This window comes from Pedobacter zeaxanthinifaciens, from assembly GCF_003313335.1.
Lineage (GTDB): Bacteria > Bacteroidota > Bacteroidia > Sphingobacteriales > Sphingobacteriaceae > Pedobacter > Pedobacter zeaxanthinifaciens.
This window is the reverse complement of the sequence record NZ_QMHP01000004.1, coordinates 271,804-322,052: the sequence shown is the minus strand read 5'-3', so window position 1 is coordinate 322,052 and position 50,249 is coordinate 271,804. Positions and strand designations below refer to the sequence as shown.

Sequence of the window (50,249 nt, the reverse complement as noted above, 5' to 3'; positions counted from 1 at the left end):
GATCCAGTTCAAGAAATAAACGCCCAGAAAGACTTTGCCGAACTTTGCGAAAAACTCCAAAACTTTGCGGTGAAACTTAAACGCAAATAAAAAGAGAAACGTAAAGATTTTATTGGAAAATTTTTAGAGCCTATTCACAACTCTCTTTAAACCATCTTTCAACAAAATCGAATTAAAGTTCATCAAAAGTCCCAGTTTAAACTTCCCAAGCCTAAGATAAGTGAGCGTTTGAGCCAAATGCAGATCCGTTAACCTTTCAACGCATTTAAGCTCTAAAACTAACTTATTCTCAACTAGGAGATCTATTCTATAACCACAATCCAACTTTTTTCCTTCAAATTCTAAAGGCATTGGTTTTTCTTTCTCAACGTAAAAACCCTCGTTTCGAATTTTATAAAATAGACACTCTTTGTATGCATTTTCTAATAGCCCCGGACCTAAAGCAGAATGGACATCAATAGCCATTCCAATCACTACACTCGACAACTCGTTTTCTCCCATATTATTTCATAGTTAGATAAGTAAACTTAAACATTTAACCAACCCTGTCAAATATTTAGTGAGATCATCTCTAAGAAAAGTAAAGATTTGCAAGTGCAAACGGAGGTCCGGTCGTTTAAAAAATCCAAATAACCACTGAGATTTTTAAAGTCACCGATATGAGCAACTAAACTCCAAAGATCTTCCTTGAATTTTCCGTAGTCACATCCGCTACTTCTTCGATATCCAATACATAAATGTCAGCTACCTTTTGAGCAACATGCACCAAATAACTACTTTCGTTTGGCTTGCCTCTAAACGGTACGGGAGCTAAGTAAGGAGAATCCGTTTCTAAAACAAGGTGCTCCAACGGAATTTCGGCTAATACCGCATCCAAGCCTGCCTTTTTATAGGTCACTACACCGCCAATGCCCAAATAAAAACCCAAATCAATTGCTCTTTTAGCCTGCTCTACATTTCCAGTAAAGCAATGGAAAATTCCTCTCATGCGCTCATGATGAGTTTCTTCCAACACCTCAAACACCTCATCAAAAGCTTCGCGGCAGTGTATTACAAAAGGTAAATCTAAATTTTTAGCCCACGCGATTTGTTGCTTAAATGCATCTTGCTGGATGCCCAAAGTAGTTTTATCCCAATATAAATCAATACCGATTTCACCTATTGCATAAATCTTTCTATTGGAAATGCTAGCATAAATTTGTTGGAGTGACTCATGGTAATCTTCTTTAACATCACAAGGATGTAGACCAGCCATGGCAAAGCAATTTTCCGGATACGCACTTACCATCTCGTCTATCATGGCAATTGAAGCCACATCAACATTAGGCAAGAAAAGGCGCTCAACACCCGCATCAAAACAACGCTGCATTTGTTCTGCTCTTTTTTGTAAATCTTTCTCGTAATATTGGTGAGTATGGGTATCGGTAAGTAACATGTTGCAAAGGTAAGCGTTCAAAAGTTTAATTGACTATCACAACAACTTTTGAGCAAAAAAAAGCCATCCGCTTAGCGAATGGCTTTAATAATTTTTAACTATGGATTAATGATTGTGACCATCATTTGCTGAGTGTCCTGCAGTTGGAGCAACTGGAGTTGCTGGAGCTACAGCACCTGCTTTTGGTTTAATCACATCTAAAACCTCAATTTCAAATACTAACGGGCTATATGGTGCAATTGGGCCACCACCTTGCTCACCGTAACCTAATTTAGAAGGAATAATTGCAGTGATTTTGCCACCTTTACCTACTAACTTAAGTGCCTCTGTAAAGCCTGGTACTGTGCTTCCAACAGGCATCTTCACTGGAGTGTAAGGACGGCCTGGCTGGTTCATTTTAGCCTCTTTAGCAGCAGATTCAACGTTAGTATCGAAAATTTTATATTTTTTATCTTCTCCTTTTTTAGTGAATCTACCGATATAATTTACAGATACTGTGTCGCCATCAACTGGTTTAGCGCCACTACCGGGAGCTGTAATGATATACTGTAAACCACTTGGCGAAGTTTGTACTTTCAAGTTGTTATCTTCAATGTAAGCTTTGATTTTCGCAGGCTCAGCAGTTTTTTTCTTGTCCATATCAGCTTTGTAATCTGCTTGGAAGAAATCTGAAGCACGCTTTTGGAAAGTAGAATCAGCCTCTTTAGGACCTTTTTTGAATACTTTTTCTACTTTAACAATTAGAGAAACAAATTTGTCGTTTTTGAACAAATCCGGTTTAGGCTGCTTTGAATAAAACGCCATCGAATCAAGGTTGATTTTGAAAGTTACGCTATCACCTTCACCAACCAATGTAAGCGCATCCATCAAATCGCCAGGAAACTGCTTTTTACCTACAGGCATTACTTGAGCCTGTTCAAAATCATAAGTACTACCCAATAAAGAGTCTTTCTCGGTTTTTTGAGTGATGTTTAATTTCACAACGTCACCTTCTTTAATTTTGTCTTTACCGCCTGATTTATGAACTTTGTATAATAAACCACCTGGACCTTTTTTCTCTGTATTACAAGCAGCTAAACCTAAGGCAGCCGCAAACAGAATTACTAAACTTTTTTTCATCTATTTGTTAATTGTCTTTTTAATTTTTAATGAAGGCTTATGCGCTTCATGATGTAATGCAATTTTAAAATTATGCTTTTAAAGCCCGCTAAGTTAATGAGCTTTCTGTTTATTTTATTATTTTGTTAATTAAAATTTTAACTATTGCAATAACTGTGTCTTATATTCGGGCAGTATGGCCTTAAAATCGGCTAAAGTTTCCACTAAACTTTTATCGGATGCGCCGCCAGCTGCGTTTCTGTGCCCGCCGCCCTGGAAATATTTTTTGCAGATTTCATTAGCCGGAAAATCGCCGGTAGAGCGCAAAGATAACTTCACCCTATCTGTACGTTCGATGATAAAGGCAGCAAGCTTGATGCCGTTGATAGATAATGCGTAATTCACAATCCCTTCAGTATCGCCGGTTATAATTTGATAGCGCTCTAATTCCTCTTTGGTGGCACTGATAATCGCCGTGTTATACTCACGAAGTATTTCCAACTTATTAGATAAGCAGTACCCCAAAAATTTCAACCTATTTTCAGATACATTATCGTAAACCAGTTGGTGAATGCGCCAATGTTCAGCACCTAAGTCAATCAAATCAGCCCCGATACGATAAACTGCAGAAGTAGCTGACGGGAAACGGAATGATCCCGAATCGGTCATAATACCAGTGTATAAACAAGTAGCTACATCTTTATTGACCTTTTCTGGTTCTTCCATTACATTTACAATAAAATCGTAAACCAACTGGGCCGCAGCACAGGCATTGATGTCCCAATGGCGATAATCATCAAAATCCTCAGGCTCCAAGTGATGGTCAATCATCAATTTAATAGCCGATGTTTTTCTGATGTGCTCGCCCAACTCATTGATACGACTTAGCGTATTGAAATCTAAACAAAAAATTAATGCCGCTTCGTTTACTAAGTTAACCGATCTTTCTTCCTGTTCGGTGTATACAATTACATCGGAGTTATTAGGCAACCAATGTAAAAACTCTGGATAATCGGTTGGTGTAATTAAACTAACGTGATGACCTTTTTGAATAAGATAAGCATATAAACCTAATGACGAGCCCATTGCATCACCATCTGGCTTATGGTGCGTAGTGATTACAATTTGCTGAGGCGTAGAAAGTAACTTTTTTAATTCTGGTACAGATATCATAATATTATTAAGTGGCGAAGTTAACGATTTATTGTTTAACTGTTGATTGGCTTAATTGTTTAAGGGATTAGGGATTAGGGATTAGGGATTAGGGATTAGGGATTAGGGATTAGGGAGGAACTGCTTTCCAACTTTATTGTTTTAGCAAATCTCAAAATTTTACTAACTTGATTGTCCAATTTCGTCCCGACTTCCCGACTTCCCGACTTCCCGACTTCCCGACTTCCCGACTTCCGACTTTCAAATTAAAACCGTACTTTTGCAAAAATTTTATAAGAATGAGCACAAATAGAACTTTTACTATGATCAAGCCTGATGCCGTTGCTAACGGACATATTGGTTCAATCATAAACGATATCACTAACGCTGGTTTCAAAATCATTGCATTAAAATACACTAAACTTAGCGCTGAAAAAGCTGGCGAGTTTTATGCAGTACACAAAGAACGTCCTTTTTACAACGATTTAGTGAGCTTCATGTCTTCTGGACCAATTGTAGCTGCTATCTTAGAAAAAGATAACGCTATCGAAGAATTCAGAAAATTAATTGGCGCTACTAACCCAGCAGAAGCTGCTGAAGGCACTATCCGCCAAAAATATGCAAAATCAATTGATGCTAATGCCATCCACGGTTCTGACTCTGACGAAAACGCACAAATTGAAGGCGATTTCTTCTTTACAGCCGAAGAACGTTTTTAATAGCAATTGAATAAAAAGATTTAAAAATTTTGGATAAGCACTCGTTTCGGGTGCTTATTTTTTTGTTGTATATTTCCCCTTTAATACAAATAATGAAAAAAATATTTTTTATCGCATTAGCCTCTTCGGTGGCTTTTGCAGCAAATGCACAAACTAAAGCTAAAACTACCGCGGCAGGCAAAAAAGCAGTTCCTGCAAAAAAAACAACTACTTCGGCAAAACCTTTGGCATTTAAAACCAAACTTGATTCTGCAAGCTATGCTTTTGGTTTGGTGATGGCTAACAACCTTAAGTCAGGCGGTTTACAAAACCTAAATTACGAGTTGTTAAACAAAGGAATGAAAGATGCTTTCGCTACAGGTTCAACACCGTTAATGACGGAACAAGCATCACAACAGGCCATCAACAGTCTATTTGAAAGTTTAGCTGGTGTACGCGAAGCCAACGACAAGAAAAAATTTGGACCTGCAATTGCAGAAGGTGAAGCTTTTTTAGCAAATAATAAAACTAAGGCTGGAATTAAAACCACGGCAAGCGGCCTGCAATACGAGGTGCTTAATGAAGGTACAGGTGCACAACCTAAAGCTACCGATCAAGTGACTGTACATTACAAAGGGATGTTGCTTAACGGCAAAGAGTTTGACAGCTCGTACCAACGTGGAGAGCCAGCCTCCTTTGGATTAAACCAAGTAATTCCAGGTTGGACTGAAGGAGTTGCATTAATGAAAGAAGGTGCTAAGTATAGATTTTACATCCCTTACCAACTAGCTTATGGTGCTAGGGGCGCTGGACAGGACATTCCTCCGTACAGCACTTTGATTTTTGAAGTAGAACTGATTAAAGTTGGTGAAAAGCCACAATAACAGTTGCTACTACCGCAACAGCTAATTGAATAAAGACTTGCCAGGCTAAAACTTGGCAGGTCTTTTTCTTTTACAGGCCTTTTCGTTTAATCAATTTCACTTGGGAAAAATAAAATATCGAGATTTAATTCCCCTCAACTATTTCTTTTTCCAAACTTTTTTTAGTTCTCGGCTGTTAGGTCATCAAAAATCACAAACACATGAAAAAATTGATGCCCCTAGCACTAGTTACATTACTAGTTACAACATTAAGCAGTTGCGAATTAATTGGTGGAATTTTTAAAGCTGGCATGTGGACCGGCGTTATTTTGGTTGTTGTTGTAGTTGCGCTAATTATTTGGATTGCGGCAAAACTTTTCGGCGGCAACAGAAATTAACTACAAAAACACAATATCAGTAATTACTTGCGACCCTGTTTTTTCGTTAAGCTTGTCTACAATTGCACTTTTAACAATCAGCAGTTCGTTTTTAACTACAGAAGATTCTATCCTTACAAATAGCTTCTTTTGGTGTACATAAATTTGCTTGGTGCGGTTGGCAACAGCCGTACCCATAATTTCGGGCCACATTGCTACTATGCCAGTTTCATCAAACTTGCCACGCAATTTATAATGGTTTAACAGCTTTTCAATGGCCTGTTTTAAAGTAATATCATTTGGTTTACGCATTGGCTACACTCCCTTCGGCTACATCAAACAAATCTACACCAACATTTATTTCATCAAAAACCGCCTTCACCCTTTTTTTATCTGTATCAGTGATAAATATTTGCCCAAAATCGTGATGAGAAACCATTTCCATTAGCTTGTGTATACGGTGCTGATCCAATTTATCAAAAATATCATCAAGCAATAATAGCGGCTTAAACTTCTTGAATTTTTGCAGATAGCTGTATTGCGCTAGTTTTAATGCAATTAAAAACGACTTCTGTTGCCCCTGTGATCCAAATTTTTTCAAAGGCATTTGAGCAATTTCAAACTGCAGCTCGTCTTTGTGTATCCCGGTAGTTGTGCGCTCAAGTATCCGGTCCTTGTCAATCGACTGGGCTAAAAGCGTTTCAAAGGGCTGCTCGTTAAGTTGCGATTGGTAAGTAAGTGAAACTTGCTCGGCCTCGTTGGTTAAAAATCTGTAATGCTGATCAAACAACGGGATAAAATCCAACAAGAACTCTTTTCTTTTTTGAAAGATGATATTTCCAGAGTTAACCAATTGCTCATCTAAAATTTGCAACAAGGCTACATCCAACGTTCTAGTTGCCGCAACTTGTTTTAACAATGCATTCCGGTTAAGCAAATGCTTATTATACACAATTAACTCGTCTAAATACCTGCTATCCGTTTGCGATATAACATTATCGATAAACCTCCGCCGCTCTTCACTGCCGTCCATAATTATGTTAATATCATAGGGAGATATCATCACCACCGGAAACAGGCCAACGTGATCAGCAAGTTTATCGTATTCCTTTTTATTCCTCTTAAAAGATTTTTTCTGGTTACGTTTTAGGCCGCAGGAAATCTTCTCATTTTTTTCATCTTTATCAAAATCGCCCTGCACTAAAAAAAGATCCTCACCTGTTTTTATCTGTTGACTATCTATTGGGTTAAAGTAGCTTTTACAAAGGCACAAATAATGTATAGCATCCAGCAAATTGGTTTTACCTGCCCCATTATTTCCAACAAAAGCATTCACCGTACTTGAAAACTTCAAATCGGCAGCATTATAGTTTTTAAAATTTAAAAGGGTTAGATTTTTAAGCCACATAACAGATGTACCAAAGTTACCCATTTTCTGCTAGCTCGCATAGCTAAGTTTCACAAACTATTTAGCAGCCGCTTAAACAAATGATTTAAAAAGAGTTGATACTTTAATTGAAAAATGTATTTTTGCAATCCTTTAATTTTAAAATAAAAATGTCTTCAACAGAAAAAGAAACTGCACAAGCAGTTAAAAAAGGTTCATTTATACAAGAAAACACAAAAAGCCTGGCTTTTATTGCTGCTGCAATCATTGTTTTAGCAGGTATTTTTATTTGGTACCAAGGTGTTTATTTGAAAAATAGAGCAGAAGATGCATCTAAAGAAATGTTCAAAGCAGAGCAATTTGTTGGTATAGATTCTTTAGCTGATAAAGCAATCAAAGGTGAGGGCGGCTATGCAGGTTTGGAAAAAATTGCTGAAGAATACGAAAATACTAAATCTGCTAATTTGGCTAACCTTTATTTAGGTGGTCTTTATCTTCGTAAAGGAGAATACAAAAAAGCAGTTGATGCGTTAAGTAAATATAGCACAACAGGCAGCGCTGTTATTGATCCATTAGCTTTAGGCCTATTGGGTGATGCTTACAGTGAGCTAAAAGACTACAAACAAGCGGCTACGTATTACAAAAAAGCGGTAGACAAATCTACAAACAACTTTACTTCTCCTTTATTCCTTAAAAAATTGGGCTTGGTAAACGAGAATTTGAGAGATTTTAAAGCTGCTGAAGAAGCATATAGCAAAATCAAAGCTGAGTTCCCTAACAGTCAGGAAGCACAAATGATTGATGCTTACATTGCAAGAGCGGCTGCTCAAGCAAAATAACATAACTCTTTTTTAGAGATACTGAAGCCTCGACAATTAGTCGGGGCTTTTTTTTGGCTTACCTCCAAAGCAATTGTTTCGCCGCCAACAAGTAAAACCTTATATTTGTGCCATGGCAACACACCTTAAAAACCTATCAGATTTTTCACATACCACTATTCCATCGGGCAAAGGCTTTAAAATTGCTATTGTTGTAGCCGAGTGGAACGCAAAAATAACCGGAGCACTTTATCAAGGAGCATTCGACACGCTAATTAAACATGAAGTTAGTGAAGAGGACATTCTTTCTTTAACTGTACCAGGCACATTTGAATTGGCGGGCGCAGCCGATATTTTACTAAACAAGAGAAAAGATGTTGATGCCGTAATTTGCATTGGCTGCGTGATACAGGGCGATACGAAGCATTTTGATTTCATTTGCGAAGCAGCATCTCAAGGGATTACCAACGTAGGAATTAAATATAGCAAACCAGTGATTTTTGGCGTGCTTACTACTAATGATGAGCAGCAAGCCATTGACCGTGCAGGCGGAAAGCATGGTAATAAAGGTGATGAAGCAGCAATTACCGCGTTAAAGATGGTGGAATACGCATTAAATTTGTAAGCAAACCAATTGCTTTATACGGATTTTTCAAATTTTACGTTTAACTTGTAACTTTTTCCTACTTTAGTAGTTCAAAATCAACAAAATGAAGAAAATAGCTATTCTATTGTTATTCGCATTCTGTGCAATTGCAATACTAGAATCTTGCTCAAACCGTCTATGCCCTGCCTATAGCTCTTACCCTGAAGCTAAAGGAAGAAGGAGATAAGATGCATAATTGGACAGATTTAAATCAAACTTCACAAATTGACAGCATTAAAAATGCTGAAGGCTATAGCGTTATATTTAAACACAGCACACGCTGTTCAATCAGTTTAATGGCTAAACGCAGCTTTGAGAGAGACTGGGATGTAATTCCTGGTCAAGTAAGTTTCTATTTCTTAGATCTTATCAATCATAGAGATGTTTCTGCCTACATTGCGGAAACTTTCAAGGTATATCACGAATCACCACAGCTGTTATTAATTAAAGATGGCGAGTGTATTTTAGATGCCTCTCATAGTGATATCTCTGCAGATGAAGTAGCTGAACTCGTATAACAAATATATCGGCATCAAAAAAAACGGCTTGTCCCAAATGGAATAAGCCGATTTTTTTTATCGCTATTTCAACGTTAGCGTACTAGCACAAAGCACCTTCGTTAAGTTTTAACGCCGCAGATGTGCGTTGACGAATTTCTTGACAAAGCTCATCATCTTCAGCTAATTTTTGACCGAAGCTAGGAATCATCTCCCTTATTTTACTTTGCCAATCCGCAGTTTGCATTTGCTTTTTAAAACATCTATTCAACAAATCAAGCATAATTGAAACCGCTGTTGAAGCACCTGGCGAAGCCCCTAATAAAGCTGCGATAGAACCATCTCCTGCACTTACCACTTCTGTTCCAAACTCTAAAATACCACCACCGCTAGGTTTTTTCTTAATTACCTGTACTCGCTGCCCCGCTATTTCCAACTCCCAATCCTTAAATTCAGCATTAGGCATGTATTCTTTTAAGGCTTCAAACCTGTCTTCAGGCGACTGACGCACTTGCTCAATCAAATACTTCGTTAAATCAATACTTTTTAGTCCGGCAGAGATCATTGGTCTAATGTTGCTGAACTTGATAGAAGCCGCTAAATCGAAGTAAGATCCGTTTTTCAAAAATTTGGTAGAAAATCCGGCGTATGGACCAAAAAGTAGCGCTTGCTTTCCGTTAATGATACGAGTATCCAAATGTGGCACCGACATTGGAGGAGCGCCAACTGCTGCCTTTCCATACACCTTTGCATGATGGCGGGCAATTACCTCTTCGTTAGTACATTTTAACCACTGGCCACTTACAGGGAATCCACCAAACCCTTTGCCTTCTTTAATATTGGCTTTCTCCAACAATAACAAGGAACCACCTCCAGCGCCAATAAATACAAATTTAGCAAGGCGCTTTTTCCTTTTTCCACTGTCTAAGTTTTTCACTTTTACTTCCCAAGTGCCGTCATCTTGTTGGTCTAAATCACGTATCTCGTGGTGGAAATGCAAAGTTACCCTATCCTGTTTAGCTAGGTAATTGAACATCTCCCTAGTTAAAGAGCCGAAATTCACATCCGTACCCAAGTCAACTTTGGTAGCTGCAATAGGTTCATTATCGTCCCTACCTTCCATCACTAGCGGAATCCATTCTTTTATCTCCGCTGGATTTTCGCTGTATTGCATCTCTGAAAAAAGATTGCATGATTTCAGGTTGGTGTAACGAGTTTTCAGATATTCTACATTCTTTTTACCCCAAACAAAACTCAAATGAGGAATATTTCTGATGAAAGAACAAGGATCGTTTACAATGCCTTTGTCCAACAAATAAGTCCAAAATTGTTTCGATACCTCAAAAGATTCTGCAATAGAAACCGCCTTTTTAACATCAACGCTGCCGTTAGCCTTTTGAGGCGTGTAGTTAAGCTCACAAAAAGCCGAGTGACCCGTACCTGCATTATTCCATGCATCAGAACTTTCGGCTGCCGCTACATCTAAACGTTCATAAATCTCTATACTTAATTCAGGATTCAGTTCCTTGAGCAGTACGCCAAGCGTAGCACTCATGATACCGGCACCTATTAAAATAACATCTGCGTCGGTTTCCACAACCGTCTTTTTTTTCTTGCTCATTTTAAACCAAATATAAACTCCCTCAACTTTTGTTTTGGGCTATAAAAATCAATATAGGAACGTTAACTCCTGTTTTATGTCGGGGTGCAAACTATATGAAACCGGGCATGTCTTAGCTGAACGCTCAATGATTGCCTTTTGTTTTTCCGAATATGCGTTAGCTGGAAACTGTAGGGTTACATGAATCTCGCTAACACGCCTAGGATCTTGCGCCATCACTTTGGTTACTTCGGCAGTAGCGCCATCAATGCTAAAATCATAGTTTTTTGCTGCAATGCCTATAATGGTAAGCATACAATTTCCTAAAGAAGTTGCCAACAAGTCGGTAGGCGAAAAAGCCTCTCCCTTTCCCTGGTTATCGATGGGTGCGTCAGTAATAATTTCATTCCCTGATGAGAGATGAACCGAAACAGTTCTTAAACTACCTTGGTAAGTTATTTTTGACGTTGCCATACCTTAAATTTTCGCAAATTTACTGCTTAAAATCAAAATATTACGTAACAAACCTCAAGTTTTATCGGCGTTTTTACAATACGTAAATAAATCAATTCAAAATTTCAAAAACATTTAAAATCCGACAGCATTATTTTGGAAAACGAAGCTCTTATGGAACATTATTTTCGACTTAAAATGGTGGGTTAATAGCAATAGTACTATTAGACCGGTAAACAGACGGCGAAACTCCTGTATATTTTTTAAAAAACTTCCCAAAAAAAGATTGATCACTGAATTGGAGTTCATCAGCAACTTGCGATACATTCATCACATGAGAAGACAACAAAACCTTGGCTTCGTTGATTAACATCTCGTCAATAATTTCTCCAGCAGTTTTGCCTGTAACCTGCTTCACCACCTGCGACAAGTGCCTAGAGGTTACATAAAGTTCCTTAGCGTAATGTTGTACCCTTTTCTCTTTCTTAAAATGCTCACTTAGTAAATTCAAAAAATTGGTAGTAAGCTCTTCCTGGCGGTTAAGCTTTACAGATACAAACACCCGATGCTTGCTGTACACGAGCAAAATCTCGTAAAGTACAGAAATAAAACTGTGCCGTATAATATCCCTAAAATGAGGTGTAGCTTCAGGAAGGTTAATCTTTTTCTTCAGCGAAAGCAGCGCAAACTCAAGTTCTTTAAATTCTTCCTCGCTTAAAGAAAATTTATGTGCCAAATCCGAAGAAAATAAATGCACTATTTCCGCCCCATTTAAAAATACACCCTGCTCCTTCAAATAATCCCGCTTAAATCCCAGTGTTATAAATTCAACATCGGCCGACATGTGCAGCAACTCACAGATACTTCCAGGCGTTACCAAATAAACATCCTGAGCCTTTAAAGTATTTTTAGCGAAGTTACTTTGGAAAATTAAAGTGCCGCTTTTTACTAGCATTATGGCAAATGAATTCGAACGAAATGGTTCATTAAAGCGCATCATTGGCTTAATTTCAGCACTGGTAAACACATTCATTTTACCACCGTTAACCAAATCTTTTTCGGCGCACTGCCCATTCACCAGGTTATTCATTCGAATAAATTTAAAAAATAATGCAAAGATGATTAAAGGTCAGGTAAATACATAAAAACATGGATTTTATTTTTATGGAAATCTCTGCACCATAAAAACAAGCCGTCAATTTTAGATGAGTTGTTATTTAGCGCCAGCACCAATAAATTTTCTTCACTTCAGTAGCACATTAAAAAAATATTTATACAACATTTAGCGCTGTAAAAAACAATTACAAAATAACCAATTAAACAAATGATTAAAAAAGCGTATTTTTGCAGAGAAAACACGGTTTAAAAAAGCTAAACCTAATTTAACGCGGTAAGTTGTTAGGTTTTGTTTGCTTAATGTCAGAATAATACAAATAATACTTTTTGACCAATAACCCGTACTTTTAAACCATCGTTAAATTTATAAAGTTGTGTTAAATTTGCGAGATTTATTAATTCACATTTATTAAATCGTTAAATTTATATTATGTTATGAAGTAACATATATAGCGATGTACGAGTCTAACTTCAATTTGAAGTTATTCTTTTAACCAAAAAAGAATTATTAATCAACTACAAATGAACTAATTGCGTAAAAAAATATGCGTAAAAAATTACAAGATAGAGTAGCTTCATTTCAAGATGCCAAGAGGATTAAGGAACAAGGCCTTTACCCTTATTTCCGTTCTATCTCTTCTGCACAAGACACGGAAGTGATTATAGACGGCAAAGAAGTTTTAATGTTTGGTTCAAACTCATATTTGGGTTTAACCAATCATCCAAAAATAAAAGAAGCTGCAAAAAAAGCGGTAGAAAAATATGGAACTGGCTGTGCTGGTTCCCGTTTTTTAAATGGAACGCTTGATATTCACCTTGAGCTAGAAAACCGTTTGGCTTCCTACGTTGGAAAAGAAGCGGCTGTGCTATTCAGCACTGGTTTTCAAGTAAACTTGGGTGTAATTTCATGCTTGCTAGACAGGAATGATTATTTAGTTTTAGATGAATATGACCATGCTTCCATTATTGATGGCAGTAGGTTGTCGTTTTCACGTTCAATTAAATATGCCCATAACGACATGAACGATTTACGTGCTAAATTGAGTCGTTTACCGGAAGATGCTGCCAAATTGATTGTTTCGGATGGTATTTTCAGCATGGAAGGCGACTTGGTAAATTTGCCAGAAATGGTAAAAATTGCCGATGAGTTTGGTGCAAATATCATGATGGACGATGCGCACAGTTTAGGTGTAATTGGTTTCAATGGAGCTGGAACGGCTTCTCATTTCAACTTAACTAATGAGGTTGATTTGATCATGAGTACTTTTAGCAAATCACTGGCTTCTTTAGGTGGCTTTATCGCTGCAGATGAAGATACCATTGAATTTATTAAGCACCGTGCCCGTTCGTTAATGTTTAGCGCAAGTATGACGCCTGCATCTGTTGCTAGCGTTCTTGCCGCTTTGGATATCATTGAATCTGAGCCAGAACGTATTGATAAATTGTGGGCTAATACCAATTATGCGAAGAAATTGTTGTTAGACGCTGGCTTTGATATCGGACATCCAGAAAGTCCAATTTTGCCAATTTACATTAGAGATAATGCAAAAACTTTCATTATCACCAATATCTTGCAGCAAAACGGCATTTTCGTAAATCCAGTGGTTTCTCCAGCGGTCCCTTCTGATTCATCATTGATCAGGTTCTCGTTAATGGCTACACACACTTTCGAACAAATTGAAATAGCGGTAGATAAATTAAAATCGGCTTTTAAACAAGCAAGTGTAGATTTAGTTAGCGCTTCAGCATAAGATGGCACAAATTGTACCTGTAACAGGCAAAAAATTATTGGCAAAGTTCATCGATTTTCCGCATGAGCTTTATAAAAACGATCCATTTTATGTACCTGAGCTGCACATTGCTCAGCGTGATATGCTTACGCCAGGAAAGCATCCTTTTTACGAGCATGCTAAACTTCAGGCATTTTTAGCTTATGAAGGAGATAAGATAGTTGGTAGAGTGGCAGCCATCATTAACGGTAACCACAACACTACCAAAAATGTAAAAGAAGGCTTCTTCGGTTTTTTTGATTGTGTTAACGATAAAAATGTAAGTAGGCAGTTGCTTGAAACAGCACAAAATTGGTTGAAAGAAAACGGACAAACCAAAATTATGGGTCCCGTTAATTTTTCCACTAATGATATTTGTGGCTTGCTAATCAAAGGTTTTGATGGACCTCCGGTTGCCATGATGCCTTACAATGCACCTTATTATTTAGATTTACTGGAAGATTTCGGCTTTGCCAAAAAAGTTGACTTAAGAGCCTACAAATACACTGCGGGCAATTACAACGACAGATCTGTGAGCCTGTTAGAAGGATTAGAAAATAGGTTACAGCGCAGCAATATTGTTATCAGGAAAATTAACCTTAAGAAATTTAAGGAAGAAGCTGCGGCACTAAGGGAAGTTTATAACAAAGCTTGGGATAAAAATTTGGGTTTTGTACCTATGACCGACAAAGAGTTTGACTATACTGCTAATGATTTAAAATTAGTACTAGATACTGACTTTTGTTACATCGCTGAGCAGGAAGGTAAAATTGTCGGGTTCGCCTTGGCAATTCCAGATATCAACCAAATTCTAATCAAGATTAAAAGAGGCAGACTTTTCCCTACTGGCCTGTTAAAATTATTGTTAGGAAAAAAGAAAATCAACGGTATCCGAATTTTGTTGTTAGGAGTAATTGATGGTTACAGGAAATTGGGCATTGAAGCCTGCTTATACGGAAGAATCATTAAAGCTTTCAAAGCAAGAAATTTCCAATATGCTGAAGCTAGCTGGACTTTAGAAGACAATGAGATGGTTAACCGCCCAATTGAAAATATTGGTGGTCAGCTTTATCGAGAATACAGAATTTTAGAAAAAGACATATAAAGTTGGGGCGTAGTGATTACCCACGACTAGTAGATTAAAATTAATTAAACAGGTGCTTTCCTTACTTTCTTTTCGGGGGAATTGGTAAGCCGAATAAAAATGAGCAAAAAAGTATTGATTACTGGCGCTAGCGGATTTGTAGGCTACCACTTAATTGTTACAGCAATTGAAAATGGCCTAGAAGTATACGCAGCGGTTCGTCCAAATAGCAATACTTCGCACCTTAAAAACCTTCCGGTTAATTACGTTAATTTAAACTTTAGCGCTGTAGATGAACTCAAAGCTGAGTTAGAGGCCAAACAATATGCCTACATTATACATGCTGCAGGCACTACAAAGGCCAAAACACTACAAGAGTACAATAGGGTAAATGCCGAGTATAGCAGAAACTTAGCGTTGGCGGCATCCTTGGTAAATTATAAGCTGGAAAAGTTTGTTTTTGTAAGTAGCCTGGCGGCCATTGGGCCAATAACAGATTTTAACGATACCATTAGTGACAATACCCCTGCCCAACCCGTAACTTTTTACGGTATGAGCAAAAAATTGGCAGAAGAGTACCTCAACCATATTGAAAATCTTCCGCTAATTATAGTAAGACCAACTGCGGTTTATGGCCCTAGGGAGAAAGATATTTTTATCCTCTTCAAAACCATTAACAAAGGATTAGAGCCTTACATTGGAAGGTTCAGTCAACAGCTGAGCTTCATTTACGTGAAAGATTTGGCCGAGATCATCATCCGTTTTTTAAAATCGGATATTGAGCATAAAACTTATAACATTTCCGACGGACTAAGCTACAACAGATATGCTTTAGCTGAAGAAATAAAAAGAGCTTTAAATAAAAAAACGCTTAAAATGCATATCCCCATGGGTATAATTAAAGGTTTAGCCAGCTTTATGGATACCATTTATGCAAACAGCGCCAAAACGCCTACACTTAATAAAGAGAAAATTAAAGAGTTAACAGCACCTAATTGGGCTTGCAACATAGAAAATTTAAAGAAGGATTTACAGTTTGAACCTCATTACAATTTAGAAAAGGGATTAGACGAAACTGTAAGGTGGTACAAAGAGAATAACTGGCTAAAATAGGTTTTTAAGTAATAGCTGTAACGTTTTAAGTTGGCAAATCGCTTAATCAACCTAAAATTTATTACGCAGAACGTAAAACTTATAACATAGAATTTAAATAGGATTAACACATAATAATAAACAATAATTAACAGATGAAAAAACAAGTAGAAGGAGCCAATGGAAAACTAGGTATTATGATGCCGGGCCTAGGCGCTGTAGCTACTACCATGATTGCTGGTGTGGTTGCTGCTAGAAGAGGTCTATCTAAACCTATTGGTTCTTTAACACAAATGGGTACTATCCGTGTAGGAAAAAGAACAGAAAATAACGAGCCTTTAATTAAGGATTTTGTTCCATTAGCAAAACTGGAAGACTTGGCATTTGGTGGTTGGGATGTGTACGAAGACAACGTTTACGATGCCGCAATGAAAGCTAAGGTAATTGATGGCCATCTTTTATATGATATCAAAGATGAGTTAGAAGCAATTAAACCTTACAAAGCTGCTTTCGATAAAAACTACGTTAAAAACCTTGATGGCACTTACGTTAAAGAAGCTGCTACAAAGTGGGATTTAGCGCAACAAGTTATTGAGGACATCAAAGACTTTAAAGCTAAAAACAATTGCGAGCGTATCGTATTGGTATGGTGCGGTTCAACTGAAATTTATTTAGAGCCTAGCGCAGTTCACCAAACATTAGCTGCGTTTGAACAAGGCTTAAAAGATAACGATCCGAACATTGCTCCAAGTATGATTTATGCTTATGCAGCTTTGAAATTGGGTTATGCTTACGCAAACGGTGCTCCAAACTTAACAGTAGATATTCCTGCTATGTTAGAGTTGGCTAAAGAAACTCAAACACCTGTTGCCGGTAAAGATTTTAAAACTGGTCAAACTTTGATGAAAACAGTTTTAGCACCGGGCTTAATGGCTCGTTCATTAGGTGTGCGTGGTTGGTTCTCTGATAACATTTTGGGTAACCGTGATGGTTTAGTACTAGACGATCCTGATAACTTCAAAACTAAAGAAGTATCTAAACTTGGTGTGTTGGAAGATATCTTCAAACCAGAAATCAACCAAGATTTATATGGCGATATGTACCACAAAATCCGTATCAACTATTATCCTCCTCACGGTGATAACAAAGAGAGCTGGGATAACATCGATATTTTTGGATGGATGGGCTACAAAATGCAGATCAAAATTAACTTCTTATGCCGCGATTCAATCCTAGCAGCTCCTATCGTATTAGATTTGGCGTTGTTCTCGGATTTGGCTAAACGTGCTGGCATGAGTGGTATCCAAGAGTGGTTATCGTTCTACTTAAAATCTCCTCAAACTAAAGAAGGATTACGTCCAGAGAACGATATCTTCAAACAATTGGAGAAACTGCACAATACCTTACGTTACATCATGGGCGAAGAGTTGATTACTCACTTAGGCCTTGATTATTACGAAGAAGATTAATATCAAATAAAATCTCAGCCGTGGGTAGGCCTCCACTCCTATCCACGGTTTTCTATCTAAATGCTACAGTGGTTTCTGGCGTTTGTCTGCCTAATGTAAATTGCGATAAAACATGTTAAAACGGCATTAGGAAACTTTAGTTTTAAAAAAAGTTTCCATAGTTTTGCATCGTAATATTTTAGTTAAACAAATTGCTTTTTAAACCATAAAATTGAAAACGTGATCTTTCACAAAATCATATCAACAAGTTTAGGAATTGGCTACATAGGCAAAGGTGCTGGTACGTACGCGTCCATATTCACCTGTGTATTGTGGTACTTTTTACTAGCTAACGGATATGAAATGAAATTTGCGCCATTGGCGATCACCTTGTTGCTTACTGCAATAGGAGTAATCACCGCAAATAAAGTAGAAATACTTTGGGGCAAAGACCATAACCGGGTGGTTATAGATGAGGTTGCAGGTATGTGCATTAGTCTTCTGTTCATTCCAGTGTCCATTAAATACGTTATTACAGGCTTAATTCTATTTAGATTTTTCGACATAGTTAAACCTTTAGGCATACGTAAATTGGAAAAATGGCCTGGCGGATGGGGCGTGATGGCAGATGATGTTTTGGCAGGGATTTATGCCAACGTTCTCCTGCAAGCGGTAGTGTTCTTTAAAATTTTTTAAGGGAGATGCCAACCTTTTTGAAAGCACAGGCCTCGTCGTTAACGGCAACGTTGGTAGATTATGCTATCACGTGGTTCTGTAAGAGTATACTAGGGTTTTGGTATGTTGCAGGGAGTGTAACAGGAACAGTTGTTGGTGGCTTTGTAAACTTCTACATGGGGCGTAATTGGGTCTTTAATTCAAGAGATAAAGACATTAAACTCCAAATTTTGAAGTATATTTTGGTATGGTGCGGTAATCTTTTGATCGTAACTACGGGAGTTTACATTCTCACTCATTTTTTTAGCATACATTATTTGCTATCTAAGATTCTAGTTTCTGGACTAATAGGAACGGTTTACAATTACGTGATGCAGAAGCAATTCATTTTCACAAAGTAAAATGAGAAATACATATAAAAAATTGATTTTAGCACTAACGCTTGTTAGCGCAACTGTTATGGGCATATCATCGGCATTTGCTCAAAAAACAGTGATTACCGGCACAGTTAGAGATGCAGTTACCAAAGAAACGCTTCCATACGTATCCATCTTTTTCAACGAAACACGCACAGGTACACAAACAGACTTAGATGGCAACTTTAAGATTAGCACGAACGAAGATTATAACAAGTTAAAATTTAATTACGTTGGCTACGAAGTGCTTTATAAAACCATTATGGTTGGCCAAACTCAAAAGTTGGATATTCTTTTGAAGTCTAATGCCCAATCGTTAAATGAAGTTACCATTATTGCTGGCAAACGAAGATATTCTAACAAAAACAATCCCGCAGTTGAACTGATTAGGCAAGTAATTGAAAATAAGGACAAAAACCAGCCTAAAGCTTACGAAACTGTACAATATAAAGAGTACGAAAAAATGCTTTTCTCCATGAGTAACATCTCTGAGAAATTCAAAAACAAACGCATTTTCAAAAATTATCAATTCCTTTTCCAAGAGCAAGATTCAACCCAATTGGGAGGGAAAAACTTATTGCCAATTTATATCCAGGAGAAACTTGCTGATCAATACCTGAGTTTTGATCCAACGAAAAGTAAAACTGTGGTACTGGCCGAAAAACAGGTGCAATTCGACAATAGGTATATTGATAATCAGGGGATGAAATCTTATTTCGATAGGATGTACCAAAACATCAATATCTACGATAACAACATCTCTGTGATGAGTAACGACTTTTTAAGTCCTATCGCTAACTCGGCACCTACATTTTACAAATATTTTATTACAGATACGCTGAAAAACCAAAATCCAAAGGTAATTGAACTTTCATTCACCCCACGCACCAAAGGCGACATGTTGTTTGAAGGTAAGTTGTACATTACCATGGATGGAAATTATGCTGTGCAACGTGCTACTTTTGGCGTTAACAAAAACATCAACCTCAACTTTGTTAGGGGGATGGAAATTGAGCTAGGCTTCGAAAAAAATACGGATAACCGCTACTACCTCAGTAAAAGCAACTTGATTGCCGATTTTGGTATCAACAAAAATAAAGGCATGGGCTTTACTGGCGAAAGAAGCGTAAGCTACGACAATTATAAAACCAATGTAGCTATTCCAGATACCGTTTTTTCGGGCAAGAAAATAGAAGTTTTAGCTGATGCCACAAAAAAAACAGATGCCTTTTGGTCTCAAAACCGCTTAGATTCTATTCCTGCACAGCAGCTTAAAATATATAGCAACATTGATACTTTACAGAAATTACCTTCGTTCCGCAGAACAGTTAAACTGGTAACCTTTGTTTTTGCAGGCTATTGGGATTTTGGCCCTTACGAAGTTGGTCCTACCAATACATTTTACAGCTTTAACAATGTAGAAGGTTTCCGTTTACGTTTGGGCGGCCGTACCACTCCTGCGTTAAGCAAGCGTTATTATTTCGAAAACTACGCTGCCTACGGATTTAAAGATGAAAAATGGAAGTTCTTCCTATCGGGAACTTACTCTATCAATAATAAGTCGATTTATCAGTTTCCACAGCACTATGTAAGGGCAAGTTTCCAACGGGATACAAAAATTCCAGGACAGGAGCTTCAGTTTGTACAGGAAGATAACTTTTTGCTATCGTTTAAACGAGGTGTAAATGACATGTTGTTGTACAACGATTTTTATAGAGTAGATTATGTTAGGGAGTTTGAAAATCGATTCTCTTACAACATCGGCTTCAAAAAATGGTCGCAAACGCCAGCTGGAGGTTTAAATTATATTGATGCAAACAATGCTTCGATGATTAACCAAATTACTACTTCTGAATTTAGTGTTGGCTTAAGATATGCTAAAAACGAGAAGTTTTATCAAGGAAAAATATACCGTACACCTATCATCGATAGATATCCTATTTACAATTTGAAATATACTATGGGTGTAAAAGGATTATTGGGCGGCGAATATAACTACCATAATTTTATGGGAAGCGTTGATAAACGTTTTTATCTGTCGCAGCTTGGCTTTAGCGATGTTAGGTTAGAGGGCGGTTATATTATTGGTAAGCTACCTTTTCCTTTGTTGGCGGTACATAGAGCCAACCAAACTTATGCGTACCAGCTTAACTCTTACAACTTAATGAACTTCCTTGAGTTTGTGAGTGATAGGTATGCCGCTGTAAATATTGATCACAATTTTAACGGTTTCTTTTTAAATAAGATACCTTTGCTAAATAAATTGAAGCTACGTGAGATTGTGTCCTTTAAGGCAATTTACGGTGGGTTAAGAGACGAAAATAATCCAGAAAAAACAAACAACGGCATTTACAAGCTTCCAAGCTACGAAAATGGAATGCAACGTACTTACTCGCTCAACAATGGCCCGTACATGGAAGGTAGTGTTGGAATAGGCAATATTTTCAAACTATTAAGGGTAGATTTGGTTAAGAGATTTAATTATCTCGATCATCCAGAAGTATCTGAATGGGGAATTAGAGCCAGAGTAAAACTAGATTTTTAAACAATGAAATTGAGAGACAGCCTTCAACTTGGCATTTATAAAATCATTAATCCTTTTGTAAAGGGGTTAATCAAGATTGGACTTACGCCTAATATGGTAACCACCATTGGACTAATGTTAAACATTGGGGTTGCGATTATTTTTATCATAGGTGCAGAGAAATCAAACCGAGGCGAACTGGAATACGTAGGTTGGGCCGGTGCCTTAGTACTTTTTGCAGGGCTTTTCGATATGCTTGATGGACAGGTAGCACGTTTGGGCAACATGAGTTCAAAATTTGGCGCACTTTACGATTCAGTTTTGGATCGATATAGCGAAATGGTAATGTTTTTAGGCATTTGCTACTACTTGGTGTCTCACCACTATTTCTTAAGTTCTCTATTTGCGTTTATTGCGCTAATTGGCTCAATGATGGTAAGCTACACCCGTGCCCGTGCCGAAGGATTGGGTGTTGAATGTAAAGGCGGTTTAATGCAACGACCTGAGCGTGTGGTTACCATTGGTGTTTTTGCTATTGCCTGCGGAATTGCCTACAACTTTTTAGGCGGCGATTATAAAGTGTTTGTGCCGGGCATCAAGTTTCATATTTTCGAAACCATGACCATCTTTACTTTACCAATTGCGATAATGGCAGTTATGACCAACATCACTGCGGTAAATAGGCTAAGAGATGCTAAAAAAGCGTTAGACGCAGTAGAATTCCCGAAAGCAAACAACAAGGCTGCCCTAGTAGCGGGTTTAATTTTATTTGCTGGCTTAGGAATTTCGGGTACTCCAAAAGCAATGGCTCAAAATGACGACCCTTCGCCATTAACCTTTCCAATTCCAAAAAATATTGCCAATCAGCTTTTTTACGTACAGCGTGATCCTAACATCAATACCATTATTTGCCAGTTAAATATGGATGAAAGTGGCAACTTGGTTAAAGAACAGCCAGTGAATGTTTTTTGGATGCGTTATGCCGATAAAGAGGGTAAAAAGGATTTAAATTATATACAACGTAAATTTGCTTACGGCATTCAAACAAAGGATATAGGCAATGGCAATTACGAATTACGTTTTGTATCGTATAAAAAATTTCCTTTGCTGCTCACCAAATCATCAGCTGATAAAAAATATCATGTTTACGTAACAGCAAATAATAAAAAGATCCAATTGGAGCGTATTTTTTTACGAATAGAAGGTGGCAGCTTTTGGGTACCTAATGTAAAATACGTGGAGCTTAAAGGCTATGATGCCAACAATCCAAGCAAAGCAATAACTGAAAGAATAAAAGTATAATACCATGGCAAAGAATTTCATATCAAATTCTAAAGAGTCAACAAGAATGTTTAAAAGCGACTTGCTAGAGCCGCTTTCGAAAGTGAAATACTATGTTCCGCTAATAATTTATGTGCCTTTGATACTTTTCTTGGCATGGAAAGCATTAGTTGATGTTCAAACTCCAGTACTTGATTTTATGGGCTGGCTTTTGTTTGGGCTTTTCATCTGGACAATTACTGAATATGTGCTTCACCGTTGGATATTTCACTTTTATCCAAGCAGCACCTTGGGCAAACGTATCCATTTTATTTTTCACGGTGTACACCACGATTATCCTAACGATGCCAATCGGTTAGTGATGCCACCATCAGCCAGTATTCCATTGGCTTTGGCATTTTACCTTTTATTTGACTGGCTGCTGCCAGAAACAAAAGTTTACTCGTTTTTTATTGGTTTCATTGGCGGTTACTTATTTTATGATATGGTACATTACGCCCTTCATCATGCTAATTTTAAAAGCGGATTTTGGAAAAAGCTGAAACACCACCACATGTTACACCACTATCAAGATGCTTCTAAAGGTTTTGGCGTAAGCTGGATGTTTTGGGATGGCGTGTTCAGATCAGGATTTGAGAAGAAAACTGAGATAAAATAATCGTCCCATCAAGAGGAGACTGCGTATAAATAAAAACAAATGACATCTGAAATTCCGTCCCAAGAAAAAAAAATAAACTTTAAAAAAGATTTGCCCTTAACCTTGGGCATTTCTGCTTTATACCTAGTCCTCTCCTATTTCTTAGTCGGATTTAAAACAGACCAACTGGTACTAATAGGTATTTTCAACACACTCTATTACCTTTCGTCTACAACTCGGAAGTTCATCATTGGCTTTTCTATTTTCATTGTGTATTGGATCATCTTCGATTACATGAAGGCTTTTCCAAACTACAACTACAACGCAGTACATATTGCCGATTTATACCAGTTTGAGAAAAACCTATTCGGCATCAATCATCAAGGAAAACTACTTACCCCTAATGAATATTGGCTATTGCATACCCACTCATTTTTAGATGTGATGACGGGCGTGTTTTATTTGATGTGGGTTCCGGTGCCTTTGGCCTTTGCAGCCTATTTGTTTTTTAATGAAAAAAGGAATTTCCTCAATTTTCTACTAACCTTTGTTTGGGTAAACCTTTTGGGCTTTGTAGTGTATTATCTTTACCCAGCTGCCCCGCCATGGTACGTTCAACAACATGGATTTGAATTTATAGCCAACACGCCGGGCAATACCGCCGGCTTAGCACGTTTTGATAACTTTTTTGGCATTGAGCTTTTTAAATCAATTTATAGCAAAGGCTCTAATGTATTTGCCGCAATGCCTTCACTGCACTCCGCTTATCCGCTAATTGTGGTTTACTATGGCGCTAAAGGAAAATTCCGCAAAGCGAATATCTTTTTTGTAACGGTAATGCTTGGAATTTGGTTCGCAGCAGTTTACACTAGCCACCACTACCTATCCGATGTACTTGCTGGCATTACCACAGCAGTTGTTGGCATATTTTCTTTCAACTGGCTTAAAGAACGAAAACCATTGGCTAACTTTATACAATCGATGTTAAAATTGATTTCCTAATGGAGATAAGCAAGCTCACAAGTATTACCGAAAGCGAAGCAAAACAAATTTGTGAGCTATCCTTACAGCTGGGGTATAACAATGACTTAGACCGCTTGAAACAAATACTTTCCGATATTATCGGCTTAAATGATCATGCCATTTTTGTAGCCAAAATTGATGGCGAGATTGTTGGCTGGCTACACTGTTTAGTTTGCTTACGGGTTGAAAGTCCAATTTTTGTAGAAGTTACCGGCTTAGTTGTACACAAAAACAATAGAGGAAAACAGCTGGGCAGGCATTTGATTGAGGCAAGTAAACAATGGAGCATTAGTAAGCAAATTGATCAAATTAAGTTGCGCTGTAATGTAACCCGCAAACAGAGTCATCAATTCTATCTCTCGCTTGGTTTTTCCTTAAGTAAAGAGCAAAAAGTTTTCGAAATAGCGATTTAAGTATTCACGCTAGTGCAAATATTTTAGGCCTAAATTTTTCTTTAGCCGAGCTATTCCTAACTTTATCGCATTAACCAAAGTATATGAACGCCAAAGTAGACCAATTTTTAAGCAGAGCTGAGCAATGGAAAGAAGAATTTGAAACCTTGAGGGCCATTGTGCTAGCATGTGGGTTAAATGAAGACTTTAAATGGGGACAACCCTGCTACACCTTAAATAAAGCCAATATTGTTTTAATACATGGATTTAAGGATTATTGCGCTTTACTATTTTTCAAGGGTGCATTGTTGGATAATTCGCATGGTTTACTCATTCAACAAACCGACAATGTGCAGTCGGCAAGGCAAATGAGGTTTACGCAAGCAAAAGAAATCACAAAGTTAAAGCAAGAAATTACATCGTCCATATTTGAAGCCATTGAAGTAGAAAAAGCTGGGCTAAAGGTTGAATTGAAAAAGACGGAAGACTTTGAAGTAGCAGAGGAATTTAAAACAAAGCTAGCAGCATTACCTGCCTTAAAAACCGCATTTGAAGCACTAACGCCAGGTAGGCAACGTGCTTATTTATTTTACTTTTCTGATGCCAAACAAGCTAAAACTCGAGCAGCAAGAGTTGATAAATGCATTTCACAAATTTTAAATGGTAAAGGTTTGAATGATTAAAAAACATGAGCAAAAAACTTACTCCGCAACAAAGTCAAGAGCTACTCAGTATCCTTAAAATTCGTTTCGAGAAAAATATTAAACGGCATCCAAACCTGCAATGGCATAACATACAAGCAAAATTGGAAGCTAGCCCAGAAAAACTATGGTCGTTAAATGAAATGGATATTACCGATGGCGAACCTGATGTAGTGGCCTACGATGAAACTACCAATACCTACACTTTTGTGGATTGTGCAGCTGAAAGCCCAAAAGGCCGTAGAAGTTTATGCTACGACCATGCTGCATTGGAGGCTAGAAAAGAACATAAACCTAGTGATAGTGCGGTGAACATGGCAAATGAAATGGGCATTGAACTTTTAAACGAGGTACAATATCGAGAATTACAAACACTTGGCGAGTTTGACCTTAAAACTTCTAGCTGGATACAAACTCCTGATCTTATACGCCAGCTTGATGGCGCTTTATTTTGCGACCGCCGCTATAACACTGTATTTGTTTATCACAATGGAGCACAATCCTATTATGCAGCACGAGGTTTTAGAGGTTTATTAAAAGTGTGATTTCAAAATATTCCAAATTAGAGTAAATAAAAATATTTATCTATATTTAAAGGTGTTTTAAACACGTAAACGTAAACGCCTATTTATGCTCAATGCCATCAAACGCTCAAAAAAGCATGCGCTCATCTACATGCTATTATTTTGTTCGTGTTTTATAGCAAGCGCACAAACTTCTAAAATAGATGATTTGCTGGGGCAGCTTAAGCCAACAGATCCGGATACTACACAGATCAAAGTGTTGCGAAAGTTATCTGCCGCTTATACTTCTGTAGATCCCATCAAAAAATACTATTACGCCAATCAATATCTTCGCCTTGCGGAAAAAAACAATATAGACTCTACTATAGCCAACGCCTATTTGGACATGGGTATTGCCCATGCGGTACGGAGCAACTTGGACAGTGGACTTTATTATTTTAGGCTAGGGCACGAAAAAGCAAAAGCCATCAATTACCTCAATGGCATGGCCAGAGGGTATGTAAATATTGGTTTTATATTAGATAGGCAAGATAAAAAACGTGAATCTGTAAAAAACTACGAAGAGTCTTTAAAAATATATCGACAGCTCAATTACAAGCGAGGCATTAACCAATGCATCATGAATTTAGGCTCCATTTACTTCGATTTAAAGGAGTATAAAACTGCCGACCTTTATTTTAAACAAGTATTAGAAAATGTACGGGAGACGCCTAACGATCAAGTTGGTTTAGCCAATGCGCTCTTTTCTTTGGGAAATTCTAACAGAAAAATTGGTGATCCACGTGTAGCGTTAGACTACTTCAAACAAAGTTTAGCTATTAGAGAAAAATTAGGCGACATCAACGGTATTGGCTTAAGCAATTGGGGCATAGGCTTGGTTTTAAACAATTCGGGAAAATATACAGAAGCCCTAAAGCATTTTGAAATTGCACTTAAAAACAACAGGCAAACTAAAAATGTATATCAGGAAGCTATCGTTCTAATGTCGATTTCCGAAACTTATCTCAATTTAAAAGATTACAAAAAGGCAGAGGAATACGCTAAAACTGCGATGGTGAAGGCAAAGGAATCTGACTCAAAAGGCTTGGTAGCTCAATCATTAGAGTACTTGATTAAGGTTGAAACTGCACAAAAGAAATTTGCCGATGCACTTGAGCATCAATCTGATTATTTAGCAATTACCGATAGCCTAAAGGAAACAGAAACCAAACGCGAAGTAATTTTAGACGATTTGGCCCGTGTTAACACTGACAACAAAAATCTGGAAAAGCATAATGAAAAAATCAGTGCAAAAATCACCGATTATTCTTACGCTATTGCTATTATCTCGGTTTTACTGCTGATATTGATTATACTTTTGATCCTTTATTATAAGAAAAATGCGGGCTATAAAACCGCTAATGAGCTATTAAAACTACAGAAACACCAAACTGCTGAAATTAACGAGGAGCTAAGCGCCCTAAATGAAGAGTTAAAAACGCAGATGGAAATAGTTTCAGCGCAAAATATTGAACTCGAAAAGCTGAACAAAGTAAAAAATAAGTTCTTCAGTATTGTTTCGCATGATTTAAGGGCGCCCATACATTCGCTTAAAGCACTCTTTGGCATGTATCACAGCGGGGTACTTAGCGAACAGGAATTGACCAACATTTTGCAACGCTTAGAAGAAACCGTTTACACCACAGCATCGTTTTTAGATAATTTGCTGGAGTGGTCAAAAAGTCAGCTGGAAGGGGTAGTTATCAATCCTTCGGAGGTAGATTTGCATGATGTGATTGACCATAACATCAAACTAATGGATTCGCAAATAAGAGCTAAAAATTTATCGGTAGAAAATAAAACCTCTAGCAACGACACTGTATTTGCAGATTTAAATATGGTACACGTGGTGGTTAGAAACTTACTTTCCAATGCAGTAAAATTTTGTGACCCCAACAGTAAAATCACATTTAGCACTGAAATAGTGGATGGAAAAGTGAGATGTATGATTAAAGATACAGGTAAAGGCATCAGTGAAAATGACTTGGATAATTTATTTAACCTCACCCACCATTCACAAACGGGTACTTCAGGAGAAAAAGGACATCATATTGGCTTAATTTTATGCAGAGATATGATTTTACAGAACCAAGGTAGCTTAGATGTAGAAAGTAAACTTGGCGAAGGCACTGCTTTTTACATTACATTACCTAAAGCGGCGCAATAAAACATTACAACTTTCCAACATTTCAACCTTATAACATTTAGGCAATATTGCGTAACTTTGTAACATGATTGAACTTCCAGTTGTTGCACCAACTACCGAAAAAGCCCGTAAACCTGATTGGTTAAGGGTTAAACTACCCATTGGTAAAGAGTATGCCCAGGTGAGAAGCCTTGTTGACGAGCATAAACTACATACCATTTGCGAGAGTGGCAATTGCCCTAATATGGGCGAATGTTGGGGTGCTGGTACGGCAACGTTCATGATTTTAGGAAACATCTGTACCCGTTCATGCTCATTTTGCGCAGTGGCAACTGGTAGGCCTTTAGCTGTTGATACAGACGAGCCAAATCGTGTGGCCAATTCGGTAAAACTGATGGGCGTTAAGCACTGTGTAATTACTTCTGTTGATAGAGATGATTTAAAAGATGGCGGTTCTATTATTTGGGCCGAAACGTTGCAAGCAATTAGAAGAGAAAGTCCGATAACTACTTTAGAAACACTAATTCCCGATTTTAAAGGACAGTGGGATAATTTATACCGCGTATTGGAAGAAAGGCCAGAAGTGGTTTCGCATAACATGGAAACAGTGCGCCGTTTAACTCGCCAAGTACGTATACAAGCTAAATACGACCGCAGCTTGGAATGCCTGAAAAGAATTTCGGAATTTGGTTTGCGTACTAAAACTGGCATTATGCTAGGCTTAGGTGAAACCGAAGAAGATGTTTTTGAAGCGATGGACGACTTAGTGGCTAACGGTGTTCACATCTTAACTTTAGGGCAATACTTACAACCTACCAAAGCACATCACCCAGTTGTAGACTGGATACACCCGGACCAGTTTGCCAAATACAAAGAAATTGGCTTAGCTAAAGGATTAAAGTATGTAGAAAGCGGACCTTTGGTACGTTCTTCTTATCACGCAGAAAAGCATTTATTTGATATCGAAGGCATTGCTTAACAGCTGTCTATTTTTTCTGAATTACAGTGCATGCCTAAATTAGCAGGTGTTGTTGCTATGTAATGTCATGGTTTCGGCTTATGCCGGATTTAAACATGATGAACGATTATCTTCAAAGCATCAACATCTCCCCCTAAAAAAACACCCCTAGCACTGAGACTAGAGGTGTTCGTTATTGTTAATTAAGGATGGTTCCGGAGAATTATCTCTTCACTACTTTAATTACCTGTTTGTTTCCATCGGCAACTAAACTTACCATATACAAACCTTTTGGAAGTGCAGTTAAATTAACTTTGGTACTGCTTTCCCCTTTTGTTGCAGGTTGCGTCAATTGTTTTCTGCCCTGCATATCCACTACCACAACTTCTGCGTTTGCAGTTAATAATTGGTGGTTAATTGTAATCCAACCATCGGTAGGATTTGGATAAGCGCCAAAAGCGGTATTGATTTCACCTACACTCACTAATCTCACCTCACTTACAGTAAACTTACCATCTATATCATATTGCTTAAGCTGGTAGTAATTATCACCAGTTAGCGGCGTACGATCGGTAAAGCTGTATTGATGCTCGCCAGCAGTATTTTTTGAAGCTTGAGTATTGATTACTGCGAAATTACCCTGACTACCTTTTCTAAGCAGCTCAAATTTAAGTGTGTTTACTTCGTTGGTAGTTTTCCAACTTAAGTTTACCTGAGGGTTGGTTGCCGTACCTACTTTTTTAGCTTCAAAAACAATTAAATCCAATGGAAGTACACCATTATTAATTACCACGAAAGGGCTAAATTGATTAATGCCACTTATAGTTGCAACGTAAGGATTGGTACCTGTTACTGTTGCGCCATAACCTATGTATGCACCATTATGGTAATTGGCTACGCTCACCGGATCTGTAGTTAAAAAGCCTGCGTTATGGTTAGCTGCAGTCCACTGGAATTGTAAGTTGGCATTAGCTCCGCTACCCAATGGAGTAATGTTCCACTGCAAGTTAACAGATTTAGTTGCATTAGAAGGTAATGGGTTATCAAAACCAGATTTTAGGCTGAAAGAGAAATCGCCCGATGTACCAGTGTTTGCAATAGCAACTGGCGAGTAGCCTAAGTTAGTTCCCAAAGGTACTGATACCGAAGTTGAACCGATGTTTTTCACGATTAAACTTCCCGTACCACTAGTAATTACATAACCAGTAGCGGCATTGTCTCTGGTAATGGTATTTACTGTTAAAGAGTTGTTGCCTAGCGTTAAAACACCATTTTCAACCGTTAAATTGCTTGAAGCTACTGGCGATTGCAAGGTGTAATTTCCAACTACATCAACCGTTAGGTTAGTTAGCAAGTTACCCGCATCATTGTATTTATAGTTACCTGTAGCACCTTTTAAGTTCAATTTTACTGATGCCGAATTTGATTCGAACGTACCACTGTTTACCACAAAATCTCCATTAACGTTAAAAATGGCATTAACCGTGCTGTTCTCTCTTACCAATACGCGTCCGCCGTTTTGCTCATAACTACCCAAACCAATAGTACCACTGTTGTTTAATAAGGCTAAGTAAGTTGATCCGGTACTGTTAACGGTAAATTTACCCCTAATGTTAGAGACTAGATTACCTTGGAAAGCATAGTAATTCACTTGCGAAGGGTTATCCCAAGTTACGTTGTAATAACTAATTGTATTTTTAAGGATCCCGGTTTGAGATGTAGTGATTCCCGAAATCAAGAAGGTAGAGCCATCTTCAAAACTTACTGCACCCGGCATGGTGTTGGAATTTGCAGCATGCTCATACGTACCTGCAACGGTAAAATTAGCTGAACCTACGTTGGCCAAAGAACCCGCATTTTTAAATGTACCACCTGCATTTATCTTTACATTATAGGTACCGTTATTGCCAATGCTTCCGCTGTTTACAAAATTACCATCCACAAAGAAATTAGGGGATTGATTTGCAAAATTTACTGTATTGCCAGAAGGGATAGTTAAAGTAGCGCCAGTTTTTACGTAGAAATTATTGCAATATCCAAATCCTTGCGTTAGTGTGGGCAAAATTACGCTATGCCCTTTTTCAATGTAAGAAGTACCTCCAGAATTGTACACTGGATAATCGGTTACTGCATTCCAATTCGTACCGTCATATTTTTGCCAAATGGATACATCGGTCCAGCTACCACTTGCAATTGTTCTAAAATCTCCGTTAACCGGTTGTTGGTCTATCGCTCCTTTAAAATAAACCGATTTTAATTTAGCGTACCTGCCGCTAGAGGTACTACCACAACTAAAATATAAACGTACTTTTAAAGTTTTTCCGGCTGGAACAACTACGCCATTATCACCATTTAAAATGAACCTGAATTGTTGAGTAGTTCCACCGGTGCCATTTGTAATTAGCGCTGGTGCGGTAAAAGCTCCAAAGGCAGTATTAGCCAATGCTACGTTGGTACCATCGTAACCGCCTGTAATTTCAGAGACAGTTGTAAAATCATCTATCGAGTAAGAAACTCCTATTTTGGTGTTAGATGATGTGTTATAAAAATTGGTTGAGAGCAAAAGCTCTTGAACAGTTAGCATTTTACCTGCCGCAGGTACTACTGTAAATTCTTCGTAGTGCGTACGACTTAAGTTACCACCTGGACCACCAGCTGCAGTTCCCCACAAACCGGTCGCTGTTGCACCAAACGCTTGTCCATGGGTGGTAGAGTAAGCAGGCACCGCCGTTACCGTAGTACCGTCAGACAGCGCAAGGTTATTGAAAGTTGGTGTAGTAGCTGTTACTCCAGTAGCCGCTGTAGCTGTGTTGTTTGCCGTGAGCTCCCAACGAATCAATTCCTTTAAATCAATGAGTGAATAGTTAACTTTTGAAGCGCTTACGGCAACATTTACGGTAGTGGCATTGGTACTGGTGTGGGTAATATTTCCCGAGTAAGTACCCGTAGCATCATTGGTGTTTAACCTCACTAATATGGTAGTGCTAACAGAGCCACTACTTGGTGTAATTACCAATGGCGAACCAGCACTGTACCAAGTTTGTCCGTTATCATTACTTACCTGAAAGTTGGCAGGCGGAGTTACGGTTAAATTTCCTGAAAGATAAGTTGCCGAAAGGGTGTAAACTTTTGTAGCCGAAGGTCCATCAGTGCCTTGAAGAAGAGCACCCGTAATTGTACCAGCTGTAATTGCCGGAATTGCGGCAATAGTTGCACTTTCTGAACGTGCTGTTCCGCTTGCTGATGTTGCTTCAACGTAATATTGATAAGTTGACATTGATGGCGGAACGGTTTCTTTACCTGTAGTAGGTGCGTAAGCTAAATTTACGTCGTTACCGCCGATTGTTTGCTCATTCACTAACGTTGGAGTACCACCATCGGCAATACGATACAAACGATAGGTTACGTTATTTTCAGGCCAGTTTAAATTCCACTTGAAGGTAAGCTCGTTACCAGTTTTTGTATACTTGAAATTAGAGATTGCTAATCTGTTAGTTGGTACGGCGTTACCATCTAAAAACACCGCATAAGGATCCCAAACATTGTTATTTCTATCCTTGAAAACGATGTTATTATCCAAATACTCCGCAGCCTCAATTGATGTTAATTGCTTTGACCAATTTACACGAGAGCTAACATCCAATGGATTTCCATTCATATCCATTGAGCCATACTCTGCGTAAATTACCTTGCTCACGTCCGTACCAGCATCCCAAATAGACCAACCTTCCGGCTTAACTACATTACTCATTTTAGTGTTGATGAACACGGTAGCCGCCGTCGATTTTGGATCAGCAGTAGCTGCATCATTTTGCCAAGGCCTACCTAATACATACTTGGTAACTCCTCTGTTGGCAATAATTTGGCAATTTCTAAATAAAAACCCTTTAGTTTCACGAGTGTTAGATGCTGTAATATAACTGCTTGCTTGGTTATCTACCCTATCTCGTGGATAAATTACACATTCGTCAAAAACAGTTTTTGCGTTACCAAAAATAAAATCAACCACGCCCTCAATGTAACACTTGTAAAGTGATTGAGGATATTTAGAGTTGTAGGATAAAAATGTATCCTGCCCACCTAAAAACCTACAATTTTTAAAAGATGCCCTGTCGCCACTTACGTTAATAGCCAATGCCTGAGGAGCATCCCCTGTGCTATTTTCGAAAGTTACGTTAGCCGCACTAAAATCATCCGAATTGATAATCACCGAAGCTGAGTTTGCCGTACCATACGTACCTCCGCCCGGCATACTCTTACCATTTGCATTATTATAGGTGATGATGGTTTTCGCTACATCCTCCCCAATAAACTGGATGAACGGTTTTGCAATGGTTAAATTTTCGTAATAAACACCTTTCTTAATTAAAATTCGATAAGGTGATGTGGCATTTGAGGGAGCGTCATTTAGTGCAGCTTGGATGGTAGTGTGCGTACCTCCACCGCTTGGGTCTACAGTGGCACTGTACTGTGCACTTGCTTTAAACCCTAGCATAACTAACATTATGCTACAAACGATTTTAAACAGATGATTTTTCATTTTTTGGTGTACATTTTACATTCTAAATAGAAAATATGGAAGCGATTGCACTTCCATATTTTATTGGGTGGATTATTTTTTGATGATTTTTATTTGCTGATGTTGACCATCTACTTCTACTTTGAGCAAGTAAAATCCGCTGGCTAATGATGATAAATTCAAAGTGGTACTTAACTGCCCTTTTATTATGGCAACTTTGTTCTTTTGCTGACCTTGCGTATCGAAAACGGTTATAGAACCTTTTACCTGCGCCGCACTATGTTTAATAGTGATGATGCCAGTAGTAGGATTTGGATAGGCATTGAGTTGTTCGGCCACTTCCAAAATGTTCACCAGTTTCACCTCACTAGAAGTAGTTTTGCCATCCTTATCATATTGTGTAAGCTGATAATAGTTATTGCCCAATAAAGGATTGCGATCAGTAAAGCTATAGTTGTGCTCACCTGCAATATTTTTGGTAGTTTGTGTATTGATCACCACAAAATCCCCATTATCGCCTTTTCTGCGCAACTCAATTTTTTCAGTATTTACTTCGTTAGCTGTTTTCCAAGTTAGGTTAACCTGCGGATTGGTAGCAGTACCAGCCTTTTTGGCATCAAAAGCAACAAAATCCAAAGGCAGCGTTTGTGGGAACCAGTCTATTTTATCTGCGCCAGCATAAATAGGAACTATTACACGCACAACCGACGCCGGCAGCGGCGTATAGCTGTAGTAAGTTGATGGGTTAAACACATTGGCTGCATTTAATTCATCAAATTTAACCGAGCGACCACCAGGATTAAGCATTGCCGGATTGATTTGTCCTGTGATTACAGGCAAGCCAGAATCATCATACTCGTTACCTACCTGTTTCAAACCAAATGCTGGCTTATTACCAGTTTTGGAAGTAAACATATCATCAGAGTTGTTCCCGAATACTGCTCTAAAATCTGCCAAAGTCCTATCGGCGTACATGCCCCAACGCGTGTTTAGGTAAAAGTTGTTTTCTGCAAATACATTGGCACCAATAGCCGCTGCAATGCCATAAAGTTTAACACCATCGCTCAAGCAATTCAGCACGTGTACTTCCCCAAATCGTACCCTTGGATTTCTTGAGTTAGTATTTAAGAAATGATTGGCGTAGTGCGTCACTTTTAAGCGGCCAACATCAGTACCTGCATTATTATCAGAGTGGCCAATTAAGCCTGTTTTCCAACTGTTACGATAAATAGTCCATGAAATGGTGACATAGCTTGCGCCATCCTTGATATCAATACCGCCATCAGGATGCTCCGAATCAGCTGGCATGGTAGTTGGATGCCCAACTGTACAATGATCAACCCAAATATGGTGTGTTTCATTATTTCCAATATTAATACCATCATCATAATAGTCTTGGAATGTGATATTTCTAATGATGATGTTGGTACTTCTTTTTACGTTGATACCAAACTTGAAAACTACATTTTTACGCCCGATGATGGTGAGGTTAGACTGCTCTTGGATATCCAACATATGGTTTCCCCAAACTGCTATCGCCGGACTTAAAGCCACATCCTGGTAAACTCCTTCCTCGAGTACTATGGTTAATGGACTAGCATCCATGTATTTATACCTGATACGATTATAAAGCGTTTGGGCTAACTTGTTAAATTCAGCCGGACCATTAATGTAAATGGTTTTGTTAGTGAAGCCCGGTACAACAGCATCGCCACCGGTAGTTGGGCCGTTAAATCCATCGCCATTAGCTGATGCGAAACCTACCGGCTGCTTAAAATTGATATTTAGATTATCTGTAAAAGTAGCGGTTATGGTCTTATTCCCATCAACAGTGATGGTTTGTGTAGCATTATTACCGCTCAAAGCACCAGCCCAGCCTTGGAACGTAGAACCTAACACCGTATTAGCGGTTACCGTTACCACTGTTCCATCTGGATACTCGCCACCCGCCGGATTTAAGGTAATGCTACCAATACCCGTTACACTGGTTGTGATGCGATAAGTATTGATCACCCTAAAATTAGCCGTTACGGTTTTATTACCGTTCATGGTTAAGGTTTGTGGGTTGGTTGTACCACTTAAATCGCCCGACCAATTATCTAATTTTAACGCAGGCTTTTCCTCAGCTAACAGTGTAACCTGCTCACCAGAAAAATACCTGTTATTTGCTCTGGCAGGTGTAATTGCTACCGTTCCGCTATTAGTTGTATTTAAGGCTAAAGTGTATGAGGTACATTGTGCTCCTGATAAATCAAGTCTATCCAAATTTGGTCCATCAGTTGTTTCCCATGCTAATTTGATAGCATTTACCCCTGCATTAAGATTTACGGAAACTAAAACCTCAGTCCAATCTGTAAATGTTGCAGTTCTTGGAAAATCTACCGTTTGTACAAAAACATCGTTTACGTATAATGCCGCAGAGCGATTTTCATCCTTAGCAAAAGAATACCTGAACTTTGCAGTTTGTACGCCAGCTTGTTGGTTACAAACAGTGAAGGTAATTTGATTGTCGCCAGTGGCTAAAAAATCGATAAAGCCAGTACCAGTAAATCCAGTATGCTGTGTATCTACTTTGCCTGTAAAGTTTGCATTCTCAGCTTCGTATGTGTTAAAAGTTAAATTTGGATCAACCGTAACCACTGTTACCGTCCAATTTTTTGTAGTGCTATTTTGAGCAGTAACCGTATAAAGTACTGGCGAGGTAAAATCTTGGGCAGCACCTACACCCGGACTTACACTTGCCAAATTTGAAAGGTTAAATATAACTGGCGTAAGTGATGAAAGACTTACACCGGTAGGCATGGTCACTAAAATTTGTCCTGTAGCGCTATTAATTGAGGCATTGCCAATTTGATCATTTGAAAGCTTAAAGGCAGTAATTTCCTTTTCCGAAGACAATACAAATGCCGTTGTTACTGTCCAGTTTTTAGTGGTGGTACCATCTTGAGCGGTTACTACATAATTTACCGGATTGGTAAAGTTTTGTGTTGCATTAGCCAAAGGGCTTACCGTAGCGCCGTTGGAAATAGTAAATGTGGTTGGCGCAACATTGGTGATATTTGTTCCTGTCGCTACATTGATGTTAATTGTCCCAGCAGTATAATTGATGACTTCATTACCTACTTGTCCTGGCAATTTGAATGCGGTTACATCTACATCCGAACTTACTGTTGCTACCGCAGATGAGATGGAAAGCCCATCAATATCGTTATCATTTGCTGTAGCATTTACAATTCTAACACGTCTGATATCAGTGGCTGCTATGGTAGCATTTTGTGTAAAATTAACCGTGTACAAGCCTGCCGGGCATCCAGCGCTGGTAGAAACCGTGGTACCTATTTGCACCCAGTCGCTTTCTGTAATTGTTGAAAGATCCGTTTTGGTAGTCGCAAAAAAGGTCATCGTTCTAACTGAAGCCCTACTATTGCTAAATGTTAGCGATGAAACACCGTTGCTAAGCACTGGCGTAATGGCATATGAACTTTCACCCCCAATGAACCTAAAGCCATAGGTGCCATCACATTTTGAAGTAGAACGATAAGCTCCTTTCACTGCCCAAGTACCCGAACCAAGCGTTGCCAATGTTTCGGTAGTTGGCTTGGTGGTAGGCAGTCCGGTTTCAAAGCCTTCTGTAAAATAAATGGATTGCGCTTTTGCTAAAACACTTAAAGTGATGAAGCTGACAAACAATAGCGTTTTTAGAATATATTTCATTGTACTAAATTTTTGGGCAAAAAAATTCCTTTACCAGCCGTAGCTAGCATAAAAAATTGGTGAAAGGTTTAGTTTATTTCTTGATGAACTTTTGTGACTTTGGTTTTCCTTCTCCTTCGTAAACCAACAAATAGGTACCTGACGTTAAATTGGATACATTAATTGTTGTGGAAGATGAACCAGTAGCTGTATTAACTTTTATCAGGCTCTTGCCATCCAAACTTACCACTTTAATGGTACTAGATTTTTTCTCGTAATCATGACTTACTACAAGCTCTTTGCTTACCGGGTTAGGAAAGATATTTAAACTAATATTCTCTAACTTAACATCTGTCACTTCGCTATAGCTGTATTTTCCGTCCTTGTCTCGTTGCTTTAAACGATAATAAGCAGTACCTGATAACGGCCTCGAATCCGTAAAGCTGTAGCTATGTGTGCCAGCAGTACTTTTACTCAAAACAGTGCCCACGGTCGAAAATTCTGTGTTGTCGCTTCTTCTTTCTACAACGAAATCTTGAGTATTCACTTCGTTGGCAGTTTTCCAAACCAAGTTTACAGTTTTACCCAAGGCATCTGGTTTAGCAGTAAACGAAAGAAAGTCAAGAGGTAATGTGCTATCTGCAGTAATACCTGAAAAACTAGAAAGTCTTAAGAATAAATATCTAGAAGAACCGGTTGTTCCGGTTAAATAAGGATAAAAACGTAAATAAACTTTTTGACCATTATCTACATTAATTTTTAAATTACTGTAGGTAATTGCTCTTTTATCTTGAGTTTGACCTGTAGTATTTGAAGCAACTAATGGTATTGCTGTTGTTGCATCCGTAGCCGCGTACGTAGCAGCCGTACCTGCAGCGTCATAATAGGTAGCCAAAGCTGGCATATCAAAAAAATTATTGCCATCTAAGGAGTATTTCACCACCATTCTAACATTTCCTGTGCCTCCACCTACTGCTACCACACTAATATCTGTTAGTCTTAAAAATTTACCATTAGTTGGTTCTATAATATACTGAGCATAATGAGCCGTATTAACAACATCGTTATCCGAAAAATTAGGGATTGTCGCTATTGCTCTAAATCTACCCCAAGAATCATCAGACGCCAATCCTGTTACGGAAGCAGCATTAGTACTATTACTATAAGCGTACAACTCTAAAGTACCCAGATTTCCAAAACTACCGCTAGATGTTTCCAAAGCTGTACCTGCAACGTTTCCAGTAACTGTTTTTATGATACCATAACTACCAGAACCGGTGCCTTTTGATTCCCACTTCACAGAAAACGGAGTTATTTGAGCTTTAATGCCTAAAGAAAAGAGCATACTGATGCATGCGAAAAAAAGTACACGTTTTTTCATATCAATTTGGTTATAAATTTGGTTAATAGATACTGCGAAGTGTTCTTAATCTTGCATGCAAAAGACTATGAAACACTACTTTATTTAAAATCTAATACAGATTTAAGCATTTGTTTTTTCTTGTAAAAGAGAAAACTGTGCAATCGTTCTCGGAATTATAACGCAGATAAATTCATAAAAACCGCTTACAATTTAACTGGAGAGGTTTTTTAATTAAACAAATAAGAAAACAGCCGATTAAAAAAATTTCTGAGCTAGATAATATTTAACCCACAACCACGTTGTTTAACAATTTTTTAAGGGCTCGCGGAATTTCTTGAGATAAAAGAGATGCACTAACTACCGCCCTTTTGTGAGCTAAATGGTCGCCTGATTTGCCATGCAGAAACACGCCCAAAATTGCGGCTTCTGCTGCGCTATAACCTTGAGCTAGAAACGAGGTAATCACTCCGGTAAGTACATCTCCCATTCCACCCTGAGCCATCGCTGGATTTCCTGTAGTATTGATAAAGATATCGCCACTTGGCACACATATAAAAGTATATTGGTTTTTCAATACAATAACTAGCTGGAGTCTTTGCGATTGTAAACTAGCAGTTGCAACCCTGTCCCACCAATTATTGTGATTTCCAAATAAACGATCAAACTCTTTCATGTGCGGCGTGATGATGCTTTGGGCCTGCAATGCATTTAGTAATTCTTTCTGATCAGCAAGGATATTAATGGCATCGGCATCCACCACTAAGTTTACTTTACTATCCAAAAAATGGCTTAAAATATCCGCTTGTGCTTTTCCCACTCCCAAACCTGGACCAATAGCAACTGCCTTAAATTTAAGCAAGTCAACATCTTTAATGGATTCCCTATTTAAAAACATCGCCTCTGGCAAAGCAACATTTAGCGCCGTTAAACCACTTTGCGGCATACATGTCGTTACCAAACCTGCTCCGGCGTTTAAACAAGCGCTTGTACACAACAAGGCCGCACCCATTGTTTCAGGATTGCCAGCAATAACCAATGCATGGCCATAAGTGCCTTTGTGCGAAAAAGCAGAGCGAGGTTTTAACAGTTTACCTACTGCTTTTTCCGAGATTAGTTTCCACGGCGTAGCCACATTTTGCAAGTAAGATTCTGCCAGTCCTATTGGCACAACCTCAAATGCCTTTAAAGCCTGTAAACTTTCAGGAAAGAAGAAATTAATTTTAGGACGTTCAAAAGTGATGCAATAATCAGCACTAACGCCATTATAAATTGGTTCCAAAGCGCCCTCGCTTTTAAACCCAGTTGGCACATCCACAGCTACCACATAAGCTCCAGATTGGTTAATCAATTGAGCAAGGTATTCATAATTGCCACTTAGCGGCCGGTTTAACCCAGCACCCAAAATAGCATCAATTACCACATCAGTTGCCGACAATGCCAAGTTACGGGCATCTTCAAGCTTGAACAATCCTTTTACACGCTCTAAATTTACTTGATAATCTGCCGATGATTTTTCAGAAAAATGTGTAAGAAACACCTTCAAATTGTGATAACCTTGCTCATTCAACAGCCTTGCAATAGCCAAACCATCGCCGCCATTATTTCCCTGTCCGCAAATTACCACAATACTTTTTTTCTTATCAACAATCTTTCTAGCAAATGCTTCAACAAATGAAACTGCAGCCCGCTCCATCAAATCTACAGATGTAATATTTTGATGTTGAATAGTATACGCATCAGCATCTTTCATTTGAATGGCGGTAAGCAAATTTTCCATCTATATAGCATTAAAAGCAATAAATATCGCTACTAAAACAATTGTAAAGTTACGGTTTCTTGCGTAGCTGAACGTTTTTCGGAAGTTTTAGTTTGCCTTCGGCGATGTTTAGTAATCCACTCCGTGTAGTTTTTGGCAGCTAAAGGTTGCGCTAACAAACCGCTTCCAATATGCATCAAAGTAATGCTATTTTCTATCTGCTGTCTTAATTTTTGAAGCTGGTGTTGTATGTGCTGTTGTAGCTTGTTGGTTGGTTTAACACGAATCAATTTAAGCAAGGGATGAAGCAGTTTAACAGAGAGCTCGTTGGCAAAATAACCATTGGCAGCTGTTATCCGATTTTGTAAATTTTCTTGTGCTTCAAACCCATCTTGCTGATACAGGTTATTGATTTGCTGCCTGAATTTTTCCAATAGCACATCTAACTTTTTAATGGCGCTGGTTATTTCCTGCATTTGCGTTTTTAGGAATGGATTATTTACCTTATAAATTTCAGGATCTTGTTGAATCAAATCAACAGCACCCATCATGGAGTTAAAGTTAAAATGTGCCAAAACCAAATTTAAGATGTACTTTTCTTGTGCCTGCTTCATCAACAAATTCAAATCGCCGGCCATTGCAGGTTGAAGAAAATTAATGACTTCGTTGTTCGACCGTAAACTGTCTTTATTAATTTTAGATTTTAGGATCAAACCCGATAAAGTTCGCACCCTACTTAAAGCCACATAAACCTGCCCGCTAATGAAAGACTTGCCAGCATCAATAATGGCATGATCAAACGTTAAACCCTGACTTTTATGTATGGTTACTGCCCACGCTAACTTAACAGGATATTGGAGAAATTCACCCACTTGGTTTTGCGAAACTTGCTCATCCTCATCAATTTGATATTCAAAAGATTGCCAAGCGCTTTTGGTGAGTAACAAATCTTCCTCATCTGGAAAAGCAACATAAATCTCTCCATTATCAATCGATTTTACTCTTCCGATTTTTCCGTTATAAAATTTACGTTCGTCGCCTGTATCGTTTTTGATGAACATGATTTGCGCACCAACCTTTAACACAAGCTGCTGCTCCGCCTGTAGTCCTAAATCCTTAAACTCACCGTTAATTTCTGCCTCAAAAGTATAGCTCTCGCCTTTTAGCGCATCTAACTTCTGTTGGTTAATGGCATTGGCTTCCGCATTGTGTGAAGTAATGATAATTGGATTGATGTCCGCGTCATCTTGAAAATCAGGATCAAATCGTTCATTGAGCAAAGCTAAAGTTTCATTGTCAATCTGATTATTCCTAATGTCGTTTAAAATTTTAATGAAGGTTTCTTCTGTTTGCCTGTAAACTTTGGTTAGTTCAATTTGTACAACTGGATTTTGCCGCAGCACCAAAGCATCAAAAAAATATGGCGAGGCATACACTTTGCTCAACACAGACCAATCCTCTCTTTTAGTGACAGGTGGCAACTGGAACAAATCGCCAATGAGCAGCAACTGCAAACCACCAAAAGGACTGCTATTTTTTCGAACAGAGCGCAACAAGGCATCAATCATGTCCATTACATCACAACGCACCATCGAAACTTCGTCAATTACCAGCAGCTCTAACTCCCTGAACAACTTTAGTTTATCGTTAGCGAAACTCAAATCATTAACTGTAGATTGAATGGACGAAAACCCATCCTGAAGATGTTGCAAAGCTACATCTCCTGGGAAAAAAGATCCTGGCGGCAGCTGAAAAAAAGAGTTGATGGTAGTGCCTTTTGCATTCATTGCGGCAACACCCGTAGGTGCAACAACAGCCATTTTTTTGGTGCTTTGCTGCTTTATCCGTTTCAGTAAAGTTGTTTTTCCGGTACCGGCCTTTCCTGTAAGAAAAACCGATTCATTGGTGTATTCAATGAACTCAAAAATTTGATCAGCAATTGGGTTGGCGTCGGAAGTGGAACTCATAGCGCAAATTTAGCTAAATAATTTAGCAGAAGAAACCAAGCGCTTAATTAAAATTAGTTGTCCAGCGAAGCGAATGAACTAAATCGGTTACCGTAAGCTCTTCACTAGATCCCTCCAAAGTCGGGATGACAAGGCGGGTTAGCGGTTAGGCGTGCTGTCATCCAAAGCGAAGCGAAGGAACTAAACCTTATTAACGTGAGCTCTTTTCCAGATCCCTCCAAAGTCGGGATGAAAAGGCGGGTTAGCGGTTAGGCGTGCTGTCATCCAAAGCGAAGCGAAGGAACTAAACCTTATTAACGTGAGCTCTTTTCCAGATCCCTCCAAAGTCGGGATGACAAGGCGGGTTAGCGGTTAGGCGTACTGTCATTCTTGCGCAGCGAAGGAACTAAACCTTATTAACGTGAGCACTTTTCCAGATCCCTCCAAAGTCGGGATGACAAGGCGGGCTAGCAACTAGGCGTATTGTCATCCAGAGCAAAGCGAAGGAACTAAACCTTATTAACGTGAGCTCTTCATTAGATCCCTCCAAAGTCGGGATGACAAGGCGGTTTAGCAGTTAGGCGTATTGTCATCCAGAGCAGAGCAAAGCGAAGGAACTAAACCTTATTAACGTGAGCTCTTTTCCAGATCACTCCAAAGTGGGGATGACAAGGCGGGTTGGCAGTTAGGCGTAATGTCATCCGGAACGAAGCGAAGGAACTAAACCTTATTAACTTGAGCTCTTTTCCAGATCCCTCCAAAGTCGGGATGACAGGGTAGCTGGCTGCCGGCAAGTACAAAGCAACGAACCAATCAAGTTAACGCTATGGCTTTGTCATAATTACGATAACTTGTAACAATTAACTCTCGTGAAAGTCTTTACAGCAATTGTTAAATATTAACCTAATACTAAAACAATGAACCAAAAACCTTCCAACGCTTTTGTAGCAGCCTCGTGGATTGCCCTCGGAGTTGGTATGATAGGCTTTATTATTGGCCTTTGGCGTTCCGAAATGCTACTCAATGAAAAAGGCTACTATTTTGCGGTACTCATGTTTGGCATGTTCGCAGTAATTTCGCTGCAAAAAGCTGTTAGAGACAAGCTCGAAAGCATTCCAGTGACGGAACTTTACTACGGCATTAGCTGGTTTGCAACCTTGCTAACTATTGCTTTGTTGGTAATTGGGCTGTGGAATGCAGACCTGTTGCCTAGCGAAAAGGGATTTTATGCCTTTGCCTTTTTGCTAGCTTTGTTTGGCGCTATTGCGGTACAAAAAAACACTCGCGATAGTCAAATTGCCAAACAAAACCTCCATTAGATTAAAAAATTAGAATTTTATGGAAGTGCTATAAGTTTTACTTGTAGCGCTTTTTTTTATTAACCAAAGCTCTGCCCTGTTAATACAGTACAAATTTGGCACGCTAGGAACACGTCAATCTACTAATAACCGTTACTAACCTGCCATCGGATTTGCATTTCCGAATTTATAGACTGCAAATCTGAAACAGTGTTAGTGACAGGACAGCAAAATTTTGATGAGATAAAATGGACAGAAAGTATCCTTACATTTCCTTTTTCAAAAACTTGCCCGTCAAGCTAAGCGGATTTTCAATCAATCCCTCAGGTGTACCTTCGAAAATAATTCTACCGCCGCCAGCGCCGCCTTCTTCACCTAAATCAATTACCCAATCGGCCACTTTAACCACATCCAAGTTATGTTCAATCACCAAAACCGTGTTGCCTTTATCTACCAACTCATTCAGCACCCCTAACAATACGTTGATATCCTCAAAGTGCAAACCTGTAGTCGGCTCATCCAAAATATAGAAGGTTTTACCGGTGTCTTTTTTAGAAAGCTCGGTAGCCAATTTTACGCGTTGCGCCTCGCCTCCAGACAAAGTAGTAGAAGCCTGCCCTAAACGGATATAACCTAAACCCACATCATTTAACGTTTTAATTTTACGGTAGATGACAGGCATATGCTCAAAGAAATGACAGGCATCTTCAATACTCATATCCAACACATCACTGATAGATTTACCTTTGTAGCGCACCTCCAAAGTTTCACGGTTATACCTTCTACCACCGCATTCTTCGCAAGGTACCTGTACATCAGGCAAGAAGTTCATTTCAATCACTTTCATGCCCGCACCTTGGCAAGTTTCACATCTGCCACCTTTCACGTTGAAAGAAAAACGCCCAGGTTTATAGCCTCTAATTTTAGCTTCGGGCAATGCCACAAACAAGTTCCTGATATCAGAAAAAACACCCGTGTAAGTTGATGGATTAGAACGCGGCGTACGTCCAATTGGCGTTTGGTCAATTTCAATTACCTTATCAATTTCCTTTAAACCATCAATTCTTTCGTAAGGCAAAGGTTTTTTCTTGGCCCTAAAAAAATGGTGGTTCAAAATCGGATAAAGCGTTTCGGTAATTAAGCTAGATTTACCACTACCCGAAACACCTGTTACTGCAATAAATTTACCCAAAGGAAAATCTACCGAAACCTCTTTTAAGTTATGACCAGTAGCTTTGATAATGGAAAGTGTTTTACCATTACCCTCCCTACGTTTTTCGGGCACTAAAATTCCTTTTTTACCATTTAAGTAAGCTGCAGTTAAGGTGTTGGATTTTAAGATTTGCTTTGGTGTACCCTCCGCAACCACCGTACCGCCATGCACCCCTGCTGCCGGACCAATATCCAACACATAATCAGCCTCCAAAATCATATCCTTATCGTGCTCCACCACCAAAACGGTGTTTCCTAAATCACGCAAGTTTTTTAAAGCGGTAATTAAACGCTCATTATCACGCTGGTGCAAACCAATACTTGGCTCATCCAAAATGTACATGACATTCATCAGCTGCGATCCAATTTGCGTAGCCAAACGAATACGTTGCGCCTCCCCTCCTGATAAGGTTCTCGAAGTGCGATCAAGCGTAAGGTAATTTAAGCCTACATCCAACAAAAAGCCAATACGAGCTCTAATTTCCTTCAAAATTTCTTTGGCAATGGTGTTCTGACGATCACTTAGCCTGCTCTCCACCCCTACAAACCATTGGCTTAAACTGGAGATATCCATTTCGGCCAGTTCAAAAATATTCTTGCCATCAACCTTGAAATGTAGACTTTCTTTTTTCAAACGAGCGCCATGGCAAGTAGGGCAGGTTTCCAAACGACGGAAAGCCTCCATATCGTCAGTAGCACCTTCTCCCCTTTTCTCCTGCTGCTCTTCCAAAAGTTTAATGAGCCCGTCAAACGTAACTTGGTAATTTTGTACGTTCCATTTGTTGTAGGCAACTTCTACCGAAATCAAATCTGGAGTACCATTTAAAATCAAATCAATGTGCTCTTCACTCAATTTCTCTAATGGTGTTGATAACGAAAAATTATACTTCTTCGCCACCGCTTTAAGCACCTGAAACACCCAAATATCCCTATACTCGCCAAGCGGAGCCAAACCACCATTAATGATACTCAACTTCATGTTGGGCATCACCGATTTCTTATCCACCACAAACACATAACCCAAGCCGTCGCAAGTTTCGCAAGCGCCATAGGGCGAGTTAAACGAAAAACTATTCGGTTGTGGTTCATCATAGGAAATTCCTGTGGTAGGGCACATCAAAAATTTGCTAAAATGCGCTACGTTATTGTCCTTATCGCTTATTTTGATGATACCTTTTCCCAAACGCATGGCAGTTTGTATACTATCGCGAAGGCGTTTATCATCTTTCGGATCAATCATCAAGCGGTCAACCACAATTTCAATATCGTGTATTTTATAACGATCTACCTGCATTTTGGCCACGATATCCTTAATTTCACCATCCACACGCACTTTCACGTAGCCTTGTTTGCGTATTTGCTCAAACAGTTCGCGGTAATGCCCTTTACGGCCTTTTACCACTGGAGCCAAAATATTTACTGCCGATTTTTCAAACTTTTTGTAGATATTTTGGAGAATTTGGTCTTCGCTCATGCGCTCCATTTTTTCGCCAGTATTGTACGAAAAAGCATCAGCCACACGAGCATACAACAAACGCATGAAATCGTAAATTTCAGTAATGGTACCCACCGTTGAGCGTGGGTTTTTGCTGGTGGTTTTTTGCTCAATGGCAATCACCGGACTCAAACCCGAAACTTTGTCCACATCCGGGCGCTCCATACCGCCCATAAACTGGCGTGAATAAGCACTAAATGTTTCCATGTAACGGCGCTGACCTTCGGCGTAAATGGTGTCAAAAGCCAAGCTGGATTTACCGCTACCACTTAACCCAGTAACCACCACCATTTTGTTGCGTGGAAAACTAACGTCAATATTTTTTAGATTGTGCACCCTCGCACCATAAACCTCAACCTCTTTTTGCTCGCCTAAATCAACGTGGTTTTTAGCCATATATGTGTTCGCTCCGTTTTTTAAATGTATTTCTTTGTTTAAACACACAGAACTATCGCTTGTTCCTGCTACTTAGCAATAAAGAGTTTTAGACCAACCGCTTTGTGCCTGTGTGTTAAAAAAATAGCTTGCAAAATTAGCGAAATAAAAGCACAAAAGCTACGGATACAAATACTTAAAAGCTTTAAATACTATCATCTTAACAGCCTTTTACATTTGACAAACATTTGTGTTGCTTCAGATTTTTTGGAGCGCAATTAAAGTGCTATTTACAGCGTTCGTCCCGCTTTCTGTTTCTCCCGATGAAAAATCGGGATCCACGGCAATCGGGGCTATGGATTGAAACACCTTGCTATTTACACCAGCCATGCACCACTACCTTTGTAAAATAAACCTTGGCGAAGTGGTTATGCGAAATGGAGCGCAGCGCAATGGAGCATTTGAACGAAGCAAAGGACTGCACTTTCCGCAAAAGCTGTTGGCTTTGTTTTTCAAAACACAAATCTTCCTCTAAACGTAATGCCATACTTAACATCGCACCGTCTGCCTCTACTAAATTTGTAGCGCACAAAAAAATAAGCTAGCTTTGAACTTGGATTGTTGGCTTGGCCAACTTTAAATAAACAAATTATGATTATTGAACCTAGAATGCGTGGTTTTATCTGTTTAACGGCTCACCCTGAGGGTGCCGCACAGAACGTGAAAAACCAAATTGAATATGTAAAATCTAAAGGCAACATCAACGGACCTAAAAGAGTATTGGTAATTGGTGCATCAACCGGATTTGGTTTGGCTTCGCGTATTACCGCAGCGTATGGCAATGGTGCTTCAACTGTTGGCGTTTATTTTGAAAAAGAACCTAAAGAAGGCAAAACAGCTTCGCCAGGTTGGTATAATACTGCTGCTTTTGAAAAACAGGCGCAAGCAGATGGATTGTATGCAAAAAGCATTAACGGCGATGCGTTTTCAAATGAAGTAAAGCAGCAAACTATTGATTTAATTAAAGCTGATTTAGGCCAAATTGACTTGGTAATTTACAGTTTGGCATCTCCGGTAAGAACTAACCCAAAAACTGGCGTTACACACCGCTCTACCTTGAAACCAATTGGCGGCACTTTCTCTGACAAAACTGTTGATTTCCATACCGGCATTGTTTCTACTGTAAGTATAGAACCTGCCAACGAAGAGGAAATTGAAAACACCGTTGCTGTAATGGGTGGCGAAGATTGGGAAATGTGGATTGATGACATGAAAGCTGCTGGCGTATTGGCCGAAGGCGCAGTAACTGTAGCTTACTCTTATATTGGCCCTGCGGTAACCGAGGCGGTTTATAGAAAAGGTACCATTGGCCGTGCTAAAGATCACTTAGAAGCTACTGCTTTTACCATTACTGATAAACTGGCCGACTTGAACGGCAAGGCTTACGTTTCTGTAAACAAAGCTTTGGTAACTCAGGCGAGTTCGGCTATTCCTGTTATTCCTTTGTACATTTCTTTCTTGTACAAAACCATGAAAGAAAAAGGTTTACACGAAGGTTGTATTGAGCAAATACAGCGTTTATTTGCTGAAAGATTATACACTAACAGCGATGTTCCTGTGGATGAAAAAGGACGTATTAGAATTGATGATTGGGAAATGCGTGACGATGTACAGGCACAAGTGGCTGAACTTTGGAAAACCGCCGACACCGAAACGTTGCCACAAACTGGTGATTTAGCTGGTTATAAAAAAGATTTCTTGAACCTCTTTGGTTTTGATGTAGCAGGTGTTGATTACACCGCTGATGCAAATGAAATGGTAGAGATACCTGGTTTGCAGAAATAGCCTATCCCCTTAATCCCCTTTCCAAAGGAAAGGGGAAGACAAGATGCCTATAAAAAACGCCTAATTTTATTGGGCGTTTTTTTTGCACTAAGCAAAAGCACTCACTTCGTTTCTCCCTTTCCTTTGGAGAGGGACCTGCAGAAATTTTGCCTTAATATTTACTTTCATGGGGTGAGGCGGCAACCATATAAATCGGATCATCCATATTCACCTCAATTACACCCGCCGCATTTCTAAGCAGCAGTCTACTATCAGCACTAAGGTGCTTTAAGGTAACCAGTTTATCCAACTTCTTATAACGCTCTGTGATTTTGTGCACTGCATCAATGGCGCTCATGTCGGCAATACGGCTCTCCTTGAAGTTAATCACAATTTCCGTTGGGTCGTCCTGCACATCAAACTTTTCCAGAAAGGTGGTGGTTGAACCAAAAAACAATGGCCCAAAAATCTCATAATGCTTTACGCCATTCGCATCAATAAACTTTTTTGCCCTAATGCGGCGGGCGCTTTCCCATGCAAACACCAAAGCCGACAGAATTACACCAATAAGAACCGCTAAGGCTAAATTGTGCATAAAAACCGTTACTGCAGCAACAACCACCCCAATAAAAATATCGGCCTTTGGCATTTTATTAATGATACGAAAACTGCTCCACTCGAACGTGGTTACGGCAACCATCATCATCACACCTGTAAGTGCGGCCATTGGTAATTTTCCAATTACAGGTGCACCTACTAAAATAATCAACAAAATGGTTAGCGCACCAATAATAGCCGAAAGTCTTGCTCTCGCACCAGCGGATAGATTCACCAAGGTTTGCGCAATCATAGGGCAGCCCCCCATCCCAAAAAAGAAGCCATTCAAAATATTGGCCGTTCCTTGTGCTACACTTTCTCTGTTACCATCACCTTTATTGCCTACAATTTCATCCACTAAGTTTAAGGTCAGTAATCCTTCTGTTAACCCCACCATAGCCATAATTAACCCAAAAGGAAATACAATTTTTAACGTCTCAAATGTAAAAGGCACATTAGGCACATGGAAAGGTGGAAACCCTCCAGCTACCGAAGCAATATCGCTTACTGTTTTAGTTTGTATCCCAAAAATTAAAACCACCGCAAATACTACGATAATAGCTACTAATGAAGCAGGTACAGCCTTAGTAATTTTAGGCCAAAGCCACACCACAAAAATGGTTAATGCGGTTAGTCCGCCCATTGTATACAGCGCTGAGCCACTTAGCCAATCGTTACTACCTTGCACTTTAAATTGGTTGAGCTGCGACAGAAAAATCACTATTGCTAAACCATTAACAAACCCATACATAACTGATTGCGGCACTAGCCTGATGAACTTACCGAGCCTAAACAACCCTACCACAATTTGGATCACTCCAGCTACTACCACTGCAGCAAATACATACTCTAAGCCATGCAGTTTCATCAATGCAATTAGCGTAATTACGGTTGCACCAGCCCCGCCCGATACCAAGCCAGGCCTACCACCTAAAATAGCTGTAACTAAACCCATAATAAAAGCAGCGTACAAACCCATTAAAGGAGGAAAGCCTGCTAAAATGGCAAATGAAAGCGACTCGGGAATCATGGTCATGGCAACGGTTAAACCGGCTAGGATTTCGTTTTTATAATTGATGGGCTGCTTTAAATCAAAAAGGGGCATGTGGAAATAGTTATATCTGCAAAGGTACGTTATCTATGCTTATGGTGCTAGTGATGTTGTTTTAACCCTCTCTGCCCTTCGGGCATCTCTACCAAAGGGAGAGAATAGCGAAATTCCTATGCAACTTTACAATCTCTACCCCTGGGAGAGATGGCGCAGCCAGAGAGGTTTATCCACAAAACAAAATCTGTGCATCTGTGGCTAAAGAAACAAACTA

General features: G+C 38.9%; 39 protein-coding genes. 23 read left to right on the top strand and 16 right to left on the bottom strand.

All coding sequences use genetic code 11. From position 1 onward, the window contains the following. Nucleotides 1-123 precede the first annotated feature (123 nt). From DUT68_RS08355 to DUT68_RS08340, 4 genes are all read right to left on the bottom strand, one after another. On the bottom strand, nt 124-501 hold the full coding sequence (locus DUT68_RS08355) for a GxxExxY protein (protein WP_113637435.1): 378 nt from the start codon (nt 499-501) through the stop codon (nt 124-126). Nucleotides 502-667: 166 nt separating this feature from the next. After that, the gene (locus DUT68_RS08350; RefSeq protein ID WP_113637433.1) at nt 668-1,435 is read right to left on the bottom strand and encodes a TatD family hydrolase; all 768 of its coding nucleotides are present in this window, start codon (nt 1,433-1,435) and stop codon (nt 668-670) included. Nucleotides 1,436-1,540: 105 nt separating this feature from the next. After that, on the bottom strand, nt 1,541-2,554 hold the full coding sequence (locus DUT68_RS08345) for an FKBP-type peptidyl-prolyl cis-trans isomerase (protein WP_113637431.1): 1,014 nt from the start codon (nt 2,552-2,554) through the stop codon (nt 1,541-1,543). 141 nt (nt 2,555-2,695) lie between these two features. Next, nucleotides 2,696-3,706, bottom strand: coding sequence for a DHH family phosphoesterase (locus tag DUT68_RS08340; protein WP_113637429.1), 1,011 nt, complete (start codon nt 3,704-3,706; stop codon nt 2,696-2,698). Nucleotides 3,707-3,984: 278 nt separating this feature from the next. Between DUT68_RS08340 and DUT68_RS08335 the strand changes: the two genes are divergently transcribed. The 3 genes from DUT68_RS08335 to DUT68_RS18450 all read left to right on the top strand — a co-directional run bounded on the left by DUT68_RS08335 (nt 3,985) and on the right by DUT68_RS18450 (nt 5,644). Then, nucleotides 3,985-4,404, top strand: coding sequence for a nucleoside-diphosphate kinase (locus tag DUT68_RS08335; protein ID WP_113637427.1), 420 nt, complete (start codon nt 3,985-3,987; stop codon nt 4,402-4,404). 92 nt (nt 4,405-4,496) lie between these two features. Beyond that, nucleotides 4,497-5,267: an FKBP-type peptidyl-prolyl cis-trans isomerase gene (locus DUT68_RS08330; RefSeq protein WP_113637426.1), complete on the top strand. Its 771-nt coding sequence runs from the start codon at nt 4,497-4,499 to the stop codon at nt 5,265-5,267. A gap of 200 nt (nt 5,268-5,467) precedes the next feature. Next, entirely contained in the window at nt 5,468-5,644 is a 177-nt protein-coding gene (locus DUT68_RS18450) for a hypothetical protein (RefSeq protein WP_198659555.1), read from the top strand. Here DUT68_RS18450 and DUT68_RS08325 read toward each other — a convergent pair whose 3' ends face one another. Next, a complete protein-coding gene (locus DUT68_RS08325) occupies nt 5,645-5,935 on the bottom strand; it encodes a DciA family protein (RefSeq protein ID WP_113637424.1) in 291 nt (96 codons plus the stop codon). It lies immediately after the preceding gene. Further along, nucleotides 5,928-7,031, bottom strand: coding sequence for a DNA replication/repair protein RecF (gene recF, locus DUT68_RS08320; protein WP_113637608.1), 1,104 nt, complete (start codon nt 7,029-7,031; stop codon nt 5,928-5,930). Before recF ends, DUT68_RS08325 begins: the two co-directional genes overlap by 8 nt. Before the next feature lie 149 nt (nt 7,032-7,180). Between recF and DUT68_RS08315 the strand changes: the two genes are divergently transcribed. From DUT68_RS08315 to ytxJ, 3 genes are all read left to right on the top strand, one after another. After that, on the top strand, nt 7,181-7,849 hold the full coding sequence (locus DUT68_RS08315; RefSeq protein WP_113637422.1) for a tetratricopeptide repeat protein: 669 nt from the start codon (nt 7,181-7,183) through the stop codon (nt 7,847-7,849). Between the two features lie 112 nt (nt 7,850-7,961). Next, complete coding sequence (gene ribH / locus DUT68_RS08310; RefSeq protein WP_113637420.1) at nt 7,962-8,453, top strand: 6,7-dimethyl-8-ribityllumazine synthase; 492 nt, start codon at nt 7,962-7,964, stop codon at nt 8,451-8,453. A gap of 209 nt (nt 8,454-8,662) precedes the next feature. Continuing rightward, entirely contained in the window at nt 8,663-8,992 is a 330-nt protein-coding gene (gene ytxJ, locus DUT68_RS08305; RefSeq protein ID WP_113637419.1) for a bacillithiol system redox-active protein YtxJ, read from the top strand. An 82-nt stretch (nt 8,993-9,074) separates the two neighbouring features. Here ytxJ and DUT68_RS08300 read toward each other — a convergent pair whose 3' ends face one another. The 3 genes from DUT68_RS08300 to DUT68_RS08290 all read right to left on the bottom strand — a co-directional run bounded on the left by DUT68_RS08300 (nt 9,075) and on the right by DUT68_RS08290 (nt 12,114). Beyond that, nucleotides 9,075-10,592 carry a malate:quinone oxidoreductase gene (locus tag DUT68_RS08300; protein ID WP_113637417.1) on the bottom strand — a complete coding sequence of 506 codons (1,518 nt, stop codon included), beginning with the start codon at nt 10,590-10,592 and terminating at the stop codon, nt 9,075-9,077. 48 nt (nt 10,593-10,640) lie between these two features. After that, on the bottom strand, nt 10,641-11,045 hold the full coding sequence (locus tag DUT68_RS08295) for an OsmC family protein (protein ID WP_113637415.1): 405 nt from the start codon (nt 11,043-11,045) through the stop codon (nt 10,641-10,643). Nucleotides 11,046-11,217: 172 nt separating this feature from the next. Further along, the gene (locus tag DUT68_RS08290; RefSeq protein WP_113637413.1) at nt 11,218-12,114 is read right to left on the bottom strand and encodes a helix-turn-helix domain-containing protein; all 897 of its coding nucleotides are present in this window, start codon (nt 12,112-12,114) and stop codon (nt 11,218-11,220) included. 571 nt (nt 12,115-12,685) lie between these two features. Here DUT68_RS08290 and spt point away from each other — a divergent pair. From spt to lipA, 15 genes are all read left to right on the top strand, one after another. After that, the gene (spt, locus tag DUT68_RS08285) at nt 12,686-13,891 is read left to right on the top strand and encodes a serine palmitoyltransferase (protein WP_113637412.1); all 1,206 of its coding nucleotides are present in this window, start codon (nt 12,686-12,688) and stop codon (nt 13,889-13,891) included. 1 nt (nt 13,892) lies between these two features. Next, nucleotides 13,893-15,014, top strand: coding sequence for a hypothetical protein (locus tag DUT68_RS08280; RefSeq protein ID WP_113637410.1), 1,122 nt, complete (start codon nt 13,893-13,895; stop codon nt 15,012-15,014). Between the two features lie 99 nt (nt 15,015-15,113). Then, a complete protein-coding gene (locus DUT68_RS08275; RefSeq protein ID WP_113637408.1) occupies nt 15,114-16,106 on the top strand; it encodes an NAD-dependent epimerase/dehydratase family protein in 993 nt (330 codons plus the stop codon). A gap of 134 nt (nt 16,107-16,240) precedes the next feature. Next, nucleotides 16,241-17,554, top strand: coding sequence for an inositol-3-phosphate synthase (locus tag DUT68_RS08270; protein WP_113637406.1), 1,314 nt, complete (start codon nt 16,241-16,243; stop codon nt 17,552-17,554). 219 nt (nt 17,555-17,773) lie between these two features. After that, nucleotides 17,774-18,229: a phosphatidylglycerophosphatase A family protein gene (locus DUT68_RS08265; protein WP_237088295.1), complete on the top strand. Its 456-nt coding sequence runs from the start codon at nt 17,774-17,776 to the stop codon at nt 18,227-18,229. A 5-nt stretch (nt 18,230-18,234) separates the two neighbouring features. Next, nucleotides 18,235-18,609, top strand: coding sequence for a GtrA family protein (locus DUT68_RS18670; protein WP_113637402.1), 375 nt, complete (start codon nt 18,235-18,237; stop codon nt 18,607-18,609). 1 nt (nt 18,610) lies between these two features. Beyond that, nucleotides 18,611-21,169 carry a DUF5686 and carboxypeptidase-like regulatory domain-containing protein gene (locus tag DUT68_RS08255; protein WP_237088294.1) on the top strand — a complete coding sequence of 853 codons (2,559 nt, stop codon included), beginning with the start codon at nt 18,611-18,613 and terminating at the stop codon, nt 21,167-21,169. A 3-nt stretch (nt 21,170-21,172) separates the two neighbouring features. After that, on the top strand, nt 21,173-22,450 hold the full coding sequence (locus DUT68_RS08250) for a DUF4833 domain-containing protein (RefSeq protein WP_113637400.1): 1,278 nt from the start codon (nt 21,173-21,175) through the stop codon (nt 22,448-22,450). A 4-nt stretch (nt 22,451-22,454) separates the two neighbouring features. Further along, nucleotides 22,455-23,087 carry a sterol desaturase family protein gene (locus DUT68_RS08245; RefSeq protein WP_113637398.1) on the top strand — a complete coding sequence of 211 codons (633 nt, stop codon included), beginning with the start codon at nt 22,455-22,457 and terminating at the stop codon, nt 23,085-23,087. Nucleotides 23,088-23,126: 39 nt separating this feature from the next. Beyond that, nucleotides 23,127-24,068: a phosphatase PAP2 family protein gene (locus DUT68_RS08240; protein WP_113637396.1), complete on the top strand. Its 942-nt coding sequence runs from the start codon at nt 23,127-23,129 to the stop codon at nt 24,066-24,068. Next, nucleotides 24,068-24,502 carry a GNAT family N-acetyltransferase gene (locus tag DUT68_RS08235; protein ID WP_113637395.1) on the top strand — a complete coding sequence of 145 codons (435 nt, stop codon included), beginning with the start codon at nt 24,068-24,070 and terminating at the stop codon, nt 24,500-24,502. The genes DUT68_RS08240 and DUT68_RS08235 overlap by 1 nt, the downstream gene beginning before the upstream one ends. A gap of 83 nt (nt 24,503-24,585) precedes the next feature. Beyond that, nucleotides 24,586-25,164, top strand: a complete 579-nt coding sequence (locus DUT68_RS08230) for a YdeI/OmpD-associated family protein (protein ID WP_113637393.1) — start codon at nt 24,586-24,588, stop codon at nt 25,162-25,164. 5 nt (nt 25,165-25,169) lie between these two features. Next, nucleotides 25,170-25,727: a DUF4256 domain-containing protein gene (locus DUT68_RS08225; protein ID WP_113637391.1), complete on the top strand. Its 558-nt coding sequence runs from the start codon at nt 25,170-25,172 to the stop codon at nt 25,725-25,727. 85 nt (nt 25,728-25,812) lie between these two features. Further along, nucleotides 25,813-27,912, top strand: coding sequence for a tetratricopeptide repeat-containing sensor histidine kinase (locus DUT68_RS08220; protein WP_113637390.1), 2,100 nt, complete (start codon nt 25,813-25,815; stop codon nt 27,910-27,912). A gap of 64 nt (nt 27,913-27,976) precedes the next feature. After that, a complete protein-coding gene (gene lipA / locus DUT68_RS08215; RefSeq protein WP_113637388.1) occupies nt 27,977-28,870 on the top strand; it encodes a lipoyl synthase in 894 nt (297 codons plus the stop codon). Nucleotides 28,871-29,072: 202 nt separating this feature from the next. Here lipA and DUT68_RS08210 read toward each other — a convergent pair whose 3' ends face one another. From DUT68_RS08210 to DUT68_RS08190, 5 genes are all read right to left on the bottom strand, one after another. Beyond that, nucleotides 29,073-33,344 carry a pectinesterase family protein gene (locus DUT68_RS08210; protein WP_214608402.1) on the bottom strand — a complete coding sequence of 1,424 codons (4,272 nt, stop codon included), beginning with the start codon at nt 33,342-33,344 and terminating at the stop codon, nt 29,073-29,075. Nucleotides 33,345-33,461: 117 nt separating this feature from the next. Further along, entirely contained in the window at nt 33,462-37,082 is a 3,621-nt protein-coding gene (locus DUT68_RS08205; RefSeq protein WP_113637384.1) for a pectate lyase family protein, read from the bottom strand. A gap of 73 nt (nt 37,083-37,155) precedes the next feature. Next, nucleotides 37,156-38,442: a T9SS type A sorting domain-containing protein gene (locus tag DUT68_RS08200; RefSeq protein ID WP_113637383.1), complete on the bottom strand. Its 1,287-nt coding sequence runs from the start codon at nt 38,440-38,442 to the stop codon at nt 37,156-37,158. A 265-nt stretch (nt 38,443-38,707) separates the two neighbouring features. Next, complete coding sequence (locus DUT68_RS08195; protein WP_237088293.1) at nt 38,708-40,201, bottom strand: NAD(P)H-hydrate dehydratase; 1,494 nt, start codon at nt 40,199-40,201, stop codon at nt 38,708-38,710. Nucleotides 40,202-40,233: 32 nt separating this feature from the next. Continuing rightward, complete coding sequence (locus DUT68_RS08190; RefSeq protein ID WP_113637381.1) at nt 40,234-42,147, bottom strand: ATP-dependent DNA helicase; 1,914 nt, start codon at nt 42,145-42,147, stop codon at nt 40,234-40,236. A gap of 896 nt (nt 42,148-43,043) precedes the next feature. Here DUT68_RS08190 and yiaA point away from each other — a divergent pair. Continuing rightward, entirely contained in the window at nt 43,044-43,445 is a 402-nt protein-coding gene (gene yiaA / locus DUT68_RS08185; protein ID WP_113637375.1) for an inner membrane protein YiaA, read from the top strand. Nucleotides 43,446-43,689: 244 nt separating this feature from the next. Here yiaA and uvrA read toward each other — a convergent pair whose 3' ends face one another. Beyond that, nucleotides 43,690-46,527 carry an excinuclease ABC subunit UvrA gene (uvrA, locus tag DUT68_RS08180; protein WP_113637373.1) on the bottom strand — a complete coding sequence of 946 codons (2,838 nt, stop codon included), beginning with the start codon at nt 46,525-46,527 and terminating at the stop codon, nt 43,690-43,692. Between the two features lie 630 nt (nt 46,528-47,157). Here uvrA and fabV point away from each other — a divergent pair. Further along, on the top strand, nt 47,158-48,351 hold the full coding sequence (gene fabV / locus DUT68_RS08175; RefSeq protein ID WP_113637602.1) for an enoyl-ACP reductase FabV: 1,194 nt from the start codon (nt 47,158-47,160) through the stop codon (nt 48,349-48,351). 151 nt (nt 48,352-48,502) lie between these two features. On the opposite strand, the gene DUT68_RS08170 is transcribed toward fabV, so the two are convergent. Next, on the bottom strand, nt 48,503-50,032 hold the full coding sequence (locus DUT68_RS08170; protein ID WP_113637371.1) for a SulP family inorganic anion transporter: 1,530 nt from the start codon (nt 50,030-50,032) through the stop codon (nt 48,503-48,505). Between the last annotated feature and the right edge of the window lie 217 nt (nt 50,033-50,249).

Bases quoted from the DNA above. Each gene is read 5' to 3' on its own strand.
- DUT68_RS08290 (WP_113637413.1), bottom strand. From the start codon at position 12,114: ATGAATAACCTGGTGAATGGGCAGTGCGCCGAAAAAGATTTGGTTAAC.
- DUT68_RS08355 (WP_113637435.1), bottom strand. From the start codon at position 501: ATGGGAGAAAACGAGTTGTCGAGTGTAGTGATTGGAATGGCTATTGAT.
- DUT68_RS08330 (WP_113637426.1), top strand. From the start codon at position 4,497: ATGAAAAAAATATTTTTTATCGCATTAGCCTCTTCGGTGGCTTTTGCA.
- DUT68_RS08210 (WP_214608402.1), bottom strand. From the start codon at position 33,344: ATGCTAGGGTTTAAAGCAAGTGCACAGTACAGTGCCACTGTAGACCCA.
- ytxJ (WP_113637419.1), top strand. From the start codon at position 8,663: ATGCATAATTGGACAGATTTAAATCAAACTTCACAAATTGACAGCATT.
- recF (WP_113637608.1), bottom strand. From the start codon at position 7,031: ATGTGGCTTAAAAATCTAACCCTTTTAAATTTTAAAAACTATAATGCT.
- DUT68_RS08225 (WP_113637391.1), top strand. From the start codon at position 25,170: ATGAGCAAAAAACTTACTCCGCAACAAAGTCAAGAGCTACTCAGTATC.
- DUT68_RS08350 (WP_113637433.1), bottom strand. From the start codon at position 1,435: ATGTTACTTACCGATACCCATACTCACCAATATTACGAGAAAGATTTA.
- DUT68_RS08300 (WP_113637417.1), bottom strand. From the start codon at position 10,592: ATGAGCAAGAAAAAAAAGACGGTTGTGGAAACCGACGCAGATGTTATT.
- uvrA (WP_113637373.1), bottom strand. From the start codon at position 46,527: ATGGCTAAAAACCACGTTGATTTAGGCGAGCAAAAAGAGGTTGAGGTT.
- DUT68_RS18450 (WP_198659555.1), top strand. From the start codon at position 5,468: ATGAAAAAATTGATGCCCCTAGCACTAGTTACATTACTAGTTACAACA.
- DUT68_RS08270 (WP_113637406.1), top strand. From the start codon at position 16,241: ATGAAAAAACAAGTAGAAGGAGCCAATGGAAAACTAGGTATTATGATG.
- DUT68_RS08245 (WP_113637398.1), top strand. From the start codon at position 22,455: ATGGCAAAGAATTTCATATCAAATTCTAAAGAGTCAACAAGAATGTTT.
- DUT68_RS08195 (WP_237088293.1), bottom strand. From the start codon at position 40,201: ATGGAAAATTTGCTTACCGCCATTCAAATGAAAGATGCTGATGCGTAT.
- DUT68_RS18670 (WP_113637402.1), top strand. From the start codon at position 18,235: ATGCCAACCTTTTTGAAAGCACAGGCCTCGTCGTTAACGGCAACGTTG.
- DUT68_RS08345 (WP_113637431.1), bottom strand. From the start codon at position 2,554: ATGAAAAAAAGTTTAGTAATTCTGTTTGCGGCTGCCTTAGGTTTAGCT.
- DUT68_RS08235 (WP_113637395.1), top strand. From the start codon at position 24,068: ATGGAGATAAGCAAGCTCACAAGTATTACCGAAAGCGAAGCAAAACAA.
- DUT68_RS08220 (WP_113637390.1), top strand. From the start codon at position 25,813: ATGCTCAATGCCATCAAACGCTCAAAAAAGCATGCGCTCATCTACATG.
- DUT68_RS08295 (WP_113637415.1), bottom strand. From the start codon at position 11,045: ATGGCAACGTCAAAAATAACTTACCAAGGTAGTTTAAGAACTGTTTCG.
- DUT68_RS08170 (WP_113637371.1), bottom strand. From the start codon at position 50,032: ATGCCCCTTTTTGATTTAAAGCAGCCCATCAATTATAAAAACGAAATC.
- DUT68_RS08255 (WP_237088294.1), top strand. From the start codon at position 18,611: ATGAGAAATACATATAAAAAATTGATTTTAGCACTAACGCTTGTTAGC.
- fabV (WP_113637602.1), top strand. From the start codon at position 47,158: ATGATTATTGAACCTAGAATGCGTGGTTTTATCTGTTTAACGGCTCAC.
- yiaA (WP_113637375.1), top strand. From the start codon at position 43,044: ATGAACCAAAAACCTTCCAACGCTTTTGTAGCAGCCTCGTGGATTGCC.
- DUT68_RS08280 (WP_113637410.1), top strand. From the start codon at position 13,893: ATGGCACAAATTGTACCTGTAACAGGCAAAAAATTATTGGCAAAGTTC.
- DUT68_RS08190 (WP_113637381.1), bottom strand. From the start codon at position 42,147: ATGAGTTCCACTTCCGACGCCAACCCAATTGCTGATCAAATTTTTGAG.
- DUT68_RS08230 (WP_113637393.1), top strand. From the start codon at position 24,586: ATGAACGCCAAAGTAGACCAATTTTTAAGCAGAGCTGAGCAATGGAAA.
- DUT68_RS08315 (WP_113637422.1), top strand. From the start codon at position 7,181: ATGTCTTCAACAGAAAAAGAAACTGCACAAGCAGTTAAAAAAGGTTCA.
- DUT68_RS08340 (WP_113637429.1), bottom strand. From the start codon at position 3,706: ATGATATCTGTACCAGAATTAAAAAAGTTACTTTCTACGCCTCAGCAA.
- DUT68_RS08335 (WP_113637427.1), top strand. From the start codon at position 3,985: ATGAGCACAAATAGAACTTTTACTATGATCAAGCCTGATGCCGTTGCT.
- DUT68_RS08200 (WP_113637383.1), bottom strand. From the start codon at position 38,442: ATGAAAAAACGTGTACTTTTTTTCGCATGCATCAGTATGCTCTTTTCT.
- spt (WP_113637412.1), top strand. From the start codon at position 12,686: ATGCGTAAAAAATTACAAGATAGAGTAGCTTCATTTCAAGATGCCAAG.
- DUT68_RS08250 (WP_113637400.1), top strand. From the start codon at position 21,173: ATGAAATTGAGAGACAGCCTTCAACTTGGCATTTATAAAATCATTAAT.
- DUT68_RS08275 (WP_113637408.1), top strand. From the start codon at position 15,114: ATGAGCAAAAAAGTATTGATTACTGGCGCTAGCGGATTTGTAGGCTAC.
- DUT68_RS08205 (WP_113637384.1), bottom strand. From the start codon at position 37,082: ATGAAATATATTCTAAAAACGCTATTGTTTGTCAGCTTCATCACTTTA.
- DUT68_RS08240 (WP_113637396.1), top strand. From the start codon at position 23,127: ATGACATCTGAAATTCCGTCCCAAGAAAAAAAAATAAACTTTAAAAAA.
- ribH (WP_113637420.1), top strand. From the start codon at position 7,962: ATGGCAACACACCTTAAAAACCTATCAGATTTTTCACATACCACTATT.
- DUT68_RS08325 (WP_113637424.1), bottom strand. From the start codon at position 5,935: ATGCGTAAACCAAATGATATTACTTTAAAACAGGCCATTGAAAAGCTG.
- lipA (WP_113637388.1), top strand. From the start codon at position 27,977: ATGATTGAACTTCCAGTTGTTGCACCAACTACCGAAAAAGCCCGTAAA.